Annotated in this window: 52 protein-coding genes (1 of these 52 running past the window's edge); 32 read left to right on the top strand and 20 right to left on the bottom strand. The window is 34.9% G+C overall.

What is annotated here, in order from left to right; all coding sequences use genetic code 11:
* Nucleotides 1-56: 56 nt before the first annotated feature.
* From GXM16_RS00005 to GXM16_RS00070, 14 genes are all read right to left on the bottom strand, one after another.
* Nucleotides 57-713 carry a hypothetical protein gene (locus GXM16_RS00005; protein ID WP_163391501.1) on the bottom strand — a complete coding sequence of 219 codons (657 nt, stop codon included), beginning with the start codon at nucleotides 711-713 and terminating at the stop codon, nucleotides 57-59.
* A gap of 170 nt (nucleotides 714-883) precedes the next feature.
* A complete protein-coding gene (locus GXM16_RS00010; protein WP_163391503.1) occupies nucleotides 884-1288 on the bottom strand; it encodes a hypothetical protein in 405 nt (134 codons plus the stop codon).
* Between the two features lie 6 nt (nucleotides 1289-1294).
* Nucleotides 1295-2257, bottom strand: coding sequence for a hypothetical protein (locus tag GXM16_RS00015; RefSeq protein WP_163391505.1), 963 nt, complete (start codon nucleotides 2255-2257; stop codon nucleotides 1295-1297).
* Between the two features lie 15 nt (nucleotides 2258-2272).
* A complete protein-coding gene (locus GXM16_RS00020) occupies nucleotides 2273-2692 on the bottom strand; it encodes a hypothetical protein (protein WP_163391507.1) in 420 nt (139 codons plus the stop codon).
* Nucleotides 2679-3947: a hypothetical protein gene (locus GXM16_RS00025; RefSeq protein WP_163391509.1), complete on the bottom strand. Its 1269-nt coding sequence runs from the start codon at nucleotides 3945-3947 to the stop codon at nucleotides 2679-2681. The genes GXM16_RS00020 and GXM16_RS00025 overlap by 14 nt, the downstream gene beginning before the upstream one ends.
* Nucleotides 3948-3952: 5 nt before the next feature.
* Nucleotides 3953-5491 (bottom strand): T9SS type A sorting domain-containing protein, encoded by a 1539-nt coding sequence (locus GXM16_RS00030; RefSeq protein ID WP_163391511.1) that lies wholly within the window; start codon nucleotides 5489-5491, stop codon nucleotides 3953-3955.
* Between the two features lie 68 nt (nucleotides 5492-5559).
* Nucleotides 5560-6834 carry a hypothetical protein gene (locus GXM16_RS00035; protein WP_163391513.1) on the bottom strand — a complete coding sequence of 425 codons (1275 nt, stop codon included), beginning with the start codon at nucleotides 6832-6834 and terminating at the stop codon, nucleotides 5560-5562.
* A gap of 74 nt (nucleotides 6835-6908) precedes the next feature.
* Nucleotides 6909-8474, bottom strand: coding sequence for a transglutaminase domain-containing protein (locus GXM16_RS00040; protein ID WP_163391515.1), 1566 nt, complete (start codon nucleotides 8472-8474; stop codon nucleotides 6909-6911).
* A 24-nt stretch (nucleotides 8475-8498) separates the two neighbouring features.
* Nucleotides 8499-10364, bottom strand: a complete 1866-nt coding sequence (locus GXM16_RS00045; RefSeq protein ID WP_163391516.1) for an O-antigen ligase family protein — start codon at nucleotides 10362-10364, stop codon at nucleotides 8499-8501.
* A 200-nt stretch (nucleotides 10365-10564) separates the two neighbouring features.
* Nucleotides 10565-12265: a sodium/sugar symporter gene (locus GXM16_RS00050; protein WP_163391518.1), complete on the bottom strand. Its 1701-nt coding sequence runs from the start codon at nucleotides 12263-12265 to the stop codon at nucleotides 10565-10567.
* A gap of 259 nt (nucleotides 12266-12524) precedes the next feature.
* Nucleotides 12525-13538, bottom strand: coding sequence for a UDP-glucose 4-epimerase GalE (gene galE, locus GXM16_RS00055; RefSeq protein ID WP_163391520.1), 1014 nt, complete (start codon nucleotides 13536-13538; stop codon nucleotides 12525-12527).
* Nucleotide 13539: 1 nt separating this feature from the next.
* Nucleotides 13540-14589, bottom strand: a complete 1050-nt coding sequence (locus GXM16_RS00060) for a UDP-glucose--hexose-1-phosphate uridylyltransferase (RefSeq protein WP_163391522.1) — start codon at nucleotides 14587-14589, stop codon at nucleotides 13540-13542.
* Between the two features lie 2 nt (nucleotides 14590-14591).
* The gene (galK, locus tag GXM16_RS00065) at nucleotides 14592-15761 is read right to left on the bottom strand and encodes a galactokinase (RefSeq protein WP_163391524.1); all 1170 of its coding nucleotides are present in this window, start codon (nucleotides 15759-15761) and stop codon (nucleotides 14592-14594) included.
* A gap of 46 nt (nucleotides 15762-15807) precedes the next feature.
* A complete protein-coding gene (locus GXM16_RS00070) occupies nucleotides 15808-16854 on the bottom strand; it encodes an aldose epimerase family protein (RefSeq protein ID WP_163391526.1) in 1047 nt (348 codons plus the stop codon).
* A gap of 101 nt (nucleotides 16855-16955) precedes the next feature.
* On the opposite strand from GXM16_RS00070, the gene GXM16_RS00075 reads away from it, so the two are divergent.
* The 4 genes from GXM16_RS00075 to fsa all read left to right on the top strand — a co-directional run bounded on the left by GXM16_RS00075 (nucleotide 16956) and on the right by fsa (nucleotide 22321).
* Complete coding sequence (locus GXM16_RS00075) at nucleotides 16956-17954, top strand: GntR family transcriptional regulator (RefSeq protein WP_163391528.1); 999 nt, start codon at nucleotides 16956-16958, stop codon at nucleotides 17952-17954.
* Nucleotides 17955-18052: 98 nt separating this feature from the next.
* The gene (locus tag GXM16_RS00080) at nucleotides 18053-19195 is read left to right on the top strand and encodes a geranylgeranyl reductase family protein (protein WP_163391530.1); all 1143 of its coding nucleotides are present in this window, start codon (nucleotides 18053-18055) and stop codon (nucleotides 19193-19195) included.
* A 401-nt stretch (nucleotides 19196-19596) separates the two neighbouring features.
* Nucleotides 19597-21648: a transketolase family protein gene (locus GXM16_RS00085; RefSeq protein ID WP_163391532.1), complete on the top strand. Its 2052-nt coding sequence runs from the start codon at nucleotides 19597-19599 to the stop codon at nucleotides 21646-21648.
* 16 nt (nucleotides 21649-21664) lie between these two features.
* Nucleotides 21665-22321, top strand: coding sequence for a fructose-6-phosphate aldolase (fsa, locus tag GXM16_RS00090; RefSeq protein ID WP_163391534.1), 657 nt, complete (start codon nucleotides 21665-21667; stop codon nucleotides 22319-22321).
* Between the two features lie 122 nt (nucleotides 22322-22443).
* On the opposite strand, the gene GXM16_RS00095 is transcribed toward fsa, so the two are convergent.
* On the bottom strand, nucleotides 22444-23133 hold the full coding sequence (locus GXM16_RS00095; protein ID WP_163391536.1) for an NUDIX hydrolase: 690 nt from the start codon (nucleotides 23131-23133) through the stop codon (nucleotides 22444-22446).
* A gap of 553 nt (nucleotides 23134-23686) precedes the next feature.
* Here GXM16_RS00095 and GXM16_RS00100 point away from each other — a divergent pair.
* The 21 genes from GXM16_RS00100 (at nucleotide 23687) to GXM16_RS00195 (ending at nucleotide 48399) form a co-directional block, all read left to right on the top strand.
* Complete coding sequence (locus tag GXM16_RS00100) at nucleotides 23687-26758, top strand: SusC/RagA family TonB-linked outer membrane protein (protein ID WP_163391538.1); 3072 nt, start codon at nucleotides 23687-23689, stop codon at nucleotides 26756-26758.
* A 34-nt stretch (nucleotides 26759-26792) separates the two neighbouring features.
* Nucleotides 26793-28319 carry a RagB/SusD family nutrient uptake outer membrane protein gene (locus GXM16_RS00105; RefSeq protein WP_163391540.1) on the top strand — a complete coding sequence of 509 codons (1527 nt, stop codon included), beginning with the start codon at nucleotides 26793-26795 and terminating at the stop codon, nucleotides 28317-28319.
* A gap of 129 nt (nucleotides 28320-28448) precedes the next feature.
* Nucleotides 28449-29450: an arabinan endo-1,5-alpha-L-arabinosidase gene (locus GXM16_RS00110; RefSeq protein ID WP_163391542.1), complete on the top strand. Its 1002-nt coding sequence runs from the start codon at nucleotides 28449-28451 to the stop codon at nucleotides 29448-29450.
* Nucleotides 29451-29504: 54 nt separating this feature from the next.
* Nucleotides 29505-31052, top strand: a complete 1548-nt coding sequence (locus GXM16_RS00115) for an alpha-N-arabinofuranosidase (RefSeq protein WP_163391544.1) — start codon at nucleotides 29505-29507, stop codon at nucleotides 31050-31052.
* A 10-nt stretch (nucleotides 31053-31062) separates the two neighbouring features.
* Nucleotides 31063-32682, top strand: a complete 1620-nt coding sequence (locus GXM16_RS00120; protein ID WP_163391546.1) for an arabinan endo-1,5-alpha-L-arabinosidase — start codon at nucleotides 31063-31065, stop codon at nucleotides 32680-32682.
* An 86-nt stretch (nucleotides 32683-32768) separates the two neighbouring features.
* Nucleotides 32769-33713, top strand: a complete 945-nt coding sequence (locus GXM16_RS00125) for a glycoside hydrolase family 43 protein (RefSeq protein WP_163391548.1) — start codon at nucleotides 32769-32771, stop codon at nucleotides 33711-33713.
* A 44-nt stretch (nucleotides 33714-33757) separates the two neighbouring features.
* A complete protein-coding gene (locus GXM16_RS00130) occupies nucleotides 33758-34741 on the top strand; it encodes an arabinan endo-1,5-alpha-L-arabinosidase (RefSeq protein ID WP_167519847.1) in 984 nt (327 codons plus the stop codon).
* Between the two features lie 12 nt (nucleotides 34742-34753).
* Complete coding sequence (locus tag GXM16_RS00135) at nucleotides 34754-36739, top strand: glycoside hydrolase family 127 protein (RefSeq protein ID WP_163391550.1); 1986 nt, start codon at nucleotides 34754-34756, stop codon at nucleotides 36737-36739.
* 73 nt (nucleotides 36740-36812) lie between these two features.
* Complete coding sequence (locus GXM16_RS00140; RefSeq protein WP_163391552.1) at nucleotides 36813-37928, top strand: glycoside hydrolase family 43 protein; 1116 nt, start codon at nucleotides 36813-36815, stop codon at nucleotides 37926-37928.
* A 302-nt stretch (nucleotides 37929-38230) separates the two neighbouring features.
* Nucleotides 38231-39922 carry a ribulokinase gene (locus GXM16_RS00145; RefSeq protein ID WP_163391553.1) on the top strand — a complete coding sequence of 564 codons (1692 nt, stop codon included), beginning with the start codon at nucleotides 38231-38233 and terminating at the stop codon, nucleotides 39920-39922.
* Nucleotides 39906-40607: an L-ribulose-5-phosphate 4-epimerase gene (locus GXM16_RS00150; protein WP_007808585.1), complete on the top strand. Its 702-nt coding sequence runs from the start codon at nucleotides 39906-39908 to the stop codon at nucleotides 40605-40607. The genes GXM16_RS00145 and GXM16_RS00150 overlap by 17 nt, the downstream gene beginning before the upstream one ends.
* 165 nt (nucleotides 40608-40772) lie before the next feature.
* Nucleotides 40773-42281, top strand: a complete 1509-nt coding sequence (gene araA, locus GXM16_RS00155) for an L-arabinose isomerase (protein ID WP_163391555.1) — start codon at nucleotides 40773-40775, stop codon at nucleotides 42279-42281.
* Between the two features lie 143 nt (nucleotides 42282-42424).
* Nucleotides 42425-43606: an aldose epimerase family protein gene (locus tag GXM16_RS00160; protein WP_163391557.1), complete on the top strand. Its 1182-nt coding sequence runs from the start codon at nucleotides 42425-42427 to the stop codon at nucleotides 43604-43606.
* Between the two features lie 228 nt (nucleotides 43607-43834).
* On the top strand, nucleotides 43835-44419 hold the full coding sequence (locus GXM16_RS00165; RefSeq protein ID WP_163391559.1) for a hypothetical protein: 585 nt from the start codon (nucleotides 43835-43837) through the stop codon (nucleotides 44417-44419).
* A gap of 299 nt (nucleotides 44420-44718) precedes the next feature.
* Nucleotides 44719-45087: a hypothetical protein gene (locus GXM16_RS00170; protein ID WP_163391561.1), complete on the top strand. Its 369-nt coding sequence runs from the start codon at nucleotides 44719-44721 to the stop codon at nucleotides 45085-45087.
* Between the two features lie 5 nt (nucleotides 45088-45092).
* Nucleotides 45093-45749, top strand: coding sequence for a DUF2007 domain-containing protein (locus GXM16_RS00175; protein ID WP_163391563.1), 657 nt, complete (start codon nucleotides 45093-45095; stop codon nucleotides 45747-45749).
* Between the two features lie 151 nt (nucleotides 45750-45900).
* Complete coding sequence (locus GXM16_RS23030) at nucleotides 45901-46008, top strand: helix-turn-helix domain-containing protein (RefSeq protein WP_341874158.1); 108 nt, start codon at nucleotides 45901-45903, stop codon at nucleotides 46006-46008.
* Nucleotides 46009-46057: 49 nt separating this feature from the next.
* Entirely contained in the window at nucleotides 46058-46462 is a 405-nt protein-coding gene (locus GXM16_RS00180; RefSeq protein ID WP_229684184.1) for a DUF4870 domain-containing protein, read from the top strand.
* A 92-nt stretch (nucleotides 46463-46554) separates the two neighbouring features.
* A complete protein-coding gene (locus GXM16_RS00185; protein WP_163391565.1) occupies nucleotides 46555-47019 on the top strand; it encodes a hypothetical protein in 465 nt (154 codons plus the stop codon).
* Nucleotides 47020-47449: 430 nt separating this feature from the next.
* Nucleotides 47450-47842, top strand: a complete 393-nt coding sequence (locus GXM16_RS00190) for a hypothetical protein (protein WP_163391567.1) — start codon at nucleotides 47450-47452, stop codon at nucleotides 47840-47842.
* 92 nt (nucleotides 47843-47934) lie between these two features.
* Nucleotides 47935-48399, top strand: coding sequence for an OsmC family protein (locus GXM16_RS00195; RefSeq protein ID WP_163391569.1), 465 nt, complete (start codon nucleotides 47935-47937; stop codon nucleotides 48397-48399).
* 84 nt (nucleotides 48400-48483) lie between these two features.
* On the opposite strand, the gene GXM16_RS00200 is transcribed toward GXM16_RS00195, so the two are convergent.
* The 4 genes from GXM16_RS00200 to GXM16_RS00215 all read right to left on the bottom strand — a co-directional run bounded on the left by GXM16_RS00200 (nucleotide 48484) and on the right by GXM16_RS00215 (nucleotide 51241).
* On the bottom strand, nucleotides 48484-49140 hold the full coding sequence (locus tag GXM16_RS00200) for an aspartate kinase (protein WP_163391571.1): 657 nt from the start codon (nucleotides 49138-49140) through the stop codon (nucleotides 48484-48486).
* A 121-nt stretch (nucleotides 49141-49261) separates the two neighbouring features.
* A complete protein-coding gene (locus tag GXM16_RS00205) occupies nucleotides 49262-49633 on the bottom strand; it encodes a YraN family protein (protein ID WP_163391573.1) in 372 nt (123 codons plus the stop codon).
* A gap of 60 nt (nucleotides 49634-49693) precedes the next feature.
* Nucleotides 49694-50284: an SMI1/KNR4 family protein gene (locus GXM16_RS00210; protein ID WP_163391575.1), complete on the bottom strand. Its 591-nt coding sequence runs from the start codon at nucleotides 50282-50284 to the stop codon at nucleotides 49694-49696.
* Between the two features lie 60 nt (nucleotides 50285-50344).
* Nucleotides 50345-51241 (bottom strand): S66 peptidase family protein, encoded by an 897-nt coding sequence (locus GXM16_RS00215; RefSeq protein WP_163391577.1) that lies wholly within the window; start codon nucleotides 51239-51241, stop codon nucleotides 50345-50347.
* Between the two features lie 227 nt (nucleotides 51242-51468).
* Between GXM16_RS00215 and GXM16_RS00220 the strand changes: the two genes are divergently transcribed.
* Together GXM16_RS00220 and GXM16_RS00225 are read left to right on the top strand one after the other, a co-directional pair.
* Nucleotides 51469-52560 (top strand): endonuclease/exonuclease/phosphatase family protein, encoded by a 1092-nt coding sequence (locus GXM16_RS00220; protein ID WP_163391579.1) that lies wholly within the window; start codon nucleotides 51469-51471, stop codon nucleotides 52558-52560.
* An 84-nt stretch (nucleotides 52561-52644) separates the two neighbouring features.
* Complete coding sequence (locus GXM16_RS00225) at nucleotides 52645-53184, top strand: 3-hydroxyanthranilate 3,4-dioxygenase (RefSeq protein ID WP_163391581.1); 540 nt, start codon at nucleotides 52645-52647, stop codon at nucleotides 53182-53184.
* A gap of 253 nt (nucleotides 53185-53437) precedes the next feature.
* Here GXM16_RS00225 and GXM16_RS00230 read toward each other — a convergent pair whose 3' ends face one another.
* Nucleotides 53438-54784, bottom strand: coding sequence for a serine hydrolase domain-containing protein (locus GXM16_RS00230; protein WP_163391583.1), 1347 nt, complete (start codon nucleotides 54782-54784; stop codon nucleotides 53438-53440).
* A gap of 222 nt (nucleotides 54785-55006) precedes the next feature.
* Here GXM16_RS00230 and GXM16_RS00235 point away from each other — a divergent pair, with 222 nt between their 5' ends.
* From GXM16_RS00235 to GXM16_RS00255, 5 genes are all read left to right on the top strand, one after another.
* On the top strand, nucleotides 55007-56221 hold the full coding sequence (locus GXM16_RS00235; RefSeq protein WP_163391585.1) for an aminotransferase class V-fold PLP-dependent enzyme: 1215 nt from the start codon (nucleotides 55007-55009) through the stop codon (nucleotides 56219-56221).
* A 12-nt stretch (nucleotides 56222-56233) separates the two neighbouring features.
* Nucleotides 56234-56659, top strand: a complete 426-nt coding sequence (locus GXM16_RS00240; protein ID WP_163391587.1) for a hypothetical protein — start codon at nucleotides 56234-56236, stop codon at nucleotides 56657-56659.
* 2 nt (nucleotides 56660-56661) lie between these two features.
* Nucleotides 56662-57087 carry a SufE family protein gene (locus tag GXM16_RS00245; RefSeq protein ID WP_163391589.1) on the top strand — a complete coding sequence of 142 codons (426 nt, stop codon included), beginning with the start codon at nucleotides 56662-56664 and terminating at the stop codon, nucleotides 57085-57087.
* 126 nt (nucleotides 57088-57213) lie between these two features.
* Nucleotides 57214-57537 carry an SUF system Fe-S cluster assembly protein gene (locus GXM16_RS00250; RefSeq protein ID WP_135221559.1) on the top strand — a complete coding sequence of 108 codons (324 nt, stop codon included), beginning with the start codon at nucleotides 57214-57216 and terminating at the stop codon, nucleotides 57535-57537.
* Between the two features lie 78 nt (nucleotides 57538-57615).
* Nucleotides 57616-57671, top strand: the 5' end (the start) of a protein-coding gene (locus GXM16_RS00255; protein WP_163391591.1) for a DUF2480 family protein. The gene runs 454 nt beyond the window's last position; only the first 56 of its 510 coding nucleotides appear in the window; the start codon lies at nucleotides 57616-57618; its stop codon lies beyond the right edge, outside the window.

Consider the following 57671-nt stretch of genomic DNA (forward strand, 5'->3'; position numbering starts at 1 on the left):
TTAGGTGGTCATTTTGAACTGGAATCAGGTGCTCACTTTAAAACGGAATGGGGTGATCAATATAACCGGAATTTGCAGTCATTGACATTATCCAGATATTTGTTAAAACCACCGTTTGAGTTTAAATAAATATGAGTTCCGGGTGGTGAATGCGTGTAGGCAGGAATTTCTGATGCTAGCTTAGTGTATTTGGCAGTGGTAATTTTAATGTCTTTGTTTGCACCATCTAATTTTCTTGCTAAGTATACAGCAAACTTGGAAAGGTTAAACCTGTCTTTGTCATCTTGCGGATTTAATTTCGAAGGCGATTTGTACGTACCGTCCCTTGCTAATATTGTAACATTACCATCCGAATCTATCTTTCCATATGGTTTATTTTCATATGTTAATAGATCTACACCTGAAGATGAATTTATTTCTATAGTATTATCATAAGGATTATATGAGTTCAAATCTACATTAGATGTAGTCCAGTCCTCAGGGTAAGGTCCGGCAATATAAGGAGTAGGAACAAAATTCCATCTTACGATATTACCAGAGCTATCAATCGAATAATAATAATTGTCGTTACTAGCTACATCATTATTACCTTGATTGTCTCCTGTCGATGATCCACCCGATGTGCCGCCGCCCCAGCCAGAAAATGATCCACCAGAACCGTTATTCGTATTACTTCCGGATGAGCCTGTTCCAGTGGGTTTTTTCTTATTCAATATCTTGATTTCAATAATATTGTAAACAATACAGGAGTGAGCTTTTTGAGATACACTCCTGTTTTTAGTTTACCGTGTTGCAAACACTAGTTTTTCTATAAATTTAGTAGGTACTCGTTGAAAACAAAGTACTAGAGCCATAGGGAAACATTAGGTTCAGTGAGAATAAATTACTTTAAACGCTTTCTAATCATTATAAATTTTTCCTTTCGACCTGTTGTCAGTTTCATAAAAATAGTGTCTTTTGTATATCGCTCAATTTTAAACGTGGTTCGATATGAAGTTGTTAGTGTATTGTTTTTTTCATTGTAACTCCATTTTTCTTGATTCCCGCCCTCTATTAGTTTAACTTGAGGGGTACCTATCCTATCTTCATTTTCAGAAGATAAACTTGATAATCTACTGTTCGAAAAGAAAACAGATTGTCTTTTGTTATATTTATAATTACCAGTAGAATCCATCATAAATTCAACCCAATAAGTATTGTCTTTATCGTTAATAAGGCTTTGCTCAAACAAGCTTTCATTTTTGCATGATGACAAAAAGACAAGCGAAATTAAAATTATTTTTTTCATTTAGATTTAATTAGGAGTTGATAATAATAAAGATTGAAGGTACATTGCTTCTCCCTTATAATATACAAGGTTACCAGGTCCATACGTGTAATGCCCGGTAACTTTCCAATCAACACTTTGTTCATTAAATGTTTTGATTAGATCATCTACATTCTCACCACGGTTTATAGCATTATCAAGGTATGCAGCAAAAGCACCGATTTGACCTTTCTGAAAATCATAAGTGGTTTTCGAAAAGTTAGGTCCTTTTAGAATTTGATTCATATACACTTCGGCGTGTGATCTGTAAGTTACAGTTTTACCATCTTGTTTGTCTTTCAAATGTAAGTTTTCGTGATATAAAACACTCATAAGATTATTGAAATTGTTTAGTAAAGAATCTATTGTGCCATTCTCATGAATTGCTATATGAATCTTTCCGTCTACAGGAGAAAAGTATGCAAGTGCTTCAGGTTTAGAATATGACTCTGAGTCTATTACAATATCCGCAGAAATACCAATTTTCCGAGCATAATAAGTTATTATTTTGTCGATTAAATTTCGATTTGCTTGATTTTTATCTGGTCCTAAAATAGAGACTAAATTATCTGTATTAAGTTTAAAGCTATCTAACCGGTGATAATTATTCGGGCTTGTCTCCACATAAATGTCTTTTGTATATTTTTTTCCTGTAGCTTTATAATTTCCAGAAAGTGAAAATATTGCATCTCCAGAACCCGGAGAAGTAGAATGAAGGTCAATAATTTCACCATCGATAGAGAGAACTGGCTGTTCGTCAGAATTACCCCAATTTGGGGTATTATTATACTGAGGTAAAGAATCAAAATTTGTATTATTTGTATTGGTAATTTTCCTATTATCATTGCTATCACAACAACAGTCTCCAACTGAGCTATCTGTGGATACTGCCCCCATAACTAGAAGATGCAATAAGCGATCTGTAAATAAAATCCTGTTAGCGATTGCCAACAGGATTTTTAAAATTTACTTTTCTCCCACGACCTTAAGTAATCTGGTCCAACATTGTTGTTTTTTATCACTTGGTAAAAAATAAGACAACATAATTACAGTATGATCAATATGTTCTATTTTATATTCTAAGTTATCCCACACTAAAGTTGAGTCATTTTTTAGATACCATTTTTTAGGACCAACTACAATATCATCGTATTGGCCTTCGTGTAGAGTATAACCTTTTTCAAAATTAAAATTATATCTATGCGAGTATCCGTTTTTTTCAAATTTGAAATTAATTTCACCACACCCCACATTATATTGTTGTGTATTACTCCATTGCCAATAATGATCTTTAGGAGTTATAAAAATATTTTCTATTCTATTTTCTTTAGTACACGAAATTAATACAATGAAGAATAATAAGTACAATAATTTATTCTGTCTCATAATTATATTTTACAGGTTCAGCTACATAGCCATTCATTTTAACACTCAAAGATAAATTCCCGAGACTATATAGTCCAAATTCAGGTGCTATAATTTTGATTTTGCCTTGGTGGTCTATATTAAACTCATTAATTTTTGAAATAACCATATTATGATCATAATTTAGATTTTCTCTTTTCTTTTCCTGATCTATATTTAACAAATAGTTACAAAATGAATGAGCGATACTACGTTGAAAATCAAAATTTGAATCTTTAAAAGAGTCGTCTTTCATTTGCTTTAAATATATATTTGCATGAGTTTCATAAGTGTCTTCCACCTTGTTTATATTATCAATCACATGTAATATTTCGTGTTTTAAAGTGCTTTTAAAACTATTTACATTATCCAGATATTTGTTAAAACCACCGTTTGAGTTTAAATAAATATGAGTTCCGGGTGGTGAATGCGTGTAGGCAGGAATTTCTGATGCTAGCTTAGTGTATTTGGCAGTGGTAATTTTAATGTCTTTGTTTGCACCATCTAATTTTCTTGCTAAGTATACAGCAAACTTGGAAAGGTTAAACCTGTCTTTGTCATCTTGCGGATTTAATTTCGAAGGCGATTTGTACGTACCGTCCCTTGCTAATATTGTAACATTACCATCCGAATCTATCTTTCCATATGGTTTATTTTCATATGTTAATAGATCTACACCTGAAGATGAATTTATTTCTATAGTATTATCATAAGGATTATATGAGTTCAAATCTACATTAGATGTAGTCCAGTCCTCAGGGTAAGGTCCGGCAATATAAGGAGTAGGAACAAAATTCCATCTTACGATATTACCAGAGCTATCAATCGAATAATAATAATTGTCGTTACTAGCTACATCATTATTGCCTTCATTGTCTCCTGTTGATGATCCACCCGATGTGCCACCGCCCCAGCCAGAAAATGATCCACCTGAACCGTTATTCGTATCACTCCCGGAAGAGCCTGTTCCAGTTGAGTCTGAGCCCTCGTAATAAATCACTTCATCACGATCCAAAATACCATCTTCATTTATGTCTGCATAAATTCTGCCATCTGAATCCTGAGCCCAAAGTCTGCCATTTTCATCCTCCCAGGTTTCTCCAGAGCCATTGTAATACCCATCTTCACCTAGTCCTGAATTATGATCCTGATCTCCACCAGTAATCTGCGCAAAACTACTTTGTCCTATTAATAAGCATAAGAACGTAAATGCTAAAATATAATATTTCTTTCTCATCGCTCTTATTTTTTAATTAAAATAGTCGTTTTTACTTCTGTACTGTAAGTGAGCCTCAGTACGTAATACCCCGGAGGGGCATTTAATGAGAGAGTTCTGGTTTGTGTTCCCTGCTCCAGATTGTTCCATTGCTGGCTGTAGAGTTCCCTGCCTGTAATGTAATAGATGCTCACTCCTACGTCTGCAGGTTTTGCCAAATCGAAACTAAGGCTAAAGTCTGTTGCTACAGGATTAGGGTATATAGCTACAGAAGAAATGACTTCCTGAACTTCGCTTGTTCTGGTTTGTTTTTTCTCTAAAATCAGGTACATTGGTTTTTCGTTTTCACGTTCTTTGATATTATAAAGTTGCAGGTTACCTACTATAAACAACGATTCATCGGTTTCCAGTAATTGCAGTCTGGCATCTTTAAATTCATATCGATTAAGACTGCCTTTGTAAAAATGCTCGGTGCGGTCTATTTTAGAATCCTTAAATACAATGGCATCCTCCTGGATTTGGGCTTTAAAAGTAACGGTATCTCCATCAATTTCTTTCCATTCTCCATTTAATGCTTTGTCATCCTGATTTAAATCTATCTGCAATGAAGTTTTGCTTAAGATATTTTGACCGCTAAAGTCATAGCGTAATACATAACCGGTGTAATTGCCGGAAATATCAGTTGCAATAGGAGCCTGTTTGACTTTTTTGAAAGTTTCAGGAGCTTCAGTTTCGTTAATGGTTATGACTTCGCCAATAGGAGCCGAACTGGTTTTGGTCTGATTTGGACTATGATTTTCGGCCTCCGGATCATCCAGCTCCATCTGAGACGGCTTTACACCCATTGCTGCTGATTTACTGAGATGGGACTTAGCTTTTTCTAAATCGATATTTACTCCATAACCATTGCGGTAACACAGGCCCAACATGTACATTGCCCAGGGGTTGTTTTTTTGTATGGCAACTTCAAAATGCTGTATGGCAATGCCGTAGTCTTGTGTACAGCCAAAGCCTTTATAGTACAAATAGCCCTGTAAGTAGCTGCAGTGCGAATTTCCTTTTTCAGCACCTTGTTTAAAAATACTCATCGCAAGAGGATAATCCTGAGGAACTCCGTTTCCTCTCATTAGCATTCGCCCCCATGCAGTATAAGCAGAACTATACCCTGCTGTGGCTGCTTTTTCAAAATACTCTATTGCTTTTATGGGGTTTGCCGGGACACTTATGCCTTCCTGGTATATTATTCCAAGATTGTACCAGGCTTTAGCATAACCTGCCTGCGCTGCTTTTTCAAGCCATTTTATTCCTTCTTCTTCATTTACGGATATTCCAGTACCTTTGGTGTAGATAAGTCCCAGTGCATTCATGGCCACTGAATTGCCTTGTGCTGCCAATTCAGTGTAACTGGCTATTGCTTTTTCAGGATTATAGTTTTTGCTTCCTTTTACGAGTTGAAGTCTAGCCATTGTTAATGATTTGTTAGTATCTGGAGATTCCTGAGATTGTCCGAGCATACTACTCAGGAGCAACAACAAGTATACTCCTTTTTGGGTAATTTTCTTCATTTGGTTATATATTGAGGTTAATAATCATACATTCCAGAGAATTTTATGGTTTACAGTTTTGGCAAACTTTACCATGCTAAGGCATTTTTTGCATTTTCATTTTTAGCTTTGCTTCGTTTTATGGCGTCCAGCTGCACTAATATTTCAGGTTTTTTTTGCTCAACATCACGAACCAGAAAACGCGTTTCAGAAGTTTTCCAGTTTTTGTTTTTCTCCAATGCAATCAATAATTTCAGGTGGTAAGTAGCCAGTTCAGGCATTAATTTTTGTATGTCTGCATTTTTAGTCAGTCCTTCTGATTCTAATGCAGACAAGCTTTGATTTGCTTTTTTTACGGCTTCATTTTTATTTTTCAAAGTGAGCCACTTATTGAATTGTTCAGGGGTTATAATTTGGGTTATATTGTCAAATTCTGAGGGTAATGGTTTGGGAGGGCTTAAGCTTCCCTTTAAGTCATTTTCTTTATTTTCAATTATGATTTTTTCAAATGCAATGTACTTAGCTAGCAGTGTGTCAATTTGATTTTTTGTCAGGTCGAGTTCTTTTTCAAATTTAACTACGGATGCATATTTATTATTAGCGTGTTTTTGGTCTGAAAGGATTTTAGCTCTAATCAATATAGGCGGTTCCATAAGTGTTGATTTCAGGCTCAGGAAATCCTGTTTCTTTTTTTCAAAACGTTCTGCTTTTTTATCCAGATAGCCATTTTTATTAAAATGATAGTCTTTTATTTGTTGGTACTCTTCCTGTTCCTTTCCAGGGATATTTATTTTTAGTTTTTCAATCCTTGCCCAGTCACTTTTGGTTTCCGCAATAGATTCGTCTGTGTATGAAAAATTGATTATTTGCGAATATTGATTTTGATTTAGGATTGTAGATAGTTTTCGATTTTCAAACTGGAGAGTTACTTTAGCTGCTTTTTTAGGGGTATTCTCCAGGGAATCATTTAATTGACGTATTTTGCTGATTTGTGTAGATTCGAGTTTTAATTCGGGTGCGAATTTTAAGGCGATCAAAAATCGATTGTCTTTATCCATTTCATAAGCATATTGTTCCATCTCTTCAATAGATAATATGTTTTTTAGAAACGTTTTATCAATAGTGTAATCATTTTTTAATTGATCTGCAGTGATACCAGCTGCTAAACCAGCATTTACGATGCTATCTGTTTTGATGAATTTCTTAGCAATTTTAATTTGCTTGTCTTCACTCAAATTTACTTTTGAGGTTACTTCGTCTATTTTATATATAATATGTGCCGGATATCGCTTGCTGACATTAGGACTTACCTGTGCTACATTTAAAATAGGCACTAATAGCAAAATTTGGAATAGTGTTTTCATTTTGTTGTTATTTTGAATAGTATAAATTGATTTAAGATTTTGCAGTTTTTTAGATGTGTAATGTGCTACCGCTATTAGAACCAAAATCGTTCTCCATTGTCCTCTATGATAAAAGGACGTTCCAAACCTTTGGAGTCCCCAGCTAAAAATAGAAACAAGGCATTTTTAGGGACTTTTTCAAACTTCATTTCGGTTACAGGGCTTGTTACTTTTTGTTTTCCCAATATTTTCCATTTGTTATCCCAGTACAAAAGCTGGTAGGTAATCCCCAATTTGAATTTCAGGTATTTTTCTTTTTCTGCTATAACAACCTCGCTGGTTTGGGAAAGGTCTGGCTGCAATACCTTTGTGGTAGTATTGCCTACAACAAGCGGAGCACCGGCAGGTGTCAATTTGCCTTGGTTATAATATTGAGGGATAATGACTGTTTGTTTGCACAGTTTAGTAAAAACAGTTTCGTTTTTATCCGTTTTTCCCCACCAGAAAGGTCTCCATGCGAGTCCGTTAAAAGTGGTTGCGTACACAATTTTAGGTTGGTTTTCTTTTTCATACAAAGGGCATTTTACAGTAGTGGTCTCCCAAAAATCATCGGTTACATCAATGTAATTTTGCTGTTGCAGGAAGCCTTTTGGTATATTGCTTATATCTTCGAAACTGGCTAATGTTTCAGGATTTTTAGAATACGTCAGGCGGATAACTTTGGCAGGTTCCCTTGGCAGATTCTGACGAAAATCCTTTGTCCCGTAATCACAATTAAGCATTTGTTTGTTTTCGTCATAAAACGTATTGGTATAGTGGCCTTCTGTTGCTGTTGCCCAAAACGGAATGATATTGACTGCTGCTGCAATACCCTGCGAACGCATAGTAAATACATTCATACTGGCAATATCGGAGCAAGGTCCCTGTTTGCGGAAAAGCAATTGAAGGCTGCCGAGTCTTGGCAAAGGTTCGTTACGTTTTTCTTTCCAGTTGTTGACAAACCAGCTGTCCTGGTCATCTTTGACGTACGGCAAGGCAGCTTGAAAACCCTTTAAATTGATTTGCTCACTTATCCATTTAAATTTACCAGCATAAGTACTGCGCCAGTCTTGTACTGGTTCTACGCTTACTCTGTACGGCAAAATGTATTCGCAAAAATCCTCAAATGAAGTTGTTTTTATGGCAGATGTACGCCATGTGGTAAAAGCCTTCTCTAAATTCTGAATCAGGTAATCCCCTTTGATTGTTTCGATATCTTGGTAAATAACCGACTTGGCTTTAAGTCCCGGGTTTTGCTGTTTAATGGTTTCAAAAGCTGTTTTTGCCTGTTCAAGGTCAGGATAGTCTAATTCGTTATAGGCTATTTTTTTATTAGCTGCATCTTCCCAATAATAATCGGAAGAGGAATGAATATCCATATTGGCAATTAAAAACTGCATCGCTTTTATTTTTTGGTCGTCACCGGTTTTATCAGCATATTGTAAGGCTTTTTCGAGTTCGGGTCTGTTGGATCCGGCTTTTTTCAGATTTGTTTCAACAGAGGCAGGATATTGTGCCTGAGTAAAAAAAGGTATTAGTAAGAATACTATTTTCAGGATTCCCGAAATTCGAAGAACAGCATATTGGGATATATTTGTTTTGGTAGTTTTTTGGTCATGCATACTATTGATTTTAATTTTTATACTTTAATTCATTATCGATTTTTGGTTTATTGCTTTTTGTGTGAATTCTGTCCTCGCTAAATTTTTTAACAAAATCTGACACCTTTTTTTATACTGATTCACTTTTACGGATGGTATTTTTGGCTGAAGCTGAATAATTTCTTCTGCCAGAGCCGCTGCTTTAGAAGTTTCTTTGTTTTTTAGGTACCCTTTTAGAAGTCTCATTCGATAAGAAAATTTTATTGGGTACAATGCTGTAAGTGTTTCATATTGATCTATCGCCTCTGGATATTGCTTTAGTTTTTCATAACAAATACCGGTCCCTAAATAAATATCTGGTAGTGTGCTTAATTTTTGGGCTTTTTTAAAACAGTCTAAAGCTTCCTGATACAAATGTTTTTCAAAATAAATGGCACCATAGTTTTTCCAATAATTAGGATCATCTTTTAGAAAAGGCTCTAAATTGGATATGATTTGTAAAGCTTCTTCGTAATGGCCTGCTTCTTTTAATAGTTTTGCTTTTTTGTTTTGCATATCTGCAGAAGCCATTCCAAAAATGAGGTAGGATAAGTACAAACTTGTAATAAGAACTCCGGTTTTTGGAAGTATAGTAAAAGCTGTTTTGTTTGAAATGAAACTTAGATTTGCAAAAAATGGAGATTCTTTTAAGCCACTGCAAATAATAGCTGAATAGAGAATACATAAACACATTACAGGTACAATTTGCATGGTAGAATTGACCATCGACATTGCAATAAAAGATACAATTCCGGCATAGGCTAAATTGAAATTATGGTTTCGTGAATGTAAATCAGTTTCAGTATTTATATCGTTTTGATTTGTTTTACTTTTTCGTACAGTTAAAAGAATAGAACCGAAAAACAGTAAAATGAGTGATAAACCAATACTGCCTCCTTCAACTGCATTTTGAAGTATTTCATTATGGGGCATAATTACGGGACCAGCATTGGCCAGTTCTTCAGTAGTTACTTTTCTTTTTTGAATATAGTTTGCCTGATATAAATTGTATTCTTTTTCAAAATAACCGTAGCCATAACCCGTTAATGGTTTTTCTGCTGCCATTATCGCAGAAACCTTCCAAATGAATTTCCTGCCGTCTGCTGAAGCTTTTTTGGCATTATATAATTGAGAGCTTAAAGGAATACAAATCAGTAAACCCAGAATAAACACGGCTTTAATGGTAGTGCTGTTTTTTTTGTTTTTAATCCAGTCTATTAATCGGTATTCTAAGCTATAGAAAACTATTAATGATAAAATTATACCAATAAAAGCTGTTCTGCATTTAAGAAGTAATAATGCGACTAATAGTGATAGAAAAGCAGTCAGAATGATTTTCTTGTATTGGGTCTTTACTAAATACAGAAATACAGGTACAGTAAGAGCTAAAAAGATGGCCGTAACATTAGGATTGTTCCAGCTGCCTGTAACGGTATAAAATTTATTTTCACTTTTAAATATTCCTAAAAATTGTAAAATGCAATACAAAGATTCTATCGTTGCAATTCCTGCAATCCCAATAAAAAACGGTCTGAATTTAAAGTTGGGAGTACTAAAAAGTGCAGTTGCCCTAAGAAGTAAAAAATAAAGTGCAAAACTATAAATAGTAAAAACCAATGTAGCCTTATGTGTCAGATAATTACTTAAAACATACAGACACCATAGTCCCAATATGAGAATTGGTATTTTAAGGGTTGGTTGTGTTTTATTTGCTAAGGGAAAAAAGGAGGTAATCGTAAAAACAAAAACAGTTATACAAAATCCATAATAAGCGATAGCTGTTGAGAAATAAAAATACTCGGTATTAAGGAGTGTTACAGCTATAATTGCAAGCAACATGATGATATTGCTAAAATAAAAATATGATTTCAATTTTTTAACATTAAAAATAATTAGGTCATAAATCTATAGTTAAAAAACAGAATAATTAATACCGGAATTTAGTGATATTTGTAATATTTACACTTATAAAATTAAAATGTAGTTGTATTAGAATAATTGTTTAAAGCAAAAAAAAATCTGAAACCAAACGAATTCGGTTTCAGACTTTCTATAAATTGAAAATATATTTTTTACCAGAACTTAACGTACAACGCTACGATAACCAATAAAGTAATTACAATTAAAACAGTTGTTTGTGGTTTTACAGTAAACATTCCAGGCTCTGTTTCGAAAGCTTTAGGGTTTACTTTTGGTCCTGCAAAACTCATTGCTACCATTACAAGCGTTGTAAAGAAGAATGATAATCCCATACAGATGTGGAATGGAATTTCGTATACTGGAACTCCATCTACAATTTTTCCTGTAGGCCATGCAGTATATAATAAAGTTTCGTTTCCAAATAAAGCCGGAGCGTATTCGTTGAATAAAACAGATAATACAAATCCTAAAATTACACCCACAATAGCTGCTGCTCCTGTAGTTCTTTTCCAGAACATACCAAGAATAAACATCGCGAATACTCCTGGACTAATAAATCCGGTGTATTTTTGGATAAAGGTAAACCCTCCTTCGCCACCAATTCCAAGAACATCATTCCATGTAAATAAAACAGCCAGAAGCATCGATGCGAAAACCGCATATCTTCCGATGTTTACCTGATGTCTGTCGCTTGCATTTTTCTGAATGTATTTTTTGTGAACGTCTAAGGTGTAAATTGTAGAGATACTGTTTACTTTACCGGCTAATGAAGCTACGATAGCTGCTGTTAAAGCTGCAACAGATAATCCTTTAAGACCTGTAGGAAGGAATGTTAACATGGCAGAGTAAGCTCCGTCTTTTCCTCCAACCAATTGTGGTAAGGCATCATTTTGGTATAAAACGTAAGCAGCAATACCCGGTAACATTACGATAAGAGGCATCAATAATTTTAAGAAACCTGCAAATAAAATACCTGTACGTGCAGTTTGCAAATCAGCACCCAATGCTCTTTGAGTAATGTACTGGTTACATCCCCAATAGTTAAGGTTGATGATCCAGATACCTGCTAAATACGACATTAATCCAGGAAAAGTTAAATATTTGTTAATTTCCAATTGAGAAGAATTGGCACCAGGTCTGTCTATTATCATTTTGAAATGCTCCGGTGCTTTTTCAATTAACAGGTTGAAACCTGCAAGGGCATCCTTTCCAAAACCAAAATGGTCTGATACAACAGTTAAAGCTATATACGAAGTAACCAGACCCCCAATAATTAAAACTGCTACCTGAATAACATCGGTATAAGCCACCACTTTCATACCTCCCAAAGAGATAATTAAAGCAAAAACAGCCAGACCGACCATAATAACATGCAGATATCCACCCCCTGCTAAACCATCAATAGCAACCGCTCCTAAGTATAAGATAGAAGTAAGGTTTACAAATACATATAAAAACAACCAGAAAACCGCCATTATCAAAGCCGTTGATTCGTTATATCTTGTTTTCAAAAACTGGGGCATGGTATAAATCTTGTTTTTTAAATAAACAGGAATAAACCAAATTGCAATAATAATCAATGCAATAGCGGCAATCCACTCGTAAGCAGCAACTGCAATTCCTAAGAAGAAGCCCTCACCGCTCATTCCGATAAATTGTTCTGCTGAAATGTTTGAAGCAATTAATGAAGCTCCAATCGCCCACCATGTTAGGGTTCCTTCAGCAAGGAAATAAGCCTTGGCATCGTGTTCGTTTTTTTCGCGCTTGCGATAAATGACATATCCGTAGATGGATACGACGAGAAAATAGATAATAAATACTGCATAATCTGCAAAAGCAAGGTTTTGGCTCATTTGTTAGTAATATTTTAAATTAATATTGAGTGATTTTTGATAGTTTTAAAATTTGTTTTTGTTTATAATGGCAAAAATAGTTGATAGTGGTTGCGAAACTAAGTAATTTATTTTTTTAAACTGAAAAAAATACGATATGTGTTTAAATTTTGCTTTTTTGTTAAAAAAATGAAAATCAAAAGTAAAATAAAAATACTTATCGGCAACATAAATAAATGTATTTTTTACATTTGTAACAAAAAGATATAATTTCTATATTTTATTGTCTGATCTTTTGTTCCCATTTCCAGGCACTTGCGATTGCATCATCCAATGACAACTGTGTTTTCCAGCCCAGAACATTATTAGCTTTGTCTGTATTAGCATAAGCTTCGGTAATATCACCTTCTCTCCGGTCAACAATTTTATAAGGCAACTTTTGTCCACTTGCTTTTTCAAAAGAATGAATTACTTCCAATACAGTGCTTCCTTTTCCGGTTCCTAAATTGAAAATCTCCAATTTATCAGTATTGGTTTTGTTCACCAGCCTTTGCATGGCAATTACATGCGCTTTTGCCAGATCGACAACATGAATATAATCACGAACGCAGGTTCCGTCAGGAGTAGGATAGTCGTTTCCATAAACAGATAATTCCTTGCGTAATCCAACACCGGTTTGGGTGATAAAGGGTACTAAATTTTGAGGAACTCCAAGCGGCAATTCGCCAATTTCGTTTGATTCATGAGCGCCAACCGGATTAAAATAACGCAATAAAATAGCATTCAGATTACTAACTTTAGTAACATCTGTAATGATTTCCTCTCCAATTTGTTTGGTGTTTCCGTAAGGAGACATTGCAGGTTGTATAGGGGTTGATTCTGCAATCGGCATCTTTTCGGCCTGACCGTAAACTGTACATGAAGAGCTGAAAATAAAATTAGCTTCCGGTTTTTGGTTTAATTCCTGAAGGATGTAAACCAAAGAATTAATATTATTTTCATAATATAACAAAGGATTCTGAACACTTTCTCCCACAGCTTTTGAAGCAGCAAAATGAATAACGCCTGAAACATCATTATATTTTTTGAAGAAATCCTGAACAGCTGCTTTGTCTCTTAAATCAATTTGTTCAAAAAGCGGTTTTTTTCCGGTAATCCTTTCAATACCATCTAAAACTTCAATGGATGAATTAGAAAGATTGTCTATTACGATTACTTCGAAATTTTCGTTTTGTAATTCAACAACGGTGTGTGAGCCAATAAAACCTAAACCACCTGTAACGACTATTTTCATTTTATTTATTTTTATAATGTATATCTGATAGTTCTCTTAAAACGGCAGCACTTTTTTCAGGTGTAATGTCACGTTGTGATTCGCCTAACATTTCATACCCAACCATGAATTTTTTTACGGTGGCAGAACGCAGCAATGGTGGATAAAAATGCATGTGAAATTGCCATTCTTCGTGCGCTCCACCGTCTGTAGGTGCCTGGTGAATTCCTGAAGAATATGGGAATGAAGTGTTGAAAAGATTGTCGTATTTTGTAGTCAGCTGTTTCAGAATAGTGGCATAAGAAGTAACTTCTTCTGCTGTAAACTCGGTAATTCTGGTGATATGTCTTTTGCTGATGATCATCGTTTCGTACGGCCAGATTGCCCAAAACGGAACCAATGCTGCAAAATGGTCATTTTCGATTACAATACGGTCCTCTTTTACTAATTCGGCTTTTAAATAATCCTGTAAAAGATTGCGGTTGTTTTTAATAAAATAATCTTTTAGGTTTCGTTGTGTTTTTTCAACCTGTGTCGGCAAGGACGACTGAGCCCAGATTTGTCCGTGCGGATGCGGATTACTGCAGCCCATAACACTTCCTTTATTTTCAAAAATCTGAACGTGGTTGATATAATCAATATTGCCTAAATCAGTATATTCTTTTTGCCAGGTACGGATAATATTTTCGATACCTGCAACTTCCATTTCAGGTAAAGTAAGATCGTGTCTTGGAGAAAAACAAACCACTCTTGAAATCCCTCTTTCCGGTTGTGCTTTAAAAAAAGTTTGTTTGATATCGTCTTCGTACATGATTTCATCCTGCTTCATAGCAGCAAAATCATTTTCAAAAACAAATGAGCTTTCGTAGTTCGGATTGTTCACACCATTGGCACGAACATTTCCCGGACACAAATAACAGGTTGGATCGTATTCCGGTAATTTTTCTGTTGAAATAGTTTCATTCTGACCTTGCCATGGTCTTTTTGCACGATGAGGAGAAACCAAAACCCATTCGTTTAATAATGGATTGTAACGTCTGTGCGGATCTTCATTAATATCAAAATTTCTCATTCTTAATTCTTGGTATAAAGTGATGTTCCGTGTGATACCTTCACATCATAAATTTTTAAATCAATTCCAAATGTATCAAAATAAAGGCTGGTAAACGCTTCTTTTACGCTGTTTTCGTGTCCTTTTTTGATTAAAGTGATGGCACAGCCTCCAAAACCGCCGCCCATTAATCGCGATCCTATTACACTTTCTTCTTTTTTAGCTTGTTCAACAATGAAATCCAATTCAGGACAACTCACTTCATAATCTTTTGATAATCCGTCATGGGTATCAAAAAGCAATTGGCCTAAAAGTTCAATATTTCCATTGTCTAAAGCCTCACAAGCCTGAGTAACACGCAAGATTTCTTTTACGACAAAATGAACTCTTTTAAAAACAACTTCAGACATTTTATCCTTAAGGCTTAAAACCTGTTCTTCAGTACAGTCCCTGAACGTTTTGATTTCCGGAAAATGATTTTTGATGATCGAAAGTCCTTCTTCACACTCCAGTCTTCTGTTGTTGTATTCTGATGTAAAAAGGGAGTGTTTTACATTACTGTCAAACAAAACCAGCGAATAATCTTTAAAATCAGCATTGTGATATTCAAATTCCAGCGTGTTGCAGTCTAATTTTATTACTTTATTTTCAAGTCCGTGAACGCTTGAAAACTGGTCCATAATACCACAATTGATACCCACCCAGTGTTCTGCTTTTTGCCCTAATAAGGCAATATCTACCTTTTCGATTTTTAAACCGAAAAGTTCTTTGATTCCGAAAATCATTCCACACTCTAAAGCTGCAGATGATGATAATCCTGAACCAACCGGAATATTACTGCTGAAAACACAGTTGAAACCTTCGAAAGAAAAACCATTATCCTGCAGTTGTTTGATGACTCCAAGGATATAATTGGTCCACACAACATCGCTTAGTTTGATTTCCTGTGTAAGGTCAACTTCAAATTCTTCATTTAAATCGATAGCGATAATTTTTGATGTTTTAGAATTGCTTTTTTCAAAGGCAAAACAGATAATTTTATCAATTGCAGCAGGTAAAACATAACCGTCATTATAATCAACATGTTCGCCGATAATATTGATTCTCCCCGGAGAAAGCACGATTTTTTGAGGCGTTGTTCCGAATGATTTCTCAAAAAAAGCAGTCGTATTCTGTATTAAAATCTCGTTCATTATTTTTAATTATATCTATTAATCTTCTGTAGCTTTTAAATAATTATTAGTTTATATTTTCAAATTTATAAACTGTTTTTTGACGGTATTCTTCGCCTTTTTTCAAAACTGAATTAGGAAAATGAGGCTGATTTGGTGCGTCAGGGAAATTTTGAGTTTCAAAACAAATACCGCTTACAGGAGTGTAATTTACGTTTTCTTTTCCTTTCAAAATATTGAAACAATTTCCGCCAACATAAATATGGACGCTCGGCTGATCCGTGTAAACGCTCATCTTTAAATTATTTTTCGGACTGAATAACTGAGCAGCGATTACTGCACCTGAATTAATAACAAACGAATTGTCAATAGAAGCCGGACAGTTTTTTCTGTTTCTGAAATCGAAATCATGACCGTCGAGAGCAGTAAATTTTCCGGTTGGAATACTCTCATTATTGGTTTCCAGAATGGTATTCGCGTCAATAAATATTTCCTGATCCAATACGTCCGAATCATGACCATTAAGGTTGAAATAACTGTGATGGGTTAAATTTATAATGGTGTCTTCTGTAGTTGTTGCTTTATATTCGAGTTTTAATTCGTTTTCTTCGGTTAAGGAATAGGTTAGGAAAACCTCTAATTTCCCTGGATAGTTTTCTTCTAAATCTTCACTGATCAGATGAAAAGTTACCGACTGGTCTGTTAAATCAGTGACATCCCATATTTTTTGACCAAAACCGGTATTTCCTCCGTGCAAAGCATTTCCGTTATTGTTTCCCGCCAGTTCAAATGTTTTATCATTTAAGGTGAAACGTCCTTTACTGATACGTCCTGCATAACGTCCGACAGTTGTACCAAAATAAGGACCGCTTGGCAAATTATAGGATTCAATATAGGCTTCGGGATTGTCAAAACCTAAAACTACATCTGTCAGTTTTCCATCTGTTGCAGGAACTTTTAATGAAGTTACAGTCGCACCGTAGTTCGTAAGCTGTACTTTAATTCCATTTTTATTGGTCAGTTCAAAACAATGAATTTCTTCATTATCTGGAGATAAACCAAATAATTTGCAATTAGAGTGATTGTTGAAATGCGATATATGCTTTAATTCCATGTTATTTTTATCAAAAGTGAAAATTCAAAATTATATTTATTTTGCTTTATTGTATACCAGTACCTACCAGTTTTTTGTATATTGCAAAAAAATCTTTTTTCATGAGCATCATTTCGATACAAAATAATCTGGGTTTGCCAAAATATAAGCAGATAATTCTTTCAGTTGAAAAAGCAATTGATGAAGAAAAGCTGAAAAAAGGCGATAGGCTTCCTTCCGTAAACAAAGTCTGTCTGGCTTTCTCCTTATCGCGAGATACTGTACTCCAGGCATACGACGAACTTAAAAAACGGGGTATAATTTATGCCATTCCGGGCAAGGGCTATTATGTTAAAAGTATTGAAACCAGTATCAAACAGAAGATTTTTTTGCTTTTTGATGAACTTAATATTTTTAAAGAAGACATCTATAATTCCTTTTTAAAAAGTATTGGAAAAAACGTTCAGGTCGATATTTTTTTCCATCATTTTAATGTACCGGTCTTTAAAAAACTAATAAATGACAGTAACGGCAATTATACCAAATACATTATTATGCCGACCAACCTGACAGGCATTATTGACACGATAAAAACCCTACCAGTAAACGAAGTGATTATACTGGACCAGACCAATCCCGACTTAAAGATGTATCCTGCTATCTATCAAAACCACCAAAAAGATATTTTTGAAGGTCTTTTAAAAGGAAAATCAAGACTGGGAAAATACAAAAAGCTGATTTTAATTTTCCCGGGTTTTCGTGAGCCGTTAGGAATGAAAACCGGATTTGAAAATTTTTGTGCAAAATATAATTTTGATTACGAAATCATCACCCAGTTCACCGATCATGAAATCGAAATTGGAGATTTATATGTGATTCCGAATGATCGTGACCTCGTTGGGGTAATCGAAAATGCACGAAATCACAACCTTAGATTAGGCGCTGATTTTGGCATTATTTCGTATAATGAAACTTCCTTGAAAAAAGTTGTTGCAAATGGAATTGCTACCATTTCGACCCATTTTGAAGATATGGGAAAAATATTGGCTGATATGGTTCTCAAAGGAAAAAACGAACAAATAGAAAATAAATCTTCGCTGATTATGAGAAATTCACTTTAAAATTCTTTTGAAATTAAAAGATAGGGCTAGCCGGAATCAGAACTCCATCAGAATTTTGTTTTTTACCATCGATTCCTTTAGTTTTGGAAAAAAAAACAATGAAAGTATTTGATGTAGCCATCATAGGAAGCGGTCCGGCCGGAGCTTCTGCAGCTTTTGAATTATCGAAAAGCGGAATTACGACTGTTATAATTGAGAAAGAAATTCTGCCGAGATATAAAACATGTGGCGGTGGCCTGGTGCACAGAGGGAGAAACAATATTCCTTTTGATGTTGCATCAGTTGTTGAAAAAGAATTCTACGAAGTCGATACTTATTTTTCAAATACAAATATCAAACTCACGACAAAAAGAGACAAGCCCATCATCAGCATGATTATGCGTGATGCTTTTGATAATCTCATTGTAGAAAAAGCAAAAGAAAATGGTGTTACTCTTTTGCAAAACCATAAGGTTAACAGTATAACTTTCGGAGAAACTCAGACAATCCATACTTCTGAGGGCGATATACAGGCAAAATTTATTATTGCCGGAGATGGCGCCTTAAGTCCAATAGCTAAAATGGCAGGTTGGCAGGAAACCCGGACTGTTATCCCGGCTTTAGAATACGAGCTGGAAGTTCCTTCGGATGATTTTGAAAGATTATCAAAAAATGTCCGTTTTGATGTCGATGCTATCCCTTCTGGCTATGGCTGGTGCTTTCCTAAAAAAAATCATTTATCTGTAGGGGTTTGCATTTTGGTAAAAGCGAATCAGAAGATTGATTTGAAAAAATATTACGCAGCCTATTTAAAAACGTTGGGAATTACAGATATTGTAAAAGAAGATGCCCACGGATTTGTCATTCCGGTTTCTCCAAGAACGGATACTTTCGTTCGAAAAAATGTTTTTTTAATTGGCGACTCAGCAGGATTTGCAGACCCTGTGTTGGCTGAAGGAATTTCAAACGCCATATTAAGCGGAATTTTAGCAGCACAATCCATTATAGAAGGGAAACTTGATCCTGTAAGGTCTTCAGAACTGTACCATGAAAAATTAGAAAACAGTATTCTACCAGAAGTAAAAGCCGGAATCACTTTGGCCAAAATTTTCTATAGCAAAAAAATATTGCGCAATTTTGTTGCCAAAAATTATGGTTCTGTTCTATCCAATGCCATGACAGACATTTTTATGGGAGCCAGAACCTATCCTAAAGATTATAAAAAGAAGATACGGGAAAAAATTAAAGGGGCTATTTTTTAATTTAAAATGGTTAATACCATACGAAAAGGTCGAATTCTAAACGTATAGAATTGGACTTTTTTTAGTTAAGACAGTTCTTAAAAAAGAATGTTTTTTATTCACAAAACTTCATATAAAAACCCAGGATTTAGGCTAAGCCGTTTTGCTGTTCTGTTGCTTAAATAATACAGCATTTATTTTATGTTTGATAAATCCTCAAAAAATTAGTAAAAAAAATAAACAAAATATTTTTTGTTTATATGAAATTATTTTACATACATTTGTAAATGTAAATTTTACACTTATTATTTGATTTGTTTCTGCTTCTCATTTTTAGAATTATTTCTACTTAAAATCCTGCATTTACAAATTGAAAATTCTACTTAAAAACCACAAAAAACTTTATTAAAAACAACCTTAAAATGAACAACAGAATAGACCAGCTTGCAGCAGATAATATACGTGCTTTAGCGATTTCGATGGTTGAGAAAGCAAATTCAGGCCATCCGGGAGGAGCTATGGGAGGTGCAGATTTTCTTCACATTTTATATACCGAATATTTAAAATACGATCCATCCGATATGCAATGGATTTTCAGGGACCGTTTTTTTATGGATGCAGGACATCTTTCGGCTTTGATGTATGCGCAGTATCATTTGCTGGGGAATTATGAAAAAACAGATTTAGAAAATTTCAGACAATGGGGTTCTGTTACGCCGGGACATCCTGAGATTGATGTGAAACGAGGAATTGAAAATACTTCAGGACCATTGGGTCAGGGACATGTTATGGGAATTGGAGCAGCCATTGCAGCCAAATTTCTATCAGCACGATTTGATAATTTATTCGATCATAAAATCTACGGATTCATAACTGACGGAGGTGTTCAGGAAGAAATTTCTCAGGGAGCAGGCCGTATCGCAGGGCATTTGGGACTGAACAATTTTATTATGTTCTATGATTCGAATGATGTACAGCTTTCTTCCATGACTGATGAGGTTACTACCGAAGATACTGCAATGAAATACGAATCATGGGGCTGGAAGGTAACTACTATTGACGGTCATGATCATGAACAAATTCGTAAAGCTCTGACGGATGCCAATAACGAAACTGAAAAACCAACCCTGATTATTGGAAGAACCATAATGGGTAAAGGTTGTGTAACTGCTGATGGTGCCATGTATGAAGGTCAGTGTGAACTGCACGGAAAGCCTATTGGAGGAACAAAAGCATGTTTTAAATCAACATTGCTTAATCTGGGTGCAAATCCGGAAGATGCATTTGCGGTTTACGAAGAAGTTGCTGCACATTATGCTTCTGTTTTAAATAATAAAACAACAGAATCTACTGAAAGAAAATCAAAAATTGCAGCTTGGGAAGCTCAAAATCCTGCCTTAGCAAAAAAAATCCAGCAATTTTTCTCGGGCGATTTACCAAGCCTGGATTTTGGCAGTATCGCACAAAAAGCAAATGCGGCAACACGAGATGCTTCTGCAGCAGTTTTGGGTTATCTGGCCGAAAACGTTGAGAATATGATTGTGTCTTCTGCAGATTTATCGAATAGTGACAAGACGGATGGATTCCTGAAAAAATCATCGGTTTTGCAAAAAAATAATTTTAACGGAGGTTTTCTACAGGCAGGAGTTGCCGAATTGACAATGGCTGCAATCGCTAACGGAATTGCATTGCACGGAGGCGTAATTCCGGTGGTGGCTACCTTTTTTGTGTTTTCAGATTATATGAAACCCGCTATTCGTCTGGCGGCGATTCAGGAATTGCCTGTAAAATATGTCTGGACTCACGATTCTTTCCGCGTAGGTGAAGACGGACCAACGCACCAGCCAATTGAACAGGAAGCGCAAATTCGATTATTGGAAAAAATTAAAAACCATTCAGGAGATCAAAGTTTACTGGCTTTACGTCCGGCAGATGCTGTTGAAACCTCTGTTGCCTGGCAAATGGCATTAGAGAACAAAAAAACACCAACAGGTTTAATCCTTTCCAGACAGGATATCAAAGATCTTCCAACCAATGGGAATTCAAGATTTGAAGAAGCTGGTCAGGCTAAAAAAGGAGGATATTTGGTAAAATCTGTTCAAAATCCTGATATCACTTTAATCGCAAACGGATCTGAAGTGGCAACGTTAATTGATGCAGCTGCTGAACTTGAAAGCACAAAACAGATAAAAATAAATGTGGCATCGATAATTTCTGAAGGTCTCTTTAGATCACAATCAAAAGAATATCAGGAAAGTGTAATTCCGAATGGCGGATTGGTTTTTGGACTTACGGCAGGGCTTCCGGTTAATCTGGAAAATCTGGTTGGGAGTAACGGAAGAGTGTTTGGTCTGGATCATTTCGGGTATTCAGCTCCGGCTTCGGTTCTGGATCAGAAATTTGGATTTACCAGTAAAAATGCGGCAGAGGAAATCAGCAAATATTTAAAAGAAAACAATTTTTTAATTCACTAAAAAAACAAAAAAGAACATGAAATTTTTTATAGATACAGCCAACTTAAAAGATATTAAAGAAGCCAATGGTTTAGGAGTTTTAGATGGAGTTACTACAAACCCGTCATTAATGGCGAAAGAAGGAATTACAGGGGCACAAAACATTTTGGATCATTACATAAAAATCTGCGAACTGGTTGACGGCGATGTAAGTGCCGAAGTGATTTCAACAGATTTTGAAGGCATGATTGCTGAGGGAGAAAAACTGGCAGCACTGCATCCGCAGATTGTAGTAAAAATCCCGATGATAAAAGACGGTGTAAAAGCCATTAAATATTTTTCGAATAAAGGAATCAGAACCAATTGTACTTTGGTATTTTCATCTGGACAGGCATTACTGGCTGCAAAAGCCGGGGCGACTTATGTTTCGCCTTTCATTGGAAGACTGGATGATGTTTCAACTGATGGTATGAACCTGATTGAAGAAATCAGATTGATTTATGACAATTTTGGATTTGAAACCCAGATTCTTGCAGCTTCTGTTCGAAATGTAATGCATATTATTAATTGTGCAAAAATAGGATCAGATGTAATTACAGGTCCACTGAGTGCAATTGAAGGTTTATTGAAGCACCCGTTAACAGATATTGGTTTGGCTACTTTTTTGGCAGATTACCAAAAAGGAAATAGCTAAAAATAAAGAGAATTAGTTTAGTTTAATAGTAGTTTTATTTAATGAAAAACCCTGAAAACTTGTGACTTTCAGGGTTTTGTTTTTGGATGTAATTCCAGATTATATTTAATGCGTAATGCCTTTTATAAATTCAGTACAAAATCGTTAAGTAATTTTTCTTCATATTTTTCTTTGTTGAAAGTATATAAATAAGATCCTTTTCTGGAAGACTGCATGTCTTTTTCATCCAGTTTATTTAAAATTTCCAAAGAATTGATCTTACTGATAAAGTTACGTTTGTCGAGTTCCTTACTTAAAATTGCTTCATACAACTCTAATAATTGGCGCATGGTAAATTTTTCAGGAAGTAATTCAAAACCAATTGGTTTTATCGAAGTTCTGTAACGCAGCCTTCTGATGGCATGCTGAACCATTTCATTGTGGTCAAAAATAAGATTTGGAGCATCAGCAATACTAAACCATTCTGCATGATAGTTTTTAATCATTTCTTCATTATGGTTTTCAATATTAATTAAGGCATAGTATGAAACAGAAATAGTTCGGTCTACCGGGTCACGATCTATCTCACTATATGCATGCAGCTGCTCCATATAGATATCGTGTAACCCAGTATAGGTGTTCAAAATTCTAATGGCAGCATCATCTAGTATTTCATCGCGTTTTAAAAACCCTCCAATTAATGACCACTTTCCTCTCTCTGGTTCAAAATCTCTTTTAATCAAAAGAATTTTTAATCCCTGATGGTCAAATCCAAAAATGATGCAATCTACTGCTAATAAAACCTTATCCGCAGAGCTATAACTGTTTAGCATATTTTATATTTTATTTGGTAAATATAGAAACTTCCTAATACGTTTCATAATTTATTAATGTTGATTTTACACTTACTAAATTAATTAGGAAATTTTACTCATTTATATATTTTTTATTCTGTTTAAAAAGGTGTAAAAGTACAATTAAATCTTTTTTATACTAAAAAGGGAGTATTTTATTCCTCAAAAAATAGATTTTAAGTTAAAATTAACTTTTTTACTTACGTATTTTATTACAATAATCTTATTTCTATATTCTTTCTCACAATAAAAACACATTATCTATAACTTTTTCTTAACAACTGTTTTTTTGATTAAATAATTGGTTTTTAATCAAAAGTGTAGTTTTTACACAAATAAAACAATTAAAATCCCTCTTTTTTGAAAAAAACTACAAGTTTTAAATGTTGATTCAACACTTAAATTATGATATATATTTTTTTTATTCGTTTTTTTTATGAGATTAATTTGTTTTTGCGCTTTTTTTTTATTTAAATTTACAAATGTAAAATTAACACTTATAATAATAACTAACTAACTTAAAAAAACCAGTATGATAACAAACCAAAAATTATCTTTTTATTGGAATTTCGTGTTACCAAAAAAAGAATGCCTCATAGCATTATTTATGCTAGTGTTTTCTGTTAATCTTATGTCGGCTCAGGGCAAAGAGATTAGCGGAATTGTTACTTCAGCTCAGGACAAGTTGCCTTTGCCTGGAGTGAACATTGTAGTTAAAGGAACCAAAACATCAACCACAACCGGATTTGATGGACAGTATTCGATTAAGGCATCCCCAAATGATGTATTAGTTTTTTCATTTATAGGATATCGAAATCAGGAAGTAACTATAGGAAATCAATCAAAAGTTGATATTGCTTTAGGAGAAGATAACAATAGGCTTAATGAAGTAGTAGTAATTGGATATGGTACACAAAAGAAAGCTGATTTAACAGGATCAGTAAGTGTTGTAAATGTGGCTGATGCCAAAAAAACAATAACTTATGATGTGGCAAAAATGCTACAAGGTCAAGCTGCTGGGGTAACAGTACAATCATCTGGAGAACCTGGGGGATTTGTAAATATAAAAATTAGAGGTATCTCTTCATTTAACAACACTAACCCTTTGTTTGTTGTTGACGGTATGATGGTGGACAGCCCTTTTGATTTCTCTACAGGAGAAATAGAGTCTATGCAAGTATTAAAAGATGCATCTTCTGCAGCTATCTACGGGGTTCGTGGTGCAAATGGAGTTATTATCATTACTACTAAGAAAGGGAAAGCCGGACAAGTTAGTATTGGCTATAAGAACTTATTTGGAGTGCAAAATGTAGCAAGAAAATGGGATGTAACAAATAGAGAACAATATCAAAAAATTGTTACAGCAGCCGAACAAAATTACATGGATACTACTGGTATTATGATTGGAATTGCACCTGCAAATGATCCAACAAATCCAGGTTATATTAATAATGTAGATACAGACTGGCAGGATGCAGCCTTTAAAACCGGTACTATACAAAACCATTCCTTAACTATAAATGGTGGTGCAGAATCTCTTTCCTACAATGTTAATATTGATTATTTTAAAAACACTGGTTATGTTGAATCTCCACAAGATTATGAGAGATATACAACTACTTTGAATTTTAATGGAAAAAAAGGGAAATTCAAATATGGCGGAAAATTAGGTTACACTAAATCTGACAAAGAAAATTTTACTGAAAATCTTAATTCAGTTATAGGTTCGTTGGCTACTGCAATCCCAACTATGCCTGTGTATGACAGCAATAGATTAGGAGGTTATGGTGGTACTACTAACTCTGGCCAAAGAGCCATTTCTTTAAATGTTATTGGATACAATAATGTAATGGATAATACCACAGAAAGAAATCGTTTTATTGGTGATATTTGGGGAGAATATGAATTCATTGATGGCTTAAAATTTAAAACAGATGTTAGTTTTGATAGAACAGACTGGCACAATCACATTTACAATCCGCCAAGTGATTTAGGATGGCGTTATATAGTAAACCCTGAAAACGCAACATTAAATATTGAATTAGGGAATACTACCAGAACCTTTTTTAACAATTTCCTTACTTACGAAAAAACAATTAACAAACATAAATTTGATGTTTTAGCAGGCTGGATTCAGGAAAAAAATGATTTCTACAAAAATTGGTCAAGAGGGACAGGATATGAAACAGGAGAAATAAGCCAGATTCAAAATGCAACTACAATAGTGGGTGGAGAATGGGCAAGTACAATTACCACTCTTTCTTACATAACCAGATTAAACTATAGTTATGCTGATAAATATTTGATTCAGGGGAATTTCAGACAAGATAAAACTTCATTATTTGCTCCTGAAAATAATACAGGAAATTTCTATTCATTCTCCGGAGCCTGGAAATTAAGCAATGAAAAATTTATTGCTGCTATTTTGCCTACATGGGTAGATATGATTAAAATTAGAGGTGGTTATGGGGAATTAGGAAACAATGCAGTTGGTGCCTATGCGTATTCTCCAACGGTTAACGCATTTGTCCCTTATACCTGGGGAGGAGCATTTACCGGAGTACCAGCTTCAGGAACGATAGTTACAGATATCAAAGACCAAAACATTCACTGGGAAAAAACAGCATCAACCAATATTGCTGCGGAATTCGGTTTACTAAATAATAAACTGCAATTGTCAGGAGAATATTTTGTTAGAAAATCAACAGATTTACTTTTTAGTGTGCCACTTCCGGCCACATCAGGTTCAGCCGGATCTATTATGACTAATGCAGGAGATGTTGAAAACAAAGGTTTTGAATTTACAATTGGCTACACAAACAATGATAATGCATTTAAATACGGTATTTCTGCAAATTTTGGAACTCTGAAAAACAAGGTAACTAAAATAGGAAATGACAATGCTCCTATAACATTAGGACCTTCAAGAACTGAAGTAGGTCGCTCAATAGCTGAATTATACGCTTGGGAAACAGAAGGTATTTTTCAGACTCAGGCAGAGATTGATGCTGCACCAACTCAATCAATTTCTACCAGACCAGGAGATATAAAATTTAAAGATCAAAATGGTGATGGCATAATTGATGACAAAGACAGAACATTTCAAGGTCAGGCAATTCCAAAATATTCGTATGGTATTAATCTAAATTTCGAATACAAAAACTGGGAATTATCAATGCTTTGGCAAGGTGCAGGCGGAAATAAAGTATTTAATGCAGTGTATCGCGATCTGATGGCTGGGCAATATGGCAATAGCAGCACAGACATATTGAATTACTGGACACCAACTAATACAAATACAGATATTCCAAGACCAGTAATTAATGATCCAAATGCAAACACAAGAGATTCTAACCGTTTTATAGAAGATGGGGATTATATCAAATTACAAAATTTCCAGATTGGATATAACATACCATTAGGTAATAAAAAATTCATTCAAAAAGCCAAAATATTCGCAAATGGACAAAATCTATGGACAATAACCAACTATAAAGGTTATGATCCGGATTTTATAAATGACGGATTACTTACACGTGGGTATGACAGAGGTTCGTTCCCGAATCCTAGAACTCTTTCTATGGGATTACAAGTTGATTTTTAAGTTAATGTATTTAATAAAATTAAAAGCTAATAAAATGAAATATAAAGCAATAAAATATATAACAATGATCACATTAGCCATAACTACTTTTAGTTGTGTGAGTGATGACGATCTTGTGCAAGCTGACCCAAACGTTGCCACTGAAGAAAGTTTTTGGAAAACTGATGAAGATGCTATAAAAGGACTCAATGCAGCATATGTACCATTATCATGGTTCGGAATGTACGCAAGAAACACAAACTTAATGCTTGATGGTCGTGGTGATGATGTCAGAACCGTAAGTCGTTGGGATCTAATGGGTAATATTGGTGTCTTTAATGTATCACCTTTAGCAGGAGACATTACGAATTGGGCTTTTATTGATTGTTATAAAGGTGTGTCTTTTACAAATCAGGTATTGAAAAATGTACCTGCTATTGACATGAAAGATCAGGCTCTAAAAAACAGAATTTTGGGTCAAGCCTATTTTTTGAGAGGCCTGTATTTATTTCATGCAGTAAATATGTATAAAAATGTGCCAGTCCCTATCGATGTTAATCCGTTTCAGGCACAAAAACCACAAGCAGAAGGCTGGGCACAAGTTATAGCTGATTTTAAAGCTGCCGTAGATTTATTACCTCTGGATTATAACACATCAAACACGTTAGACGCAGGACAATTAGGCAGAGCTACTAAAGGAGCAGCTATGGCATATTTAGGTAAAGCTTATTTATTTAATAAAGATTTTGAAAATGCAAAAAACATGTTCAAGTTAGTTATTGATTCTGAAAAATATAGACTGATGCCAAATTATGCTGATAATTTCAGTATAGCAGGAGAAAACAATGCGGAATCTATTTTTGAAGTTCAATTTAATCAAAGTGCAAGTTTAATATCTGGATACAGGATAACAACAGGAAGAGCTGCAACTTATGGTCCCCCGGATTTTGGTTTCACTGATATTCAGCCTACCTTTACTTTGCTAAATGAATTTAGAGAAGAAAAAACAGTTAGCAACCAAGATGATCCACGTTTAGATGCTACGATATTCTACAATCGCCCAGGCATGAAAATATATGGACAAGATTTTGCCACACATTATGCTAATACTCCCTATTTAAATGATATATTTTGTAAAAAGTATCAGAATACAGATACTAAAACAACAGATACAGACTTTATAAGCGAAATTAATGAACGCTTAATGCGTTATTCGGATGTATTGCTTATGTATGCAGAATGTCTGAATGAAACAGGTGATACACAAGGCGCGTATACTTATATTCAAAAAGTAAGAGACCGCGTTAATTTACCAAATTTAGCAACTGTTAAACCAAATATGACTAAGGAGCAGATGAGAGAGCAAATAGGTCACGAACGTTTCTTAGAATTTGCTCTTGAAGGACACCGTTTTGATGATATTCGTCGTTGGGGATGGCTTGAAGATGAAACCAAATTAGATTGGTTAGAATCGAGAGATACAGAATTTAAAGGCTATAAACCAGGTAGAGAATATTTCCCAATTCCTCAGGCAGAAATGGATACCAACAAATTCCCAATTACACAGAATGACAGTTATTAATATTTATTGAATTAGTTAGATTGCATAGTATCATATGGCGGCTTAAAATTGCTATGTGATATTATGTTTTTTAAAAGGAATAGAATACCGAAGTAAAAAATTTATACAGTAACTAAAATTATTATAACAATGAAAGCAATTACAAGTTTGATTTTATTAGCAATATTATTAGGAAGTTGTCAAAACGAAGATGTTCTTTCTCCAAATGAAGAAACAAATGCTGTAACTCAGGATTCTCAAAATACAAATTTAACCGCAAAAACAGTTGCCGGAAATGTTCCTTCACATGATCCGAGCACGATTGTAAAAAGCGGTGTTAACTATTATGTTTTTACTACAGGTGATAATATTCCAATGACATATTCCAGAGATTTAGTCAACTGGACATGGGGTACATCTGTATTTACTTCAACTCCAGGCTGGATAACAGGTTATGTACCCGGTTTTACCAAAACATTTTGGGCACCTGATGTTGCGTGGTTCAATAATAGATGGAACATGTACTATTCCTGTTCAACTTTTGGTTCTGAAAGATCGGCCATTGGTTTGGTAACTGCTCCGTCAATTTCTCAAAGTGCGGGAACAAAATGGACAGACAGGGGAGTTGTAGTTTCTTCTAATTCAGATTCAGATGTAAATGCAATTGATGCTTCTATTTTAGTTGATGGCAGCAATGTGTATATGGCTTATGGTTCCTGGCATGCCGGAATAGGAGTCGTACAGATTAATCCTTCAACAGGAAAACCAACCGGTACAAGAACAATTGTAGCTGGCGGAAACCATGCCTCATGGGAAGCTCCTTGTCTGGTTAAGGAAGGCAGTTACTATTACATGTTTGTAAACCGAGGAACCTGCTGCAATGGTGTAAACAGTACGTATTATATTGTAGTAGGCCGTTCGACAAGCCCTTTTGGTCCTTTTACGGATAAAAATGGAGTCTCCCTAAAAAGCGGAGGCGGAACTACCGTTTTAGCTTCACAGGGAAATTACATAGGGCCAGGACATTTATCCAGAATTACAGGAACCCAGAAAGGAGCTGTTCATTATTATAACAAAGCCGATAACGGAAATCCAAAAATGGAAATTGTTTATTTTAACTGGTCAGGAGGATGGCCAACTCTTACATACTAAAATTAATATTTAGAGGAAAATTTCACTAATTTTCCTCTTTATAACTTATCTACCATGAAAAAAACTTTTTTAATTCTATTTGTTTTTACATTTTGTAATCAAATCACTTTCGCTCAAAAAGAAACTACAATTGTCACATTAAAAAATGATGACAAAGCTCCGGTTATCAACAAAAACATTTACGGGCATTTTGCAGAACATTTAGGCCGCTGTATTTACGGAGGTTTTTTTGTTGGCGATACTTCAAAAATACCAAATACCAAAGGCGTTAGAAATGATATTATTGCGGCTTTAAAAGATTTAAAAATTCCAAATTTAAGATGGCCTGGTGGTTGTTTTGCCGATACATATCACTGGAAGGATGGAATTGGACCTCAGGAACAAAGACCAACTATTGTAAACAAATGGTGGGGCGGAGTTACAGAGGATAATAGTTTTGGAACACATGATTTTTTGAATATGTGTGAGCTTCTTGAAACAGAACCTTATTTATCAGGAAACGTGGGAAGCGGTACCGTTCAGGAATTAGCTGACTGGGTTCAGTACACCAACTTTAGCGGTAAAAGTCCGATGAGTGATTTGCGTAAAAAGAATGGAAGAACAGAACCATGGAAAGTTAAATTCTGGGGAATAGGTAATGAAGCGTGGGGCTGCGGAGGAAATATGACAGCTGAATATTATGCCGGAGAATACCGCAAGTTTGCTACGTTCATGTCAGATTGGGAGAATACCGGCGGAATCACGCGTATTGCATCAGGATCTAATAGCGGCGATTATAACTGGACAGAAGTTTTAATGAAAAACATTCCGCTTAATATGTTAGGAGGTATTGGAGTTCATCATTACGCTGTAATTAACTGGAATAAAAAAGGTGACGGAGTTGATTTTACCGAAGAGCAATATTTCAAAACAATGCAGTCTGCTCTAAAAATGGAAGAGCTCGTGACCAAACATGGTGCTATCATGGATAAGTACGATCCTGAGAAAAAAGTAGCCATGCTCGTTGACGAATGGGGTGGCTGGTATGAAGTAGAAAAAGGAACAAATCCTGGGTTTTTATACCAGCAGAATACCATGAGAGATGCTGTTTTAGCTGGTGCAACCCTTAATATTTTCAACAATCACGCTGACAGGGTTCGTATGGCAAATCTAGCACAATGTGTTAACGTTTTACAGGCAGTTATCTTAACTGATAAAGCTAAAATGATCACTACGCCTACTTATCATGTAATGAAAATCTATGCGGTTCATCAGGATGCAAAATTATTACCGGTAAGTTTTCAGTCGCCATTGTATACGGTTAATGGAGAAACACTTCCTGCAGTATCAGCTTCTGCTTCAAAAGATAAAAACGGAGCAATTCATATTTCTTTAGTGAACGTAGATGCAAAAAATAAAAATAAAATTGAGATTGATGTGAAAGACCTGGGTGTGAAAAACTTCACAGGAACAATAATTACATCAGCAAAATTACAGGATTACAATTCATTCGATACACCTAATAAAATTGTACCAACAGCTTTTAAAGGTTTCGAAAACAAAAAAGGAAAATTAGAAATCACAATTCCTCCTTTCTCAGTTGTTGTTTTAGAAGGAAAATAAAATACAAAACATGAAAAAATCAGATTCCATTTTAAAAATCGTTTCGTACATCGGACTTTTTTTATTTGCTGTTGTGGCAACAAGCTGCTCGAGCGATGATCCGGCAAAAGAGGAAACAGATCCGCCTGTAGTAGTACCACCGGTTGTTACGCCTCCTGCATTTCCGGGGCCAACGTATTCAGATAATTATATCTCTATTTCTTCATGGAATAGCAGGGCACAATGGAATTTAGCCAACGTTCACGATCCAACGGTTGAAAAATCTGGCGAGTACTATTATATGTATCAAACAGATGCATCTTATGGGAATGCTCACGACGGTCACGGACATTTTCCTTACAGACGTTCGAAAGATCTCGTAACATGGGAATATATGGGATCAGCAATGGCCACAATTCCTGCCTGGGTAAAAGACTCATTAAATAATAAAAGAGCCAGAATGGTTCCTGCTTTACCTGCAATTGAAAATCCACGATATGGTTATTGGGCTCCTTATGTGAAAAAAGTAGGCAATAAATATAGGATGTATTATAGTATTGTTGTGGACGAGCCCATTACCGGAACCAGTTTTGAAACTTCATGGTCAGAAAGAGCTTTTATCGGATTGGCTGAATCTGATGATTTGGCAACGAATGTCTGGGTAGATAAAGGAATGGTAGTATGTTCTGAACCTGATGGCGTAAAGCCGTATTCTTTTACAGGAGCCAGAAATTGGGAAAATGCTTATTTCAAATTCAATGCGATCGACCCAACTTTTATACAGACACCTGAAGGCGATCAATACCTGATTTACGGTTCCTGGCATTCCGGAATTGCATCACTAAAACTGGATCCGTCTACAGGGAAACCGTATCAGTTAAAAACCTTAAGTGATTATGGAACCAGAATAGCTTCCCGCAGTCCTACAAGCCGTTGGCAAGGTTCTGAAGGTCCGGAAATTATTTATAATCCGGATACTCAGTATTATTATTTATTCCTTGCTTATGACGGGCTGGATGTTCCTTACAATACAAGAGTTTGCCGTTCTAAAAGTATTACAGGTCCATTCTTAGGAATCAATGGAGCTAATGTAACAAATGGTGCAGATTGCTGGCCAATGCTTACACATCCTTATGGATTTAATAATCATACCGGATGGGTTGGATTTGCTCATTGTTCTGTTTTTCAGAATCCCGATACCAAACAATGGTTTTATGCATCTCAGGCCCGTTTGCCTAAAGATGTACCAGGTATAAATGCCTCAAACGCACTTATGATGGGACATGTTCGTGCCATAAAATGGACAGAAGACGGATGGCCGGTAGTAGATCCTGAAAGATATGCAGCTGTACCGGAAACTACAATTACAGAAGCTTCTTTCATTGGAACTTGGGAACAAATCACCATGAATTACCAATATGCTACCATTCAAAAATCGGTAACAATTTACTTAACCGCTGACAAAAAAGTGAGCGGAGGAGCTACTGGCACATGGTCCTATGACAGTGCTGCTAAAACATTAACCGTAAATGGTATAAAATGTAAAGTTAGTGATGCCTGGGATTGGGAATCAGCGACCAGAAAAGTAACCATAAGTTATTCCGGACTAACTACTGCAGGAGTACCTGTTTGGGGTAAAAAAGTGAATTAAAAAATCAATTGCCCTTTCTAACCGGAAGGGCTTTTGCCAAAATATGCATTTGAATAATGGTACTAAAAAGAACCAATAAAATAATAATGAAAAGCATTTTTAGAAGCCTGTCAATTTTGTTTTTATCACTGTCTGCAAATGCCCAGTCGGTAAAAGCAAACAATCCAATTATAACAGATCAATATACAGGTGATCCGGCAGCATTGGTGTACAAAGACAAAGTGTATTTGTATGCCGGTCATGACGAAGCACCAAAAGATTTTAATTTCTATAAAATGAATGAATGGGTAGTGTATTCTTCTTCAGATATGAAAAAGTGGGAATCGCATCCGGTACCATTAAAAGTAACTGATTTTGCATGGGCAAGAGGAGATGCTTGGGCTTCGCAGGTTATCGAAAGAAACGGAAAGTTCTACTGGTATGTAACGGTTTCACACGGAACAATTGACGGAAAAGCAATTGGTATTGCCGTTTCAGATAGCCCAACCGGACCTTTTAAAGACGCATTAGGAAAAGCGTTGATTACAAATGATATGACTACACACACCAAAATAAACTGGGACGATATTGATCCGACAGTTTATATTGATGATGATGGCCAGGCGTATTTATTTTGGGGAAACACCGTTTGTCATTATGCCAAATTAAAAGAAAACATGACTGAAATAGACGGGCCAATCAAAAAAATCGATTTACCAAATTTCACCGAAGCACCTTGGATACACAAACATAAAAACTGGTATTATTTATCGTATGCGTATCAGTTTCCTGAGAAAATTGCTTATGCCATGAGCAAATCAATTAATGGTCCTTGGGAATTTAAAGGGATTTTAAATGAACTGGCAGGAAACAGCAATACGAACCATCAGTCGATAATTGATTTTAAAGGACAGTCGTTATTTATTTATCATAATGGTGCCTCGCAGCCGGACGGCGGAAGTTTCAGAAGATCAGTTTGTATTGATAAATTATTTTATAACAAAGATGGTACAATGAAACGAGTAGTTATGACATCAGAAGGCATTCAGTAATATTCTTTTTACTTCTTACATTTTACATTTCTTAAATAAAAAATATGAAATTTCATAATAACATAAAATTCACAATCCGTGCCTTTCTGATGCTCATGAATTTAGTTTCATTCGCACAGGATATTGTCGTTCACGATCCTGTAGTCATCAAACAAAAAGACACCTATTACCTATTTTGTACGGGTAAAGGAATCAGTGTTTTTAGTTCTAAAGATTTAAAAAAATGGAATCCCGAACCACAGGTTTTTACAGAAAAACAGGTTTGGGCAGATGGTGTTGCAGCCGATTTTAAAAACCATATCTGGGCGCCGGATATTTCATTCCATAACAATACCTATTATTTGTATTATTCAGTTTCGGCTTTCGCCAAAAATACTTCGGCGATTGGTGTGGCGACCAATACAACTTTAGATCCAAAAGATAAAAACTACAAATGGGTCGATCAGGGAATTGTAATTCAGTCACAGCCAAACCGAGATATGTGGAATGCCATTGACCCGAATTTAGTTTTTGACGAAAATAACACACCGTGGTTGTCATTTGGTTCTTTTTGGGAAGGCTTAAAACTCGTAAAATTAAATCCCGATTTAAAATCAATTGCTCAGCCTCAGGAATGGCACACAATTTCGAAACGTAAAAGAAGCTTTGAACTGGCAGATGCTGATCCGGGAGACGGTGCACTTGAAGCTCCTTTTATCTTTAAGAAAAATGGTTATTACTACCAATTCCTTTCCTGGGATTTATGCTGTCGTGGAGAAAAAAGCACTTATAAAGTGGTTGTCGGAAGATCGAAAAAAGTAACCGGACCTTATTTAGATAAAGAAGGAAAACAGCTCGATCAGGGTGGAGGAAGTTTAGTCGTTCAGGGCGATGAAAATTATTTTGGAGTGGGACATAACAGTGCTTATACGTTTGATGGTAAAGATTATATTTTTTACCATGCATACGAAAAGAAAACCAACGGAACGCCAAGATTAGTAGTCAGAGAAATGCAATGGGATAGCGACTTATGGCCTGTTTTAAAATAGAATACAATTAAGATGAAAAAATACAATGTACCAATTTTAACGATTTTCATGTCACTTCTGCTTTTGATTTCCTGTAAAGAAACCAAAAACAGCGTGGTGCAGTCAAGCGATAAAACTTCGGTTTTAAAAGCAGGTTACCAAATTGAGCCGGTTAATATTCAGAATGTAAAACTGAACGATTCTTTCTGGCTTCCTATTATTAAAAGAGTGCAGGAAATTACAATCGAATATGCGATTCAAAAGTGTAATGAAGAAGGGCGTTTTGAGAATTTCCTGATCGCAGGAAAACAAAAAACCGGAAAAGTAAGAGGCGAAATGCCTTTTGATGATACCGATGTTTATAAAATTATCGAAGGCGCTTCAAACACTTTAATTTCTGCTCCAAATCCGAAATTAGAACGTGTTTTGGATTCGCTCATTGCCATAGTAAAAATTGGTCAGGAAAAAGACGGATATTTAACCACCTGGAGAACCATAAATCCGGCAAAACCGCCAGCAACCTGGGTTCCGGTTATCGAAGGGAAACGTTGGGAATCCTTACAGATTAGCCACGAATGCTACAATGCAGGGCATTTAATTGAAGCGGCTGTGGTACATTATGAAGCGACCGGAAAAAGAAATTTCCTAGACATTGCCATAAAAAATGCTGATTTGCTGGTGAAAACTTTTGGCGATGGTCCGGGTCAGGTTAAAGGAGTTCCGGGACATCAGATTGTAGAAACGGGTTTAATTAAATTGTATCAGGTAACGAATAATGAAAGTTATTTAAAGCTTGCCAAATATTATTTAGACAATCGCGGAAATCCGGAAAATCATAAGTTATACGGAGAATATGCTCAGGATCATAAACCGGTAACTGAGCAAAATGAAGCCGTTGGTCACGCTGTTCGTGCAGTGTACATGTACGCAGGAATGACAGATATTGCTGCTATGACAAAAGATAAAGGATACACCGATGCCGTAAATAATTTATGGGATAATATGGTGAACAAAAAAATGTACATTACTGGCGGAATTGGTTCGCGTCACGATGGAGAAGCTTTTGGACCGAATTATGAATTACCAAATTTAACGGCATATAATGAAACCTGCGCTGCAATTGGAGATGTTTACTGGAACCACAGACTGCATAGTTTATATGGAAAATCACAGTATTTTGATGTGATCGAAAGAACGATGTACAACGGTTTGATTTCGGGAATTTCGCTTGACGGAAAACAATTTTTCTATCCGAATGCATTGGAATCTGATGGTGTTTATAAATCCAACAGAGGTTCGTGCACACGTCAGGCTTGGTTTGATTGTTCTTGTTGTCCGACGAATTTGATTCGTTTTGTGCCTTCAATTCCGGGATTGATTTACTCCAAAACAAATGATGTTTTGTATGTCAATTTATATGCTTCAAACAACGCCTCTTTCAAAGTTGGAAAAACCAATTTGCAGATTTCACAGCAAACCGGATATCCCTGGAACGGAAAAGTTTCAGTTTCAGTTAATCCGAAAAAAGAAAGCCAATTTACAATCAAACTTCGTGTTCCGGGCTGGGCGAGAAATGAAGTCTTACCAGGAGATTTATACAGTTATAAAAAAGCTTCGACTCAAAAACCAACCATTAGCTTAAATGGCGAAACATTAACAATTCAGCCGGAAAATGGGTATTTCACCATTAACAGAAGCTGGAAAAGAGGAGATAAAATCAGCCTTAATTTTCCAATGGAAGTTCAGGAAGTTGAAACCAATTCGAAAGTTGAAACCAATAAAAATAAAGTGTCTTTAGAATACGGACCAATCGTTTATGCGGTAGAAGAAATTGACAACAAAACCAATTTTGATAAAATAAATGTAGGCGCTTCAGATAGTTTCAGAGTAAAAAAAGAAACGAATTTGTTAAACGGAATAAATGTCATTGAAACGGATAAATTCAAAGCCATTCCGTATTACAGCTGGTCAAACCGTGGCGTAAATAAAATGAAAGTCTGGATTGATTTTAAAGACTGAATCTTAACATTAGAAAATAAATATTGAAAGTCTGAATTCCTCATAAATAAATTAAATTCAAATACAGTATAACATGCAAATAAACATATTAAAAAATCTGGCACTTTCAGCCGTTGTTTTTGTAAGTCTCTCTTCCTGTTCAGAAAAAAAAGCAGAAAAGGAGCTGTCTAAAGAAGAAGTTACTACTACAAAAACAACCTTAACCAACAAACCTATTGTGTTGCAAAGAGCAGATCCTTTTATCTACAAGCATACAGACGGGTATTACTATTTTACAGGGTCGGTACCAACTTACGACGCGATAGAGTTAAGACGTGCAAAATCTATCGATGAACTTCAAAATGCTGAAACCTTCAGGGTATGGGAAAAACATAAAAGCGGACCAATGAGCCGTCATGTCTGGGCTCCGGAAATTCATTATTTAGATGGAAAATGGTATGTGTATTTTGCAGCAAGCGAAGAAGATGATATCTGGAAATTAAGACCTTATGTTTTGGAATGTACAGGTCAGGATCCTTTACATGACAAGTGGACTGAACTTGGACAAATGCAGGCAGCCGACGCAGATCCAAAAAGCTTTACCGATTTTTCTCTGGACGGGACTGTATTTGAGCATAAAAATAAACGCTATTTCTGCTGGGCAGAAAAAACAGGCGGGCAGTTCGCAGCTTCTAATTTGTATTTAGCCGAAATGGAATCACCCGTAAAACTAAAAACAGTTCAATTCATGCTAACGACTCCGGATTATGATTGGGAACGCATAGGTTTTTGGGTAAATGAAGGCCCTGCAGTTATTAAAAACAAAGGCAAAATTTACATTACTTTTTCAGCAAGTGCTACAGGTGCCTGTTACAGTATGGGAATGATGGAAGCAGATGAAAAAGCTGATTTACTAGATAGAAATTCCTGGAAAAAATCCAGATATCCGGTATTAAAAACCAACGAAGCAAAAAAAATTTACGGACCAGGGCATAATTCCTTCACAGTAGATGAAAACGGAGAACCATTAGTAATTTATCATGCAAGGGATTACGAAAAAGCTGTTGGTGATCCAAAAGTTGTGCCTGCAACAGATAAAAGACCGTTGAAAGAAATTATTGCAGATCCGTTATACGATCCTAATCGTCATGCGAGAATGATGAAATTAAAATTTGATGAAAACGGCAGGCCAATATTCGAATTTAATTAAAAATTCCAAATAGTAAAAATGGGAAGTATTTTGTGTCAAAATTAACCTTGAAAATTGATTTTAAGCTGATTGGAAACCAAATACAATACAACTTCCGGGCATACTCTGTGGCTGTTCTGAAAATAAAGATGAAATAATCGCAACAGAATAAATGTATAATTAACGTTTGTTTTTTGTTTTCAACTTAAATTATTGTTTTGATGCATTATCTGTAAAAAACAACAAGCTTATTTTTATTAAGTGTTTTTTGTACACTTATAAATTAATTATATTATATTTGTCATCAATAAATGAATTTCGAAATGAAAAATTACGTTATAGGATTAGATTACGGAACAGATTCTGTTCGTGCGGTGCTAATAGATACTGAAAATGGGCAGGAATTGGCATCAAATGTTTCTCATTACAAAAGATGGAAGAACAAGCAATATTGTGATGCATCGATCAATCAGTTTCGTCAGCATCCTTTGGATCATATCGAAGGACTGGAGATTACAATTCAGACAGTTGTAAAAGAAAGCGGTGTTGATTCATCAGCAATAAAAGGAATCTGTATTGATACCACAGGATCTTCTCCGGTTCCGGTTACAAAAGATGGAACTCCATTGGCTTTGACAAAAGGTTTTGAAGAAAACCCGAATGCGATGATGGTGTTGTGGAAAGATCATACGGCTATCAATGAAGCAAACGAAATCAACGAACTGGCTGTAAGCTGGGGCGGAGAAGACGTAACAAAATATGTGGGCGGAATTTATTCATCAGAGTGGTTTTGGGCAAAAATCCTGCACATTGCAAGAGAAGATGAAGCAGTTCGAAATGCAGCTCACACCTGGCTAGAACATTGCGATTTAATGACTTATTTGTTAATTGACGATAAAGATTTAAAAACCTTCAAAAGAAGCCGTTGCGCTGCAGGTCACAAAGCCATGTGGCATGAAGACTGGAACGGGCTTCCGCCGGTTGAATTCTTAGAAAAACTACATCCATATCTGGCTACACTTCGTGGCAATTTATATGATGAAACCTATACTTCAGATTTAGTAGCCGGAAAATTAAGCAAAGAATGGGCAGACCGTTTAGGACTTTCTACAGATACTGTTGTAGCTGTTGGAACTTTCGATGCACATTCAGGAGCAGTTGGAGCTAAAATCGGCGAAAACACTTTGGTTCGTGTAATGGGAACTTCGACTTGTGATATTTTAGTTGGTTCTTATGAAGAAGTAGGTACAAAAACCGTTCGCGGTATCTGTGGTCAGGTTGACGGATCTGTAATTCCGGGTTATATTGGTCTTGAAGCAGGTCAATCTGCTTTTGGAGATTTACTGGCCTGGTACAAAGAATTATTGATGTGGCCAACAGAACAATTATTAGGTTCTTCAGCAATTTTAAATGATGCTCAAAAAGAACAGTTAAGAGAAGAATTCAGTGATAAACTAATCATAGAATTAACGAAAGAAGCTGAAAAAATTCCGTTATCTGAAAGTGTACCAACTGCTTTAGACTGGATCAACGGACGCAGGACACCGGATGCGAATCAGGAAATAAAAAGCGCCATTTCAAACTTATCTTTAGGAACAAAAGCACCTCATATTTTTAAAGCTTTAGTAAACGCAATCTGTTTCGGATCTAAAAAAATCGTGGATCGTTTTGAAGAAGAAGGTGTAAAAATTGACAGCGTTATCGGAATCGGTGGTGTGGCAAGAAAATCTCCTTTTATCATGCAGACTCTGGCTAACGTTTTAAACAAACCAATTAAAGTAGCCGCATCAGATCAGGCTCCGGCTTTGGGAGCTGCAATTTATGCTGCTGTAGCTTCCGGAATTTATCCAAATGTAATTGAAGCCAGTCAAAAAATGGGAAGTCCTTTTGAAAGTGAATACACACCAGAACTTGACAAAGTTGCTGCTTACAATAAATTGCTTATTGCATACGATCAGTTAAGTGCTTTTGCAGATCCATCTATTAAAATTACAGAAAATGAGTTCTCTTTATAAAGATTTAAAACAAGAATGCTACGAAGCCAATATGCAGTTAAACGCATTGAATCTTGTAGTTTATACTTTTGGAAACGTAAGTGCTGTCGACAGAAAAAATGGCGTTTTTGCTATTAAACCAAGCGGCGTTCCTTACGAAGATTTAAAACCGGAAGATATTGTGATTGTCGATTTTGACAATAACATTATCGAAGGAACCATGCGTCCGTCATCAGACACTAAAACGCATGCTTATTTATACAAAAACTGGCCAAATATCGGAGGCGTTGCACATACACACGCAACATATTCAGTTGCCTGGGCACAATCGCAGCAGGATATTCCAATCTTTGGAACAACACACGCAGATCATTTGACTGCTGATATTCCGTGCGCGCCGCCAATGGCAGATTCGCTTATCGAAGGGAACTACGAACACAATACCGGAATTCAGATTTTGGATTGTTTCAAAGAAAAAAATCTTTCTTACGAAGAAGTAGAAATGGTTTTAATTGGAAACCACGGTCCGTTTGCATGGGGAAAAAATGCAGCAAAAGCGGTTTACAACAGCAAAGTTTTAGAAGTGGTAGCCGAAATGGCTTATCTGACTTTACAAATAAATCCGAATGCGCCAAGATTGAAAGATTCCTTAATAAAGAAACATTACAACCGTAAACACGGAAAAGATTCGTATTACGGACAATAGATAATTTAGTTTCAGGTTTCAGGTTTTTTTTGTTTCAGTTTTTGGAACGTGAAACTCAAACCTGAAACTTGAAACAAAAAACCTGAAACAAAATTTAACAATTCGAGTAATCAGATTCAAACGATTTGAAACCTGAAACTTGTAACAAAATAAACAAAGTAAAAAATGATAGATATCTCTCAAAAAGAAGTGTGGTTTGTAGTAGGAAGCCAGGAATTGTACGGTGAAGAAACTTTAAGAAAAGTGGCTGAACATTCGCAAATAATTGCAAAAGGATTAGATGCATCATCTCATATACCGGTAAAAGTGGTTTATAAAGATGTAGTAAAATCACCAGATCAAATTTTAGATGTATGTCTGGCAGCAAACACAACTAAAAACTGTATCGGGGTTATTACCTGGATGCATACTTTTTCACCTGCAAAAATGTGGATCGGAGGTTTAAGAATTCTTAAAAAACCATTATGCCATTTACACACACAATATAGTGCTGAAATTCCATGGGGTTCTATCGATATGGATTTCATGAACTTAAATCAGTCAGCTCACGGAGATCGTGAATTTGGTTTCATGATGTCAAGAATGCGTAAAAAACGCAAAGTGGTTGTGGGACACTGGGAAGATGAAAGAGTACATAAAAAACTAGGAATCTGGTCAAGAGTAGCTTTAGGCTGGGATGAACTTCAAAATCTGAAAGTAGCCCGAATAGGAGACAATATGCGTGAAGTTGCCGTTACTGACGGTGATAAAGTGGAGGCTCAGATTCGTTTCGGAATGTCAGTTAACGGATATGATTCTTCTGATGTTACCAAACATATCGAAAAAGTAACTGACAAGGAATTAAACGATTTATTGGCAGTTTATGAAGCTACTTATAATTTAACAGACTCTTTAAAAGAAGGCGGAGCGCAAAGAAGTTCATTAGTCGAGGCAGCAAAAATCGAATTAGGTTTAAGAGCATTCCTTGAAGAAGGAGGTTTTGGAGCTTTTACAGATACTTTTGAAAATCTTGGAGCCTGGAAACAATTACCTGGAATCGCTACACAAAGATTAATGGCTGATGGTTATGGTTTTGGTGGAGAAGGTGACTGGAAAACAGCTGCTATGGTAAGAGCATTAAAAGTAATGAATATTGGTCTTGAAGGAGGAACTTCTTTCATGGAAGATTACACCTACCATTTTAACCCACAAAAATCATACGTTTTAGGATCGCATATGTTGGAAATCTGTCCATCTATTGCTGACGGAAAAGCTTCTTGTGAAGTTCACCCGTTAGGAATTGGAGGAAAAGAAGACCCGGTTCGTTTGGTATTTAATTCACCTGCAGGAGAAGCGATCAACGTTTCATTGGTTGATATGGGAACCCGTTTCCGTTTAATTGTAAATGAAGTAGTAGCGGTAAAACCATTGGCAGAATTGCCTAAACTTCCTGTGGCTCGAGTATTGTGGGATTGCAAACCAGATCTTGATATTGCAGCAACTGCATGGATTTTAGCAGGAGGTGCGCATCATACCGTATACAGCCAGTCAGTTACAACAGAATTTATGGAAGATTTTGCTGATATTGCCGGAATTGAATTATTGGTGATTGATGAAAAAACTACAATTAGAGATTTTAAAGATAAAATCAATGCCAATGAAGCGTACTACCATGCGTTTCAACACGGATTGTAATATATAAGTCAAAAATTAAATGTCTTAAAGTCTTAAAGTGAAATTGTAATGAATTACGTCTTAATAAATTCGTAACTTCGACTTTTAACTTTAAGACTTTCGACTTTTAGCTGAAGTCTTTACTAACTTAAAAACCAGTATTTATGAATGTATTAAAACGTTGTGCTTTCGGAATTGGGATAATCGGTCTGGCAACACTTTCTGTTCAATGTAAAAGCGATAAAAAAATGGAGGCGAACACAACTCAAGAAGCAAAAGATTCTGTAACAATTGTAAAATCGGATTACGGAACAACTCCAAAAGGAGAAAAAATTGAAAGCTACAAGCTGAAAAACCAAAACGGAATGGAAGTCGATATCATCACTTTTGGTGGTATTATTACAGATTTGAAAGTGCCAAATAAAGACGGTGTTTCTGAAAATGTGGTTACAGGATTTACTTCTTTGGAACAATACATGAAACCAAATCCGTTTTTCGGAGCTTTGATCGGACGTTTCGGAAACCGAATTGCAAAAGGTAAATTTACATTAGACGGTAAAGAATATAAATTAGCGATCAACAACGAACCAAATGCTTTGCACGGAGGACCGGAAGGTTTTTTCAGAGTGGTTTGGAAAGCAGAAGAAGCTAAATCAGGAGAAACAGCTGTTTTGAAATTATCTTACTTAAGCAAAGATATGGAAGAAGGCTACCCTGGAAACCTAAAAGTTATAGTGACTTACACCTTAACAAAAAACAACGAACTGGAAGTGCTTTACGAAGCAACTACAGATAAAAAGACCGTTGTAAACTTAACACAGCATACCTATTTCAACCTGTCAGGTGATTTCACAAAAACGATTTTAGATCATGAACTTACGTTGAATGCTGATAAAATTGTTCCGGTAGATGCTACTTTAATTCCAACAGGAGAATTGCAGGATGTTGCCAATACGCCATTCGATTTCAGAAAACCAAAATTAATCGGAAAAGAAATTGATGCTAAAGACGAACAATTAATAAGAGGAAAAGGTTACGATCACTGCTGGGTTTTGAACAATCCTGAAAAAAGCAAAACGATCATTGCATCGGTTTACCACCCTGCAAGCGGAAGAGTTTTAGAAATGACTACAGACGAACCTGGAATTCAGTTCTACTCCGGTAATTTCCTTGACGGAACTTTACCAATGCGTAACGGCGGAACTTATGCTCACAGAACCGGTTTTTGCTTAGAAACAGAGCACTATCCGGATTCTCCAAACCAGAAAAACTTCCCAACGACAGTTTTAAATCCGGGAGAAAATTATAAAACGAAAACTACCTTTAAGTTTTCAGTTAAAAAATAAATTCTTTTGAATTTTATTTAGTTAGTTTAATTCTCAACGAACCTCGAAAGTGATTATGCTTTCGAGGTTTTTTGTTTATAATATTGTCTAATTACTTTACGTGATTCTTTCTTACATTTGATAAAGTTGCAAGAGCTATGATAACCGAATGTCGATTGACAACTTAAATTATATCAAGATAATTTTATGTATGATGAAATGTAGAAAATTATAACCAAATTGAACTAAATGAATAGAAACGAAATTAATCAAAAAAGAGCACTTGATGATTTTCAATTATATCAGAATATTGAAAAATCTCTAGCATATAAACTTGGTATTCCTGAAATCAGTAGTGGTATTCAGGTAATTAGAAATGAAAATGGTTGGCGAGAAAATGAAAAAAATATCGAATCAATATGGATTGTATTGATATCACGATCATTCATAGGTTGGGGCGGTATTTTTTCCATAAAATTCAATGAAAATAATTTTAGAGAACATCTAAATCCAGACGAATTATTACAAGGCATTTTTTTATATGACAACACAGGAATAAAAGATTTATATACAGAAAAATTACCAAATACTCCAGATGAAATTGTAGAGATAGCAAATTTTAATTTATTTGATACAGGTAAAGGAATTCCTTTAAATGGAATATCTTATAATTTTCACATCATCACAAACAACATCAATGCCAGTATAAAACTAAATAACCCGAATACCGATGATTGGAAAAAATGGGAAGAAAAAATATTTGACATTGGAAGTAAATTGTCTATTAAATCAAATATTACAGAATTAATCAATTTGTTTGAATATAACAACTGATGTAAAAAGGCATCCCTATTAACGCTCGTTTCACTCAATTTTCTGGTGCTCGTTTGCAAGGCGGTAAACTAAAACAGGAACGTCTATAAATAAGCATAGTTCTATTTTTTTATATTAATGGAATTTATTGCAAAGAGGAATTTTTTCTTTTGCATGGAAAAACCGCGTTACAAACGCCCTGTTTAGTTTACAAAAGTAAGTAGCTACTCGTTGCAAACGAGCACCAGAAATTCTGAAACGATTGATATGCGTATTACTTATTATATTTGATATGATCTAAACCGAATAAAAAACTAAACATGAAAGTTATTGTTAGCGGAGAATATAATAATGATTTGAAGATTCGATTTTTACAGGGAACGTGGAACGTGAAAATCTTTACTCTTTTTGAAAATCAAAAGGTTGTTGCTGTTGATTTCCCCAGAGATCCAACATTGTTTAGATTGTCAATAAAATATAATTCTGAAAAGTATTATTTTGAAAATATACTATATGTAGCAAACCCTAATTTAGATAACTTAAAATTTCATTTCTATCAAGAATGCAATCGTACTTTTTGTAGAATTGAATCTGAAATTGTAACAGAATTAAATAAAGAAATTGTATTGAATTCACTTCCTGAAGATTTAAAAGACTTAAAAAACATAATAGAAAATTTCCAAAGCTAAAATATATGAGCGAAAATTACTCGGTATTCAGAAAATATCCAACACTAGAACAAGTCAAAGATTTGGAAAGTTTATTAAACAAGAATAATATTGCCACAGAGATAGCCGATAATATCCCGCCTGTTGATTCTTCATTTTCCGGAAGCACTTTACAAAATCAGTACGAAATAAAAATAGCATTAACTGACTTTGAAAAAGCAGAAAAGATTCTTGATGAGAATGCTGAAAATTTAATTGATGAGGTAGATAAAGATCATTATCTATTCAGTTTTACGGATGATGAATTGTATGAAATACTTTTGAAAGCAGATGAATGGAATGAATTCGATTATAAACTGGCGCAAAAAATCTTAATACAAAGAGGCAAATCGGTAGATACAGAATTACTAAAAGCTTTGAAGAAACAGCGTATAGAATTATTGGCTAAGCCGGAAGAGAATCAGAAATCGTGGATTATGGCAGGTTATATCTTTGCAATCCTTGGAGGACTTTTGGGTATTTTTATTGGCTATTCTTTATGGACTTCGAAAAAGTCTTTACCAAATGGACAAAAAGTCTATTCTTACAATGAGAAAGACAGAGCTCATGGAAAAAACATTTTCTATATAGGATTAATTATGCTACCGTTTTATGTAATCATAAGGATCTTAACTCAGTTGTAAATAATCCGTTTGTTTAAAAAATGGTATTTTTTTATGTATAAACTCAACAAGCCCAACAACCTGACAACAATGCCGTAAAAATGTCGCAAATAAACCGCTATCAGAATTACAGTTTCATAATAGTTTTGTCAAAAAATAAACGCAAATAATTATGAAAGAAATAGGAGAAAAAATTAGGGAAGTCAGAAAGAGAAAAGGTTTGTCACAGGAAGAACTGGCAGAATCATCTAAAGTAAATTTAAACCATCCAGCGAATTGAAAACAACGAAAGCGAACCACGTGGCAAAACGCTCCATTTGATTTGTGAAGTGCTCGACATAAACGCAGAAGACATTTTAGATTACGGGAAAAAAGAAAATCATCATTATCTGATAATTTTACATCTTTCAGTACTGGCATTTTTAGTGATTCCGGTTGGGAATATAATTCTTCCTTTAATTTTATGGATGACCAAAAAAGACAAAATTATAGGTATGAAAGAAGCTGGCGCTAATCTTTTGAATTTTCAGATAATCTGGTCTGTTTTTGCCTATATTTCCGTTGTTTTCTTCGCCTTATTTAAAATTCTCCACTATGGTTCTTACGATATTTTATTTTATATTGTAGTTGTATTTTATGCAGTAAACATAATTTTGCCGATACTGTCTGCTGTTAGAATAAGAAATGGAAATACACAAAACCGGTATCCGAATCTAATTAAAATTATAAAATAGTGGAACCAATTTCAAAACCTGTTTGTTTAGATATTAAGCTAGTAATGGAATAGTTTTTGTCAAATGAAACTGAATCGTCTTTTTAAAATAATATGGAAAATAAAATAAGTATCCCAAAACCCTGTAATGAAAATTGGAATTCAATGTCACCGGATAAAAACGGAAGATTTTGTAATTCCTGTAATAAAACAGTAATTGATTTTACAAAAATGAATAAACAGGAAATTCAGCAATATTTCGCTGAAAATTCAGGTAAAGAAAGGATCTGTGGGCATTTTAAATTGAATCAGATACAAACACAAGAAAGTATCAAATATGATAAATTAAGAAACAGATTTAGCCGAATTAAGATAAAGCCCATAAAAAAAATCGCCCTATTTTCATTGAGTCTGGTTTTTACTTTAACAAGTTGTATGGGAAAAGCAGCTGTAGATGGCGAACCGGCAGTAATAAGCAATGATTCAATTAATGAAAGTGAGATTAATAATAAAATTAAAAATACTGAAATACACAATGATTCAATAAAAAACGAAACTATTGAGATAAAGAAAAAATAAGGATTTCCTGTAAATTATTCCTAACCTGGTGATTAAATTTTTTAGCTCTGAAGAAGGAACGTTTAGATTTTTTTTAATCAAATTTTTTAAGATACTTACTAAAAAAGAAATGATTTAGATCCGAAACATTTCTCTATGAATAGAATACAAATATATTTTGTAAATATTATTCGGTTAAAAAGTATAAAATTCATGTAAATTATATATTTTTACTTAAAATTAAAATATTAATCGTTAGCTACTTATCTCTCAATTCAAAAAGCAGATAAGTTCTGTATGTAGCCGCCTTAGAACAAAAATATCCTCATGTTATGTTATGAATGTAGCTTATCTTTTGCAAAGCTTTTTTCAGAACCCTGGAAGAAGAAAATACACCAATCAACGCTTACTATTTAATAAATTTCGGATCACTTACATCAAATCAAAAATTATGAAAAAACTATTTTTTCTTTTTTACTCAATTTTATTATTTTCCTGCTCATCAAACTCCGATGACAATATAAAAACGAATTCATCTAATTCGGATTTTCATCCACCCTCCTGGATTGAAGGCACTTGGAAAGGCGACGTCACTTATAAATTCTTTCAAAAGGATGTATACCAAAATCAAATCAGCTTCAAAGGCTTGGTTGATGGCTGCAACTTAGCGATTCCGAATTCTTCTTTTGTAAGCGAGCCTATAAAAAACAATACAGAATACAAATTCTCTTATGTAACAGGGGAAATAAAACATGAATATCATTTTATAAAAATATCATCAACAGAAATTAAACTTCTCAATCCAAATAGCGAAGTACTTAGCCCTGTATATACAAAACAATAATAATGTATTGAAGTCAAAGTCAGCAATCTTTTAAAGTCAGGATTATTTTAATTAGTGTAAATTCGTTGAGAATATTTTTAATAATAGGCAAAATGAAACACATTTTCAATGCTGAGGCAAAATGGTCTTTAAATCAAAATAGAGAAGATTCAACTAAGAGATTCTACATCAAAAACCACAAAATTTCAATCGAAGGAAAACCGGTTTTGGATGTTTCGGCGGCAAAAGCTTTCAAAGGCGATCCTGCACTATACAATCCCGAAGATTTGCTGTTGAGCAGTTTGGTTTCCTGCCACATGATGTCGTATTTGTATGTGTGTTCCCAAAAAGGAATTGAAGTTCTGGAATATTCAGACCATGCAGAAGCCATTCTTGAAGTTGCTCCCGACGGCAGCGGACGTTTTACAGAAGTTCATCTATACCCAAAAGTAGTAATTGCAAATGCGGATAAAGTTCAGGAAGCTTTGGATTTACATACAAAAGCCAACAAATTATGTTTTATCGCTAACTCTTGCAATTTTCCGGTTTTGCATCAGGCAAGCTGCAAAGCGGTATAAAAAAAAGAGACTGTTGGCCCAGTCTCTTTCGTATATTGTCTTTTTTTTTATTTTTTTTTGATCGGGGGTTTTTCTCAAAAGAAATTAATTTTTCAAATCTTTGATTACTTTAAAAGCAACATCAACTTGCTCTTCTCCTACTAAGATGGTGAATTCATTAGAAGTCGAAATTACCTCATTGATAATAATTCCTTCCCACGCTAAACGCTGAAAAATGAAATAGTAAATTCCCGGAACTACGATATTTTCTTTTGGTAATTTTACGGTAATAGAAGCCAGGTTATCTAATTTCTGGATTAGTTTTTCGCGTATAAAGTGTTTTTCAACCAAATGGTTGATACTGCTGCTAACTACGATATTAGTTTCGTTTACGCCTCGGGATGAGGTATAAAAAATATCAGATAAGGCATTAATATCAGAAATCAAATCGGCTTGTTTGTTCAAAACCGTATCAGAAGCTGCGAAAGTGTAATCTGTCAATTCAGAACGAACCGTAATTTCACCAATGTTTTTAATGACTTTGTTGATTTTGTGGTTCAGTTTAAAATCTAATTCTTCTGTTAGTCTTTTTAAAGACATTACTACAGCTCCCTGTTTTACTTCTTTACCAAATTCACTTTCCAGTTCGGTCATGATGTTACGGGACAAAGAAGTCAGGTTGATAATTCCCAAGGAGAGTGCATTCAGTAAAAATGGCTTGGTTTTGATGTAATTTTCTACAATTGAAGAAACGGTTTTCATAATCTTTTAATTGTTTTTGGGTAACGTAATTGTGTTAGTTTGGTTGTTGTTTGATGTTATAAATCTTCGCAAAGATAAATTAAAAAACAATTTGTTACAAATATAACAATAAAAAATTATGTTAAAAATGATAAAAAGCGTCAGTAAGATGCTCAATAGCAAATGTTTCCTGACTTTTATGGATTGCAATGATATCAAAACGAATTTCTAAATTGTCTTCAAAATCGTTTTCCCTATCGTTTATGTAGGCATTTACTGCTTTTATGAGAAGCTGAATCTTTTTTGGTTTCACAAAATCCTGCGGCAAACCAAAATCTAAACTCGATCTTGTCTTAACTTCAATTACTGCCAGAAAATTATCTTTTTTAGCAAGAATATCAATTTCGGCTTTTTGAAAAACCCAGTTGCGTTCTAAAATTTTATAGTCGTTTAGCAGTAAATATTCAACGGCAAGATCTTCACCTTTTTTTCCGAGTTCGTTGTGGTCTGCCATTTTAGAATTGAATTTTAGAGTATTAATGAATCAATTTGAATCTTCCGATTCTCAGCATTATTAGCCTCTCAACTTATTATTTGATTTTTCTTCTCCCCATTCATAAAGGCCGTCATATAGCCCTTTATTGATAAATACACACAAAAATTCAGTAATCGAATTTGTTAGAACAACTACTTCATCAGCTTTATTATAAAGTTTGTATTCTTCAATATTTTTTGGGTTTATATCAACACTCCACATATCACAATAAATTAGATATTCAGTGAAATGAAATGAATGGTCACTTATTAAATAATTATCTTTTCCATTTTCAATGATTTCATCAAGCGGTATAAGTCTGAAGATATCTTCGTTTGTTTCAAATCCGTTACAAAACTTGTATAAAACCTTGAAATCTTCGGATAATTCTATTTTAATATTTTTTAAATTTTCGATATCAGTGTCAGTAGCAGGTTTGTTTAATTGAATACCAAGCTCTAAAGAATGATCTTTGATGAAATTCAAAACTTCAATTAGTGTCGTAGATGAATTGTAATCTATCTTTACTTCGGGGTTATTAACTTTTCCATGATTCTCTGTACTTCTCTTTATTTCAACCTGAACATCTGTTTTATTGGATTTTATTTTAAAAAAATTAAATAATTTCATAGTTGATTTAAGAAGTAAGCTTGCCATGGTTTGCCACTAAATATTAATTAATGTAGTATTTTACTTAAAAACAACAGTACTACCCGAAGCATTCACTTCAATAGAAACTGTACTTCCCATAACAAGGGCACGATTATCCTGAATATGGCCTGCCGGAAAATTAAAAATCACCGGAATATTGTATTTTTTGGTTACATCATCAATAATTTCAAGGGCATTTTTACCCCACGGAATTTCATTGTCCTTCATTTTGGTCATACCGCCAATAATGATTCCTTTCAGGTTTTCGATACAGCCATTTCGGCGTAAATTCATCATCATACGATCAATATGATACAGATATTCGTCTAAATCTTCAATAAACAAAATCTTGTCCTTGCAGTCAATTGCGGATGGTGATCCCAACAAACTGTATAAAATAGAAAGATTTCCACCCACCAATTCGCCGGTTCCCTGACCAAAACGGTTCATTTGATGCGGAGCAACAGAATAGGAAAGAGGTTCACCAAACAAAGCCGATTTCATAGAACTAATCGCAGCCGGTGTCGCACGCGGAATAGTAACCGGCATCACACCATGAATCGATTTGTAACCCATTGTGTTTAAATGATTATGCAAAACCGTTACATCACTAAAACCAATAACCCATTTTGGATGCTGTTTGAATTTCGTGAAATCAAGTAAATCCAGCATTCTCACAGTTCCGTAACCGCCACGAACGCACCAGATTGCCTTAATATTCGGATTATCAAGCTGCTTTTGAAAATCGGCAGCGCGCTGTTCGTCTGTTCCGGCCAATTGATGGTAATCCAGTCCGATTGAACTTCCGATTACAGCTTCTAAACCCCAGCTTTTGAGTAAATCTATGGTAGGTTTCAAATTATCATCGATGTTTTTTCGGGCTGTTGCCAAAAGAGCTACTGTATCTCCTTTTTGTAAATAAGGTGGTGTTATCATATTTTGTTGTGATTGACAGGTAAAGGATTGTAAAGCAAAAATAAGGAATACGAATTTACAAAAAGCAAAATAGCTGTTGAGGGGAAGGAATCTGCATGTATTCATTTTCTTTTTTGGCTTTTGATTTATTTCTAACAAAGATAAAGATTTAAAAAAATAAAAATACTTGAAATTTCTTACAAATATAATTTTTTGATTAATTTCAGCACTTTAAAAATTCAATTTTTATGCGAGTAGTAACACTTAGAATTTGTTTTGTTTTCCTTCTTTCGATTACGGGTTTTGGTCAGTCCAAAAAATATAGCATTCACACGGCAGCTTTTTATAATTTCGAAAATCTTTTTGATACAGTTGATGATATTTACACCAATGATAATGAATGGACACCAAAAGGAGTTCAAAACTGGACAATTGAAAAATACCATCAGAAACTGCAAAATCTATCTAAAGTCATTTCAGAAATAGGTACACCGGAAAGCCCAAATGCGCCTGTTTTGATTGGAGGTTCCGAAATTGAAAACAGAGGTGTTTTGGAAGATTTAGTAAAACAGCCTAAATTATTGCCTTTTGATTACGGAATTATTCATTTTGATTCGCCCGATAAACGCGGAATCGATGTGGCATTATTATATCAGAAGAAATTTTTTAGACCCGTGACTTTTTCGAATATACCTTTATATATATTGAAAAATAAAAATATAGATAGAGAGAAAAAAGAAGAAGCAACAAATGAAGAACCAACTGTAACAACTCAAAATAATCGTGTTTTTACCCGTGATCAGCTTTTGATAACCGGTTTTCTGGAAGGAGAACAAATCAGCATAATTGTCAATCACTGGCCTTCGCGATCGGGTGGAGAAAAAGCCACAAGCGAATATCGTGAAGCAGCTGGGAAATTAAACCGTAAAATTATCGATTCGTTACAACAGATCAATCCAAGTGCAAAAGTGATTACGATGGGCGATTTAAATGACGGTCCTTATAATAAAAGTATAAAAGTGGCTTTGGGGGCAAAAGCCAAAAAAGCAGAGGTCCCGGAATTTGGCACTTACAATCCGTTTGAAGAAATGGCAAAACGCGGTATGGGAACAACAGCTTTTCGCGATTCCTGGGATATTTTTGACCAGATTATCATTACCGAATCACTCATAAAACCTGATTTCTCATCGTTTAAATTCTGGAAAGCCGGGATTTTCAACAAGCCCTATCTTATTCAAACTTCAGGAAAATACAAAGGTTATCCGTTGCGGCATAGTACAAATGAAGTGGGTTTCAGCGATCATTTTCCGGTTTATATTTATCTCATAAAAGAAATGTAAACATAGAGACGCACAGCAGTGCGTCTCTACAAATTTTCGTTACCTTAGCATCTCAGAAACTTAGCAACTCAGAACCTTTAAAAAATGGCTATAGCAAAACCTTTCAATCTGACAAAATGGATAGACGAAAACCGTCATTTACTAAAACCGCCCGTTGGAAATAAAAATTTATACGTAGAATCCGGTGATTATATTGTGATGATTGTAGCGGGTCCAAATGCCCGAAAAGACTATCATTACAATGAAACCGAAGAACTTTTTTACCAGTTGGAAGGCAATATAAAAGTAGTAATCCAGGAAGATGGCGAGCGCAAAGAAATGGTCCTGAATGCAGGTGATATGTATCTGAATCCTGCGAAAGTGCCGCATTCTCCGGTTCGTTCAGAGGGCTCTATTGGTTTGGTTATCGAAAGAAAACGTGCAGGATTAGGTTATACCGATGGTTTGCTTTGGCATTGCGACAGCTGTAATCATAAATTGTATGAAGTATTTTTTGAACTGCACAATATCGAAAAAGATTTTCTGCCGCATTTTGAGCATTTCTACAATTCAGAAGAGTTAAGAACCTGCGATAATTGCGGAACCGTTATGGAATCTGATCCGAGGTTTGTGGCTAAGAAATAATTTTCAATTATTATAGAATAAAGCCCGACAGTTTTTTTAAAAACTTGTTGGGCTTTTATTTTTTTAATTTCTTGACCTGAAAAGATTAAATAGAAAAGAAAAGAATCCAAACAGAATCATTCCAAACCCAATGAACAATAATAATTTTCCAAAAAATGGAATAATTCGAATTAATAAAGAAAAAGATAAGATTATAACAATCAAACCTCCAACTCCAATCAAAATTGATTTTAATAAATCTTTTAACATTAAATTACTTTTTGACACTATTAACAATCCCTTTCAAAAACCCATTAAAATCAAAAGCAGGATCTTCTTTCAGTCCCATTCTTACAATCACCATATCCTTTGACGGAATAATCGCCACCATTTGTCCCTGATAACCGTTGCAGTAAAACATGTCGCGAGGTGCATCCGGAAATTTTCCTCCGGCGTTTAGCCAGAATTGCGCTCCGTATTTTCCTTCAGAGGTGTTGGTTGGTATTGCGGTATATTTAACCCAGCTTTCATCGAGAATCTGCTCACCGTTCCAGTTGCCTTTGTTTAAATATAATAATCCAAATTTAGACCAGTCGCGTGCCGTCGCCCAGGCGTATGACGAACCTACAAAAGTACCGCTCATATCCTGTTCGACAATCATTGAACTCATTCCGATTTTATCGATTACTGCGCTATACCAGAAATCTAAGTATTCCTGTTGTGTTTTAAATTGTCTTTTTAGGATCAGGGATAATAAATTGGTCGTTCCGGAGGAATAATTCCAATGCGTGTTGGGTTTATACTGAGCCGGTTTATCCAACTGTACTTTGCCCATATCTTCGGCCTGAAAAAGCATTTTCGTAGCATCACAAATCGTATTGTAATTCTCTTCCCATTCCAGACCCGAATTCATGTGCAATAAATCATTGATGGTAATTTTTTTTCGTTCATCATTTTGCCATTCTGCTACCGGAGCAGGTTTGTAAATGTCTATTTTTCCCTGTTTTGCCAAAACTCCAAAAACCGAACTGGTTATGCTTTTTGTCATCGACCAGCCCAAAATCCGACTGTCTTTAGTAAAGCCGGTATCGTATTTTTCGGCAATTAGTTTATTTTTGTATAAAACGACTACGGCACGGGTTCTTTTTAATTTCCCACCCGATTTATCAAAAGCATTGTCAATTGTTTTTTGTAATTGGGTATAATCAATATTCGAAAAAACAGTGTCTTTGGGTTCTTTATTTCCGAAAGGAAAAGCTAAATTATTTTCTGTTCTTGTTCTTTTAGGAAGTAAATAAGGTTTCGAAACATCAAAATCATCGTTAATTAAAGTAACTCCTAAGCCTTCACGATAAATGGCTTTTCGTTCTTTCAATCCATAAACATTCGAAGTGGCAAATTTTCCTGCCTCATTAATAGTATTCGTTGCCAGATCAATAAGATTAATGTCATTGTCGGTTTTTTCGATTAATTCTTTCGAACGGTTATCCAAAAAATGCCCCGAAGCAATGCTTTTGGCTGAAAAGCCTGAAATCAGATCCAGCTTCGGATAAGTCGTAAATCCGAAATATAAAAGGATTAAAAGAAGAAGAACACCAAGTAATTTGAGGATTTTTTTCATATTTAGGTACAGCTGTTTTTTATGCAAGATAAATAATTTAAGGTCACGATTTAATACTTAATAAGGCTTTTAAATTCGGGAAATTCAGAAAATCAAATTAAAATTTGCAGAATCAATATTTCATCCCGGCTATTGATAGTGCCATAAAAGGAAATTATAGAATTGGCGGATAAAACAATTTAGTTTTAGTACTTTTGTACATAGAATTTTTCTAAATAAATTATGCTGGATATTCAAAAAATAAGAGCTGATTTTCCAATACTTTCCGAAAAAGTAAACGGAAAACCATTAATATATTTCGACAATGGTGCAACCTCGCAAAAACCACAGGTTGTTATTGATGCCGAAGCGAAATATTATCAGGAAATAAACGCCAATATTCACCGTGGGGTTCATACATTAAGTCAGTTAGCGACTGATGCTTATGAGATTTCGCGTGTAAAACTGCAACATCATATTAATGCCAAATTTTCTCATGAGGTACTTTTTACTTCGGGAACAACACACGGGATCAATTTAGTAGCCAATGGTTTTGCTTCTATTTTAAAACCGGGAGACGAAATTTTGGTTTCTTCTTTGGAACACCATAGCAATATTGTTCCGTGGCAAATGTTGTGTGAAAAAACAGGGGCTGTCTTAAAAGTGATTCCGATAAACGAAGAAGGAGAACTGATTATAAGCGAATACGAATCTTTATTATCTGAGAAAACTAAAATCGTTACGGTAAATCATATTTCGAATGCATTGGGCGTAATCAACCCTGTAAAGGAAATGATTGCCAAAGCTCATGCCGTTGGAGCTGCCGTTTTAATTGACGGCGCTCAGGCTGTTCCGCATTTAAAACCGGATGTTCAGGATTTGGATTGTGATTTTTACGCTTTTTCAGGACATAAAATGTGTGGACCAACCGGAACCGGAATTTTATACGGAAAAGAAGAATGGCTGAACAAACTTCCTCCGTATCAGGGAGGCGGCGAGATGATCAAGGAAGTAACTTTCGAAAAGACAACTTATGCCGACCTGCCTCATAAATTTGAAGCCGGAACTCCAAATATTGCTGGCGGAATCGTATTAGGAACCGCTGTTGATTATCTGAATGAAGTTGGTTTTGGAAATATTCAGCTACAGGAAAAAAAACTACTGGAACACGCCACAAAGCGATTGCTTGAAATTGAAGGTTTAAGAATTTACGGAAACGCAAAAAATAAAGCTTCAGTCGTTTCGTTTAATATTGACGGGATTCATCCGTATGATATCGGTTCAATCGTTGACAAATTAGGAATTGCAGTTCGTACGGGACATCACTGTGCGCAGCCTATCATGAATTTCTTCTGTATCCCGGGAACCATTAGAGCTTCGTTTTCTTTTTACAACACCAAAGAAGAAATTGATGCAATGGTTGAAGCTGTTAAAAAGGCAAAAATCATGTTAAGCTAAAAATTTCACTTTATGAGAATTGTATCTTTTTTATTCCTGACGATTTTTATGATGACAGGATGTTCAAGCCAGAAAAAAGCTGATATGGCATCGACAGTGATCGAATATTCAGCTATGTCGAGAGGTTATTTCAAAAAAATAGTGGTACAAAATCAAACGGTTTTAGTGACCAATGGAAGAGATGTTCAGGCCATAGAAAAGAAAATTGAAAAGGCAAATTGGGACAAAATTGTAACCGAATTTGAAAAGATAGATTTAGAAAAAATTTCAACACTAAAAGCACCAACCGAAAAACGTTTTTATGATGGTGCCGCAATTGGAAATTTAAAAATAACCCAAAATCAGAAAACTTACGAAACACCAGGTTTTGACAATGGTTTTCCTCCAAAGGAAATTGAAAAACTGGTCAATTTGCTGACTGACTTTGTTAAAGAATAATTATGACAATCAAAGAAATACAAGACGAAATAATAGACGAGTTTTCGATGTTTGATGACTGGATGCAGCGTTACGAATACATCATCGAATTAGGAAAAAGTCTTCCGTTAATCAATGAAGAATACAAAACCGATGATAATTTAATCAAAGGATGTCAGTCGAAAGTATGGCTTCAGGGAGAACAAAAAGACGATAAAATCGTGTTCACCGCAGACAGTGATGCAATTTTGACCAAAGGAATTATCGCCATTTTAATTCGCGCTTTCTCGAACCAAAAAGCAGAAGATATTATAAAAGCTGATACTGAATTTATAGACGAAATCGGATTAAAAGAACATTTATCAGCAACCCGTGCTAACGGTTTGGTTTCAATGATAAAAAACATCAAAATGTACGCTTTGGCTTTTGATGCTAAGAATAAAAATTAAAATTTTTTGAACCATATAAGTTCATATTAGAACATATAAGCTTTGTGTTTACTGGTCTTAACTAATAAAGTAAATATAAGATGATTTAAATGAACTTATATGGTGAAAAAGGAAAAAACAAATAAAATGGAACAAGAAATAGACACAAACGAATTAGGAGAATCAATTGTAAGAGTTTTAAAAGGCATTTACGATCCTGAGATTCCTGTAGATATTTACGAATTAGGACTGATTTACGACGTAATGGTAAATACGGATTACGAAGTAAAAATCCTGATGACTTTAACATCTCCAAACTGTCCGGTTGCCGAAAGTTTACCAAGAGAGGTGGAAGAAAAAGTAAAAACAATTGAAAACGTAAAAGATGTAGATGTTGAGATTACTTTTGATCCGCCATGGAGCAAAGATTTAATGAGCGAAGAAGCAAAATTAGAATTAGGAATGCTTTAAAAATAGTCATAAAGTTGAAAGTCATAAAGTCAAAAGTAAGACTTTACGACTTTCGACATTAGACTTTACGACTTCATTATGGAAGAAATTATCAATAAAGTTGCCAATAGCGCCTTAGAAGTTTTTGATTTAGA

The organism is Flavobacterium limi, assembly GCF_010645075.1.
Lineage (GTDB): Bacteria > Bacteroidota > Bacteroidia > Flavobacteriales > Flavobacteriaceae > Flavobacterium > Flavobacterium limi.

Excerpts from the sequence above, each read along its gene's own strand:
- GXM16_RS00010 (WP_163391503.1), bottom strand. The coding sequence starts at position 1,288 with ATGAAAAAAATAATTTTAATTTCGCTTGTCTTTTTGTCATCATGCAAA.
- GXM16_RS00020 (WP_163391507.1), bottom strand. The coding sequence starts at position 2,692 with ATGAGACAGAATAAATTATTGTACTTATTATTCTTCATTGTATTAATT.
- GXM16_RS00025 (WP_163391509.1), bottom strand. The coding sequence starts at position 3,947 with ATGAGAAAGAAATATTATATTTTAGCATTTACGTTCTTATGCTTATTA.
- GXM16_RS00030 (WP_163391511.1), bottom strand. The coding sequence starts at position 5,491 with ATGAAGAAAATTACCCAAAAAGGAGTATACTTGTTGTTGCTCCTGAGT.
- GXM16_RS00035 (WP_163391513.1), bottom strand. The coding sequence starts at position 6,834 with ATGAAAACACTATTCCAAATTTTGCTATTAGTGCCTATTTTAAATGTA.
- GXM16_RS00040 (WP_163391515.1), bottom strand. The coding sequence starts at position 8,474 with ATGCATGACCAAAAAACTACCAAAACAAATATATCCCAATATGCTGTT.
- GXM16_RS00050 (WP_163391518.1), bottom strand. The coding sequence starts at position 12,265 with ATGAGCCAAAACCTTGCTTTTGCAGATTATGCAGTATTTATTATCTAT.
- galE (WP_163391520.1), bottom strand. The coding sequence starts at position 13,538 with ATGAAAATAGTCGTTACAGGTGGTTTAGGTTTTATTGGCTCACACACC.
- GXM16_RS00060 (WP_163391522.1), bottom strand. The coding sequence starts at position 14,589 with ATGAGAAATTTTGATATTAATGAAGATCCGCACAGACGTTACAATCCA.
- galK (WP_163391524.1), bottom strand. The coding sequence starts at position 15,761 with ATGAACGAGATTTTAATACAGAATACGACTGCTTTTTTTGAGAAATCA.
- GXM16_RS00070 (WP_163391526.1), bottom strand. The coding sequence starts at position 16,854 with ATGGAATTAAAGCATATATCGCATTTCAACAATCACTCTAATTGCAAA.
- GXM16_RS00075 (WP_163391528.1), top strand. The coding sequence starts at position 16,956 with ATGAGCATCATTTCGATACAAAATAATCTGGGTTTGCCAAAATATAAG.
- GXM16_RS00080 (WP_163391530.1), top strand. The coding sequence starts at position 18,053 with ATGAAAGTATTTGATGTAGCCATCATAGGAAGCGGTCCGGCCGGAGCT.
- GXM16_RS00085 (WP_163391532.1), top strand. The coding sequence starts at position 19,597 with ATGAACAACAGAATAGACCAGCTTGCAGCAGATAATATACGTGCTTTA.
- fsa (WP_163391534.1), top strand. The coding sequence starts at position 21,665 with ATGAAATTTTTTATAGATACAGCCAACTTAAAAGATATTAAAGAAGCC.
- GXM16_RS00095 (WP_163391536.1), bottom strand. The coding sequence starts at position 23,133 with ATGCTAAACAGTTATAGCTCTGCGGATAAGGTTTTATTAGCAGTAGAT.
- GXM16_RS00100 (WP_163391538.1), top strand. The coding sequence starts at position 23,687 with ATGATAACAAACCAAAAATTATCTTTTTATTGGAATTTCGTGTTACCA.
- GXM16_RS00105 (WP_163391540.1), top strand. The coding sequence starts at position 26,793 with ATGAAATATAAAGCAATAAAATATATAACAATGATCACATTAGCCATA.
- GXM16_RS00110 (WP_163391542.1), top strand. The coding sequence starts at position 28,449 with ATGAAAGCAATTACAAGTTTGATTTTATTAGCAATATTATTAGGAAGT.
- GXM16_RS00115 (WP_163391544.1), top strand. The coding sequence starts at position 29,505 with ATGAAAAAAACTTTTTTAATTCTATTTGTTTTTACATTTTGTAATCAA.
- GXM16_RS00120 (WP_163391546.1), top strand. The coding sequence starts at position 31,063 with ATGAAAAAATCAGATTCCATTTTAAAAATCGTTTCGTACATCGGACTT.
- GXM16_RS00125 (WP_163391548.1), top strand. The coding sequence starts at position 32,769 with ATGAAAAGCATTTTTAGAAGCCTGTCAATTTTGTTTTTATCACTGTCT.
- GXM16_RS00130 (WP_167519847.1), top strand. The coding sequence starts at position 33,758 with ATGAAATTTCATAATAACATAAAATTCACAATCCGTGCCTTTCTGATG.
- GXM16_RS00135 (WP_163391550.1), top strand. The coding sequence starts at position 34,754 with ATGAAAAAATACAATGTACCAATTTTAACGATTTTCATGTCACTTCTG.
- GXM16_RS00140 (WP_163391552.1), top strand. The coding sequence starts at position 36,813 with ATGCAAATAAACATATTAAAAAATCTGGCACTTTCAGCCGTTGTTTTT.
- GXM16_RS00145 (WP_163391553.1), top strand. The coding sequence starts at position 38,231 with ATGAAAAATTACGTTATAGGATTAGATTACGGAACAGATTCTGTTCGT.
- GXM16_RS00150 (WP_007808585.1), top strand. The coding sequence starts at position 39,906 with ATGAGTTCTCTTTATAAAGATTTAAAACAAGAATGCTACGAAGCCAAT.
- araA (WP_163391555.1), top strand. The coding sequence starts at position 40,773 with ATGATAGATATCTCTCAAAAAGAAGTGTGGTTTGTAGTAGGAAGCCAG.
- GXM16_RS00160 (WP_163391557.1), top strand. The coding sequence starts at position 42,425 with ATGAATGTATTAAAACGTTGTGCTTTCGGAATTGGGATAATCGGTCTG.
- GXM16_RS00165 (WP_163391559.1), top strand. The coding sequence starts at position 43,835 with ATGAATAGAAACGAAATTAATCAAAAAAGAGCACTTGATGATTTTCAA.
- GXM16_RS00170 (WP_163391561.1), top strand. The coding sequence starts at position 44,719 with ATGAAAGTTATTGTTAGCGGAGAATATAATAATGATTTGAAGATTCGA.
- GXM16_RS00175 (WP_163391563.1), top strand. The coding sequence starts at position 45,093 with ATGAGCGAAAATTACTCGGTATTCAGAAAATATCCAACACTAGAACAA.
- GXM16_RS23030 (WP_341874158.1), top strand. The coding sequence starts at position 45,901 with ATGAAAGAAATAGGAGAAAAAATTAGGGAAGTCAGAAAGAGAAAAGGT.
- GXM16_RS00185 (WP_163391565.1), top strand. The coding sequence starts at position 46,555 with ATGGAAAATAAAATAAGTATCCCAAAACCCTGTAATGAAAATTGGAAT.
- GXM16_RS00190 (WP_163391567.1), top strand. The coding sequence starts at position 47,450 with ATGAAAAAACTATTTTTTCTTTTTTACTCAATTTTATTATTTTCCTGC.
- GXM16_RS00195 (WP_163391569.1), top strand. The coding sequence starts at position 47,935 with ATGAAACACATTTTCAATGCTGAGGCAAAATGGTCTTTAAATCAAAAT.
- GXM16_RS00200 (WP_163391571.1), bottom strand. The coding sequence starts at position 49,140 with ATGAAAACCGTTTCTTCAATTGTAGAAAATTACATCAAAACCAAGCCA.
- GXM16_RS00205 (WP_163391573.1), bottom strand. The coding sequence starts at position 49,633 with ATGGCAGACCACAACGAACTCGGAAAAAAAGGTGAAGATCTTGCCGTT.
- GXM16_RS00210 (WP_163391575.1), bottom strand. The coding sequence starts at position 50,284 with ATGAAATTATTTAATTTTTTTAAAATAAAATCCAATAAAACAGATGTT.
- GXM16_RS00215 (WP_163391577.1), bottom strand. The coding sequence starts at position 51,241 with ATGATAACACCACCTTATTTACAAAAAGGAGATACAGTAGCTCTTTTG.
- GXM16_RS00220 (WP_163391579.1), top strand. The coding sequence starts at position 51,469 with ATGCGAGTAGTAACACTTAGAATTTGTTTTGTTTTCCTTCTTTCGATT.
- GXM16_RS00225 (WP_163391581.1), top strand. The coding sequence starts at position 52,645 with ATGGCTATAGCAAAACCTTTCAATCTGACAAAATGGATAGACGAAAAC.
- GXM16_RS00230 (WP_163391583.1), bottom strand. The coding sequence starts at position 54,784 with ATGAAAAAAATCCTCAAATTACTTGGTGTTCTTCTTCTTTTAATCCTT.
- GXM16_RS00235 (WP_163391585.1), top strand. The coding sequence starts at position 55,007 with ATGCTGGATATTCAAAAAATAAGAGCTGATTTTCCAATACTTTCCGAA.
- GXM16_RS00240 (WP_163391587.1), top strand. The coding sequence starts at position 56,234 with ATGAGAATTGTATCTTTTTTATTCCTGACGATTTTTATGATGACAGGA.
- GXM16_RS00245 (WP_163391589.1), top strand. The coding sequence starts at position 56,662 with ATGACAATCAAAGAAATACAAGACGAAATAATAGACGAGTTTTCGATG.
- GXM16_RS00250 (WP_135221559.1), top strand. The coding sequence starts at position 57,214 with ATGGAACAAGAAATAGACACAAACGAATTAGGAGAATCAATTGTAAGA.